This is a genomic window from Acinetobacter qingfengensis (assembly GCF_008693185.1).
Classification (GTDB): Bacteria; Pseudomonadota; Gammaproteobacteria; order Pseudomonadales; family Moraxellaceae; genus Acinetobacter; species Acinetobacter qingfengensis.
In genome coordinates, this window is record NZ_VXKN01000005.1 from 173015 (window position 1) to 230685 (window position 57671).

The window sequence follows — 57671 nt, forward strand, 5'->3', positions numbered from 1 at the left end:
GTACAAGCCTTGCAGGCGCAACTATTAATGGCAAAACTTGCTTTTGATAAAAAGGATTATGCAACCGCCAATAAAATTTTATCGGCTGCTCAAAATGTCAAAATCGAAGATGAAGGATTAATTGCAATTGCAAAACTACATTTGGCTTATACACAAATTGCCCAGAATCAATTGGATACAGCATTAAAAACTCTAGATGGTATTAAAGTGGATGCCTTTACCCCTTCTGTATCTGAAGCCAAAGGCGATATTTATGCTGCACAAAATAAAACAGAAGATGCCAAAAAAGCATATCAACAAGCATGGGATGTGCTTGTCAAGCGTCAGCAACCTCGTGAATTATTACAAATTAAACTGGCAAACCTAGGGGTTTTAGTAGAAGATCCTAAAATTGAAACTCCGGTATTGACACCAACTCAACAAATGCCAGCAAGCAGTCCAAGTGAGTCATAATAGATGAAAAAAGTTTTTAAAGTTCCGTTTGTTTTAACTGTACTATCAGTTGCATTACTCGGTTGTGCGAGTAAAGGTAAGAAGGCTGAAGAAATTAAGCCAAACCCTTTACCAAAAATTCAGGCAACACAATCTATTGCTCAGGTGTTTTCAACCAGTGGTAAGGATAGTCCTAAATTTGATCCATTACGTTTCCAACTGGAACAAGCCAATGGTACCTATTATAGCGCAGATGTTGAAGGTACTGTTCAGGCGATTAAAGATGGTAAAACGCTCTGGAAAAAACGCCCTGTTAAACAATTAAGTGCTGGCACTAGCTTTGGACAAGGTGCAGTAGTGATTGGTTCACCGAAAGGGGATTTAATCGCACTGGATGCAGATACAGGTGAAACCCTTTGGCAGCAACAGTTACCCGGCTCTATTTTAAGCCCGTCATTGATTGTTAATAATCGTGTCATTACCATCAGTAATGATGGTACGGTTTATGCCAACGACATTCAAACTGGTCAACAATTGTGGACATTTAATCTACCTGAAACTGCTTTAAGTATGCGTGGTTATGCTGCACCAGTCATGCTGGATGCCCGTACGGTTGGTATTGCAACAGCAGATGCGTATGTCTATGCGGTTGACAGCATTACTGGCGTACCTGTTTGGCAGCGCCGAGTTGCAGTGAGTGAAGGTCGGGGGGATATTCAGCGCTTAGTGGATATTGACAGCCAGCCTCAAGTTGTGGGTTCTAATCTTGTTACTGTAAGCTTTCAGGGGCAGGTTACAGTGACCGATCTCACATCACAACGTGTAGTTTGGTCAGAAAATGCCAGCAGTTTGAACAGTCCTGCAGTAGATCAACAGGCTGTTTATGTTGCAACAACTGATGGACACTTAGTTGCCTATAATTTACAAACCGGCCAGAAACTCTGGGATAATGATCAATTACTTAACCGTAAGCTGAGTAATCCAGTTATTTTAGGCAATGTTCTGGTTGTTGGTGATTATGATGGTATATTGCATCTGATTGATCCGGCAAATGGACAAATTACAGGTCGTGCGCAAACACGTGGAGATATTCGTACTCTGCGTGTAGAAGACAACCTACTTTATGTATCAACAACTAAAGGCAACTTTAGTGTGTGGCAGAATCGCTAATTTATGAAACCTGTTATTGCTTTAATCGGGCGTCCTAACGTCGGAAAATCTACACTTTTCAATCAGATCACCAAAAGTCGTGATGCACTGGTCGCAGATTTTGCGGGTTTAACCCGTGACCGTAAATATGGTGATGCGGTCTATCAGAATAAATCCTTTATCGTTGTCGATACGGGCGGTATTGGCGAAAGTGAGCAAGGTATTGATGCCTATATGGCAGAACAATCCAAAACCGCCATTCAGGAAGCAGATATCATTTTATTTGTGGTTGATGCCCGTGCAGGATTATTGGCATCAGATGAACAAATTTCGCGTGAATTACGTACTTTAGGCAAAAAAGTTTACTTAGTTGCCAACAAAGTTGATGGTATTCACGCCGAAGCAGCAGTAACAGAGTTTTTTAAACTGGGTTTTGGTGAGCCGATTCATGTTGCTGCCAGTCACGGACGTGGCGTGGCACAAATGCTGGAAGAAGTATTGGAAGATATTCCAGAAGATGAAAATCCAGAAGAGCATGATAAAAACACAGGCTTGCGTCTGGCCATGATTGGTCGTCCAAATGTCGGAAAATCTACATTGGTTAACCGATTATTGGGTGAAGATCGTGTTGTGGTATTTGACATGCCGGGAACCACACGCGATTCGATCTACATTCCTTTTGAGCGCAATGAGCGTAAATATACGCTCATTGATACCGCCGGAGTTCGTCGTAAAGGTAAGGTTGATGAAAGTGTTGAAAAATTTTCTATTGTTAAAACCTTGCAAGCCATTAAAGATGCACATGTTGTAGTCGTAGTGATTGATGCTCGTGAAGGTATTGTAGAGCAGGATTTACACCTGATAGGCTATGCGCTGGAAGCCGGACGAGCCATGGTGATTGCCATTAATAAATGGGATGGCATGAGTGAATATGACCGCAATCAAGTGAAAATGACCATTGAGCGCCGTTTTGACTTCATTCCGTGGGCTAAAATTCATTTAATTTCTGCTTTGCATGGTACAGGTGTCGGCGAATTATACCCATCTATTCACCGTGCATACGAGTCGGCAAATTTAAAAGTTTCTCCAGCAAAATTAACCCAGATCCTAAATGATGCGACAGAACAGCACCAACCACCTCAAATACAGGGTCGTCGTATTAAAATGCGCTATGCACACATGGGGGGACAAAATCCTCCAACAATTGTGATTCATGGTAATAAGGTAGACAAAACCCCCGCGGATTATCGCCGTTATCTGGAAAATGTTTTCCGTCGCGTCTATAAACTTGAAGGTACACCCGTACGTATTGATTTTAAAACTTCAGAAAATCCATTTGAAGGGCGTAAATCTCAGGTTGATGAACGCACTGCTGCACGTCGCCGTCGTTACGTACAAAAATTCAAAAAAGCTGAGAAAAAATTTAGACGTTAAGGCTTAAGCGATGTTGAGATACACTTAATTTTCAACATACGTGAACTCTATTTGAATCTTTTGTAGCAAAAGCCTTATCTCTGAATAAGGCTTTTATGTTTAAAATATTTTAGAACTTGATGCACATAGACAGGAATTGCATACACTTATGTTAACGCAAGATTTAATTGAATTATTAGCTCTGGAAAAACTCGAAGAAGGATTATATCGTGGCCAAAGTCAAAATCTTGTGGGTAAACGAGTTTTTGGTGGGCAGGTATTGGGACAGGCTTTACGAGCAGCATCTTACACTGTTGACCGTCCGGCACATTCTTTACATGCTTATTTTTTATTTGGAGGTGATGTCAATGCACCGATTGTTTATCAAGTAGAAAAACTGCGTGATGGTAAAAGTTTTTTAAGTCGTAATGTCAAAGCATTACAGCATGGTCGCGTGATTTTTCAGGCCATGATTTCTTTTGCAGCTCCTGAAGATGGGCTGGAATATCAGATCAATCCACCTGACTATCTAGCACCAGAAGCCTTAAAAAATGAAGAAGAACTCAAGCAATCCATGCTCAAATTTGTTCCTGAAAATTTGCGTAACGTCTTTATGCGTCGGCGTGTTATGGAAATTACACCAGTAAATCCGGGTAATCCATTTGATCCACAGCCTGATCAACCAGTCAATGCGCATTATATGCGGACATGGGATCGGATTCCGACAGAACATGATGAAATTGCATTACATCAAGCGATTGTCGCATTTAGTTCGGATTTTACTTTAATGACCACAAGCCTGAAACCACATGGATTATCTTGGTTATCTCCCAGTATTCAATGTGCCAGCCTGGATCATACGATTTATTTTCACCGACCTATACGAGCAGATCAATGGTATTTACATGATATGCATGCAACTGAAACAGCCGCATCACGTGGTTTGAATTTTGGTCGTATCTGGCAAAATGGACAACTGGTTGCCAGCACTGTACAAGAAGGTTTAATTCGTTTACGAGAAGTAGATTTAAGTAAAAGCTAAGCAATTTTTATTGAATAGTCTTTTTTATGGTTCGTGTTATATTGCCTGTTAATTGAAAACATGAACAATAATGCAGATGTTGAAATCACTAAACAGTCAAATTCTTATTGGTGCCATTCTGGGTATCTTATTTGGATGGTGGATTAGCCAAATTTCTGATTCGGGATTTGCTCAGACCAGTTTGTACATTTTAAATTTAATGAGCAGCTTATTTATTGGTTTGCTCAAAATGTTATTAATTCCACTCATTTTTAGTTCTATTGTCGTGGGTGTTGCAAATTTACAGGCGATTGGTTCCTTTGGTCGAGCCTGTAAAATTACAATTTTGTGTTTTTTTACCACTACAAGTATTGCATTGGCATTGGGATTATTGTGTGCTCATATTTTCCAGCCAGGTGTAGGACTGGACATTGCTTTGTTTAAAGATGCTATGGCCAGCCATCAAACACCGGATACACTGACACCAGACGCATTCTTTACCAACTTCTTGCAAAACACATTGATTAATCCAGTGAAAGCAATGACTGAAGGCAATGTTTTGTCGGTCGTGATTTTTGCGCTCATGTTAGGTGCAGTCATTGTGGCAGGGCGTGGACGTTTTAAAACCGTTGAAAGTTTTTTTCAGCAATTTTTTGAAATGATGATGACATTGGTACATGGCATTATGTATCTGGCACCTATTGGTATTTTTGCATTATTGGCAAAATTACTGGCAACCGAAGATTTTGCCATTTTAGGTAGTTTGGCTAAATTCGCAGCTGTGGTTACTGGAACTACCATTTTTCATGGTGTGGTGATTTTGCCATTATTGCTGTGGATATTTGGCAAGATATCCCCAATTCGTTTTTTTAAAACAGCACGTCCAGCATTAATTACTGCTTTTGCAACCAGTTCGAGTTCTGCAACTATGCCTTTATCCATGCAATGTGCGCAGAATATGGGGGTTCGTCCTCAAATTGTGGGCTTTGTTGTGCCTTTAGGCGCACAATTGAATATGGATGGTACCGCTTTATATGAAGCTGCGGCAGCTCTATTTATTGCTAATCTCATGGGATTAGATTTAACGTTGAGTCAGCAATTTATAGTCTGCTTAACGGCCATGCTGGCTTCATTGGGCGCACCAGGTATCCCAAGTGCAGGTATGGTGACCATGATTATGGTGCTCCAATCTGTTGGTTTACCTGCGGAAGCGATTGCAATTTTATTACCAATAGATCGGTTGCTGGATACTGTACGTACAGTGGTTAATGTTCAGGGAGATATGATGATTAGTGCAGTGGTTGAAAATTATACCAAAGAAGAAAAATCTGTTGAGCAAGTTTCATCCTGATATTATTTTAAGGGAGAAAAGATTACATTTTCTCCTCTAAAAATACATGGTTATGGGAAATAATATTCAAATTAAATTGTTATGTTTCAGAGGAGTAATCACATGAAAAAAATGATGACTTATGTTGTGGGTTTAACTTTTGCCGCATTAAGTGCAACTGCAATGGCGTGTCCTAAAGGGACAACGTTACAAGGTGGGACAGGCCCAAACCATAAAGGCGGTAAATGTGTTGCAGTGACTGCAAAAAAGGTGCAGGCTAAAAAAACAGAAGTGAAAAGCACTGAAGCAAAGAAAGTAGAGGCGAAAAAAACTCAGGCAACCAAACAGGCTGAGCAAAAAACTGAAGCGGTAGTTAAAAAAGTAAGTTAATCAGACTCTTGATTTGACGAAGTAAAAGAAAAGCGGCTATTTCAGATGATTATCTTTTTAGTTAATAAGGAGAAATTTTGAAACAGCCGCTTTTTCTATTCTGAAGAAGAAATATCCGTATTGACTGGTAAATTGCTATCATTAACATCAATAGTAAATCCCAGACGACTGGCCATGACACTTGCCAATTCAGATAAACCCTGTTTATCTAGGGATGAAAATAATTGAATAGAAAAATTCAGTTTCATGTCCTGTAATTGTTTTTTTACTTCAAGTAAGGTTTTATTGGCTGGCCCACGATTCAATTTATCTGCTTTGGTTAATAAGATATGCACAAATAGATGGCGGGAGTAGGCCCATTCCAGCATCATGCGGTCAAAATGCTGGAGTGGATGACGAATATCCATTAATAACACCAGCCCTTGTAAACTTTGACGATGAATAAGGTAATTTTCTAGTTCTTTTTGCCATACTTTTTTCATATCTTCGGGTACAGCCGCATAACCATATCCCGGTAAATCCACCAGACGTTGCTCAGGATTACCCAGACTAAAAAAGTTAATCATTTGGGTACGCCCAGGGCGTTTGGATGCACGAGCCAGTTGTTTTTGATTGGTTAAGGTATTAATGGCACTGGATTTTCCGGCATTAGATCGACCAGCAAATGCCACTTCATAACCTGTATCTTCTACACAGAGGGAAAGTTTTGGCGCACTCATCAAAAACTCTGCCTGACGTAGCCAGTTGATCGCTTGTTCACTGTAGGTATCCAATGCAGGATCAGTTTTTTTGCTATAACTAATTTTTTGCTTGGGGGCTAGTTTGGCCTTGGTATCTTTGGACTTTTGATATTTGTGCATAATCAATGGGTAATATGAAAAAAAGCTTGCCTATTATAAGTGAAGATCAGGCATGTGGCGAATCTATTGCAACATTATGATTAGCTGATTTGTACAATATCAATTGCTGAGGTATTTTGATCTTTGGTTAGGCTGTAAATCACTGGATGATGTAGGGCATCACGTAACTGATACTGATTTAAATAGCGATAAAATTGTTCGAGTGCTTGGTCCAATACAGATTTTAAGCCACAACTGAAACGTAGTACACATGCAGGTTCCAGACAATTAATGGCTTTTTGATCATGCTCCAGTGTGCGTACTATTTCACCAATAGGTAAATCCAGTGCCTTTGGAGCAAGCCGAATTCCACCACCTTTACCCCGAGTACTGATGAGCCAACCTTGCTTCGCCATAAAATGCGTGACTTTTACTAAATGGTTTTCTGAAATTTTAAGCGCGCGAGCTGCCTCAGCGATGGTGACAAGCTCATCACTGGGTTGTAAAAGATACATTAATAGGCGCAAGCCGTAATCAGTAAATTTATTTAATTGCATACCTTACAGTATAGGCTATTTCAAGAAAAAAGAGCGCAATAATACACTCGAAATGAAAATATCATCTAATATTGAGCTTAACAATATGTCGATTTGAACCAGTGATCGAAATAATATGGATCTTTTCATGATTAAAAGATTTATTTATGTGAAGACATCATAATTTATCAGTTGGCTTGGTTATTCTTAATTCGATATCGTCTAAATGAACAATGTGATTTTTATCATCAACAATTTTTAATGTGAGCAATGTATTTTGGGATTGATGAAAAATTTGTACAGCCGGTTGATTTTCTAACAAAAAATTTGCACCTGATTCCAGCATTGCAAGTAGTACAATATTCAAGCTTTTACCTTTTGCTGTTAGTAAATATTCATACCGCTCTCTGGTACCGTGTTCTTTGTAGATGGATAACTGAAAAATATTGGATTGAACCAGATGTTTTAAACGATTTGATAAAATTTGCTTAGATATACCGGTGTGTTTAATAAAATCATTAAATTTTGTGGTTCCATAAAAAGCTTCTCTTAACAATAAAATTGTCCATTTGTCATTGAGAATTTCGGCAATTTTGACTATTCCGCATACTTCAGGTGGAAATTGATCAGAGAGAGTAACTTTATTTGACATATAAATAAACTCCAATTAACATGAGTCTGTATTTAATACCTAGGGTTGGTTGAGGTAGTTATTATGCCATTTATTCATATTCAAACGATAGAAGGCTTATTGAGCAAAGAAAATAAGGCTGAACTTTTTGAACGATTAACGGATTTATTTGTAGAAATAGAAGGAAGAGGACAAGCTTCTTTTAGAAATCATGTCTGGATACGCATTGATGAATATGCACCTGAACAATGGCAATTAGGTCAGCTAAGACCAACAAAAGAGATGATTCAGTTGATGTCTACATTAAATATCAATGAATAGATATAAACTGAATCTTTTTTATCGATGAAAATTGATTTTCAATACGAACGTATAATTTAAAATAAAACACCAGTTACCTCAGTAACTGATGTTTCAAACTTAAAAATAGGAAATGATTTTAAATAATTTATTCTTCTCGGACTCTGGCAAATTCTTCTTCTGGTGTACCACTTACCAGTTGATGACGGCTGTAGACCAGATAGTAAACAATAAATGCTAAATAAATACCTGCTGACATAAACCAAACTTTTGGATCAACCATTAATCCTGCCACTACGGCAATGGCAGCAAGAACTAAGGCAATAGAAGAGGTTACAATTCCTCCAGGAGTTTTATATGGACGAACCATATTTGGACGAGAAAGACGAAGTTTGATATGTGCCAGCATCATTAACACATAAGAAATAGTTGCACCAAAAACTGCCATCAGAATCAGTAAATCACCTTCACCTGTCAGTGAAAGTAAAAAACCAATAATGCCGGGAATGATAATGGCAAGATATGGGGCTTTATTACGATTGGTAAGCGACAGTTTTTTGGGTAAATAGCCTGCACGAGATAAGGCAAAGATTTGACGGGAATACGCATAAATAATCGAAAAGAAACTGGCGATTAAGCCTGCCAAACCTACAAAATTGACAAAAGTTGCCAGCCATGTATTTTGTCCATAAACGGCAATGAGTGCATCAACCAGTGGCGCACCGGATTGTTTAAGCTGTTCTGATCCTGCTGCTCCAGCACTTAAAAATAAAATCAGCATCGCAAATGCTGCTAGAATCAGCATCGAACCAATTAAGCCACGCGGCAAAGAGTGTGCGGGATCTTTGGCTTCTTCCGCAGCCAGCGGTACACCTTCTACCGCAAGAAAAAACCAGATGGCATACGGTACTGCTGCCCAGATTCCAATATAACCTAAAGGCAAAAAGCTACTGGCTCCTGCATTTTGTGTTACAGCAATATTGAATAGATTATTACTATTGAAATGTGGGAACATTGCAACAATAAAAACCAATAATGCCACACAGGCAATAGACGTAATCACAAACATGATTTTTAGGGCTTCTCCAGCACCTTTAAGATGTAAACCCATAAATGCCAGATAACAGAGTAAATAAACAACCCAACCGCCAATACCAAATAATGACTCACAGTATGCGCCAATAAATACGGCAATTGCCGCAGGTGCAATGGCATATTCAATCAGGATCGCCGTACCGGTAAGATAACCTCCAAAGGGGCCAAATGCGACACGGGCAAAGCTATAACCACCGCCTGCAGTGGGGAGCATTGTTGACATTTCTGACATGGCAAAACTCATGCATAAATACATCAGGGCAACAACTACGGTGGAAATAAATAATCCACCCCATCCGCCTTGTGCCAGACCAAAATTCCATCCGGCAAAATCGCCAGAAATAACATAAGATACGCCAAGACCAACCAATAACAACCAGCCAACTGCACCTTTTTTCAATTGTCGTTTGGCAAAATATTCGTCATTGGTTTCGATATGATTTGCATGAATATCCGTTGTTTTCATGTTTTTTACTCACCTTTTATCCACCGATGTCATCAATCTTGCTTGAATTTGCCTTTTACAAACTTGACCATAAATGTCGATTGCCATGTTTTAAAGTCAAGTTATCCAGATTTTTCTTTTATAAGATCGGTTCAGGTTAAAAATTTGAAACATCAATTTAGGAAGATCGGGAGTAAATTTATGGCGATTGTAGAACAAAATGAAAACCTGAGTCGTGCCGAATTGCTTTGTCTGGCCGAGCAAGCCATGCGCTTATATCCTGCAAAATATCAGGGACAAGTACAGTTATTATGTCAGTCAGAAAATGCAACTTTTTTGATTACTACAGCAACAGAGCGCTATGCTCTACGGATTCATCGTCCGAATTATCATCAAAAACATGAAATTGAAAGTGAATTAAAATGGTTGGATGCCCTGAATGATTATGGTGTTGCCGTACCGCAGGCGATCTTATCTGAACAAGGCGAACGCGTACAAACCATTTCACTGTCAAATGATGTGATTCGTTATGCGGTATTGTTTGAATGGATTGAAGGAGAAATGCCAACAACAGAGGTTGATCCACAGGCATTTAGACAATTAGGGCAAATTAATGCCAAATTACATAATCATAGTAAGGCATGGCAGTATCCAGATAATTTTCAGCGCATTATCTGGAATCATGAAACTATGGTCAGTCCGCAAGGTCACTGGGGTGACTGGCGTCATGCAACACATTTGAATCGCAATGATCATATTGTCATTGAAGAAACCATTCAACGTATTGATCATGAATTAAAAGATTTTGGCAAAAGTTCAGATCGTTATGGTTTGATTCATGCAGATCTACGCTTGACCAACCTTTTGTTGCAAAATGATCGTATTGGCGTGATTGATTTTGATGATTGCGGTATGAGTTGGTATATGCACGATTTGGCTGCGGCAATTAGTTTTAATGAACATTATGCGGCTGCACCAGAATGGATAGAAAACTGGATAGAAGGTTATGAACGTGAGGCGCACATCAGCAATGAAGAATATGCGCTGATTCCTACATTTGTGATGCAGCGCCGCATTCAAATGCTGGCATGGATCGGTTCACATGCACAAACAGAAATGGCACTCAGTCTGGGAAATGACTGGGCCAATCAAACGGTTCGTCTTTGCAAAAAATATCTCAATACACAACAAATTCCTGTTGGTCTGATTTGATTTTCAGTTCAGACTAAACACAATGATCAAAATATGGGTGACACGGATAAGTCACCTTTTTATTGCAAAAAAACGATCATGATGCTTAATCACAATGTACTGGTACGTATTTTGCTTTATTGAATATGTGATTCATGGAGAGTTCGTATGATTCAATTATCCACTTCCGCATTATTCGCATCTGGTATGTGTAATCAGGGGGTACTTTCGGCTGCTGCAACCGGATTAAGTGATTTTATTACTGCAAAAGGTGCAGATGTTGATCGTGTTTTTGGAATGTCTCATATTGACTCTGAACTTTTATTGAGTCCAACACTCAGTTTACCTCTGACAAAATATTGTAAAGTTCTTGAAAATGCTGCTGAAATTTCTGGAATTGATAATTTTGGTTTGCATTATGGACAGCAATTTTTACCTAAATCATTAGGTTTGATTGGTTATATTGGCTTATGTTCTGACACGTTGCATAGTGCGTTAAAGAATATGGCTAATTATTTTTATTTACATCAAAAGGATACACTCACTCGATTGGTCGAACAGCAAGATAGTTGGCGACTGGATTATCAGGTACAACATGGTGCAATTTTAACTCGACGTCAGGATGCTGAGTTAACCCTTGGGATGTTTATGAATGTGATTCGCTGCGTATTGGGGACGCATTATTCACCAAGGGAAATTCACTTTGAACATTCCCGTCCTGAATTCTGGCAAGAACATAGTAAATTATTTAATGCGCCTGTGTATTTTGATCAACCCTTTAATTCAATCATTATTGCCAAAAAAGATACCTTGGTACGAATGCCAACGGCTGATCCAATTCTACTGATGATGATGCAGGACACTTTAAAATTACTCAATGTTGCAGCCAATGTTCAAGGTTTATCTGATCAGGTCCGTTCAGCAATTCAGATTGCCTTAAATTTGGGCGAACCCAATATGGAAAAAATTGCAGAAGAAATGGGGATGACCAGTTGTATTCTAACCAGACGCTTAAAAGCAGAAGGCATCACGTTTAGCAGTTTGGTTGATGGTGTTCGCAAAGAGTTGGCAGAATATTATATGGCACAAAAACATATTCCAATTTCTGAAATGGCTTTTTTATTAGGTTATTCAGAAGCCAGTGCTTTTTCTCGTGCATTTAAACGCTGGTTTGGTATCAATCCCCGCCAGTTTCGGCATTAATCTTGGGCCATTCGTCAGGATAAAAATGATTTTTGATCCATTGAATAAACACTTGTGATGTTGCTGACATATAATGTTTATTAGAATAATACAAATAAAAATAACTTTTAGGATACTGATAAGCATCCAATAGTGGAATGAGTATCTGTTGCTCAAGCTCTTGTCGAATTAAATCTTCATAAACATAAGCAATGCCCAAGTGATTTAGTGCGGCTTTGATAATCATACGATCACTGTTCAGCGTTAATTTTCCACTAACTTTTTTATTGATTTTTTGTTGTTGTTGCATAAATTCCCATGCATATTTTAGTCCACTTGGAAACTGTCGATTGATACAGTCAAAATTGTCTAGATCATCAATATGTTGCGGTAAGCCATGTTGTTGTAAAAATTCTGGTGAAGCCACTGCAATTAAGCGCGTAGCATTGCCAAAAGGAATCGCAATCATATCTTGTGGAATTTGTTCATTATAACGTATACCAAAATCAAAACCCTCTTCAATAATATTGACCAAAGCATCTGAGGCATTAAGCTCTAGTTCAATATTAGGGTGGGCGTGTTGGAACGGCACAAAAATTTTTTCAAAAAATAATTCTTGAGCAACTAAAGGCAAGCTAATTTTAATTCTACCTTGGGGATGTTGCTGTTGAAAATTAAGTTGATCAAGTGCCTGAAAATAATCATCGTAAATAGGTGCCATTGCGGCAAATAGAATATGGCCTTCCTGCGTAAGCGCAACACTTCTGGTGGAACGATTAAATAATCGGGTACTTAAATTATTTTCCAGAGTATTGATGGTATTGGTGATGGACGAAGCAGAAAGATTGAGAAGTTTTGCTGTTTGAATAAAGCTTTTATATTTTGCAACATGAATAAATACTTGGATATGCTGCATGTCAGGAAGTTTCTTCATTGTTTATCTTTTTGCAATTCAATATTTAGTTTATATCAATTGTAGCATGCGCTTGGAACCAATACATTAGCTTCATCAAACAGTGGAGTGAAATCATGAAAACACGTATTCTGGGACAAAATCTTGAGGTTTCAGCAATGGGTTTTGGTTGTATGGGGATGAGTTTTGCTTATGGTGGGCTTGATCAACAACATGCCATACGTATTATTCATCAAGCACTGGATCATGGCATTAATTTTTTTGACAGTGCCGAGGTATATGGCCCTTTTGAAAATGAAAAATTAATTGCCCGAGCCATTCAGGGACGTAATGAAAATATCCGTATCGCCACTAAATTTGGTTTCAAGATTGATCAAACGAAACAGGGTGTCGAACAAATTTGTGGTGTGGATAGTCGTCCGACACATATTCGTGAAGTTGTTGAGGCGTCATTACGGCGTTTGGGTGTGGAAAAAATTGATTTACTGTACCAGCATCGTGTAGATCCAAATGTACCAATCGAAGACGTTGTGGGGACAATGGCAGATTTGATCAAGGAAGGAAAAGTATTGCATTTGGGTTTGTGTGAAATTTCTGCACAGACTTTGCGTAAAGCACATGCAATTCATCCGATTACTGCTGTACAGAGTGAATATTCATTATGGACACGTCAGCCAGAACAACAGATTTTACCAGTGTGTAAGGAATTAAACATTGGTTTCGTTCCTTATAGCCCACTTGGACGTGGTTTTTTGACAGGGCATCTGGATACCACACAATTATCTGATACAGATTTTCGTACATCTTTACCACGATTCCAGCAGCAGGCAGTACAACATAACCAGCAATTATTAGCACAATGTCAGGACATTGCTGCCAATAATCAATGTTCATTGGCGCAACTGGCTTTAGCATGGATGTTGAATAAGCATTCACATTTGGTGCCAATTCCGGGAATCCGTAAAGCCGAACATTTGATGGATAATATTGCTGCGGTTGATGTTAGTCTATCGACAACAGATATTGCTCAACTGGATGAGATTTTTCAGGAAAAGCATGTGTATGGGCAACGCTATAATCAGCAAGATTTAGATTTAATCGATGCCTAAACATTAAAAAATCTGGCAATCAGTATGCTGGTTGCCAGAAATCTTATATTAAATTATTAAGCTTTGAGTTTGTTTAAGGCTTGATCCAGCGCACCAACTAGCCAGTCGATGTCCTGTTCCTGAAATGCCAGTGGTGGACGAAGCTTCAAGACATTACCATAAGGCCCTGCAACAGAAGTCAGTACCCGATGGTTATTGCGTAACTCTTCAATTAAATCCAGAGCCAGTTGTTTATTAGGCGCCTTACTGTCACGGTCTGTGACCAGTTCAAAACCAATAAACAAACCAGCACCACGCACATCACCGACAGATTCATGTTTATCCATTAATTTGCGAAGTTCATTAAGTAATAAACCACCCACCCGTTGACTATGTGCCTGTAACTCTTCCTCTTTAATGACATTTAATACAGCTTGTGCCGCCGCCATGGAAACTGGATTACCGCCAAAAGTATTAAAATAAGGAATTTTATCGCTAAACGCGGAAAGTACTTCACCACGAGCCAACAATCCGGATACCGGAATACCATTACCCATAGGTTTACCCGTGGTGATCATATCTGGAACAATACCATGACGAGCAAAACCCCAGAATGCATCGCCGGTACGGGCAAAACCGGGTTGTACTTCATCAGCAATAAATACACCGCCATTGGCATGCACCACATCAACAGCTTTTTTCAGAAAACCAACGGGATTCGGCATAACACCATCAGATGAAAAAATGGAATCGGCCAGAAAACCTGCGAATTTGATGCCATGAGCTTGCATATCATCAATTTGTTTTTGAATTTCGTTAGCAAACCAATCCCCTAGATCTGGCGTATCAATACGATAAGCATCAGGAGCAGGAACTAAACGGGTTGTTGCAGCAAGTGGCTGTTCAGAACCCAGAGCAGGCGAGCAGCCAGAAGTTAAATCACTGGTACCATGATAGGATTCCTGCGATACGATAATGCCTGTACCACCTGTGTATTCCCGTGCGACACGAATGGCTAAATCATTCGCTTCAGAACCAGTACACATATACATGGCACGATTCACTTCATTGGGTACGGTTTTTAATAGTTGTTCTGTGTAATCCAGAATATTTTCATGCAAATAACGGGTATGGGTATTGAGTAATTGCATTTGTTGATTGACAGCTTCAATCACTGCTGGATGACAATGCCCGATACTGGCCACATTATTATAAACATCCAGATATTTGTGACCTGTAGCATCCCATAAGTATTGTCCTTGACCTTTTACTAAATGCACCGGATTACGATAAAAAAGACGATATGACTCGCCCAGAATTTTGCTGCGTTTGTCGGTAAGCTTACGTGTTTCAGCATCCAGTGCATCAGCATGTTCAGCACGGAAACTATTGGTATCCATAATGGTTGAGCGTGTTGCCATGTTGCACTCCTCGATTTTTTCGTTTTTTAGATCAGGATATTTGTTGATTTCTAAAATATAGCCTTGTTTTTTTGAAAAAGCAATAAAATACACAAATACATTTTTATACACATTTTAATTCCTTTTTATGTCAACACTAAGTATGATGTTTTTTTATTTTTTGAGTGTGGACATGCTACAACAAGAACGTTTACATCGAATTCAGGCACTATTAAAAAAACTTCAACGGTTGAGTACTGATCGGATTATCAATGAATTGAATATTTCCCGTGAAACAGCTCGTCGAGATATTATCGAGTTGGAAGCCTTGGGTGTAGCAAAACGTGTACATGGCGGAATTGTTGCGGTTGATAGTGTGGCGGTTGAAGCGCCTTTGCATATCCGTAATACTTATATGGCAAAAGAGAAACGCCAAATTGCCCGTGCAGCCATTCAATATTTAAATGCAGGACAAACCATATTTCTGGATGCAGGAAGTACTACCTCAATTTTGGCAGAAGAATTACGAACGCTTTCAGGATTAACCATTCTGACCAATAGTTTACAAGCCGTCTTAAATCTCACCACAGCACTTGAGCGTGAACACTCACAACATGAAATTATTCTATTAGGTGGACAAGTCTTGCAGCGTCCACAAACGCAGGGAGAATTATTGTTAAGGGAGATTTCTCGATATCGGGCAGATGTGGCTTTACTCTCTCCCGTTGGATTAGATGTAAATTATGGAGCAAGTAGCTTTTATCTCGAAGAAGCTAACATTGCAGCCGCAATGGCACAGCAATCTGATCAAGTGATGATTCTGGCAGACTATAGTAAAATTGGCGTTTGCAGCCGCAGACAATATGCCACGACCGCAGATATTAATAGGGTGATTACTAATCAGGATGTCGAAAATATTGTGGATTTAACAGCGTATCAACAAGCATTTTCAGCATTTCAACTGGTTTAAGACCAAAGAAATTTTTTATTTCGGGTATTTGATTAAATCAGTGATTGCAAATAATGTACTGCATAATGCCAGTATCGCACCAACAATACAGGTTAATATCCAGCCACCATTGTTCCATGCAACAATTCCCAAGGCAGACCCGGATGCAGCGCCAATAAAATAAATCGTCATATAAATGGAATTAATACGGGAGCGAGCATCTTGACGCAGTTGATAAATAATATTCATGTTGGTGATATGCAGCGTACATACTCCTAAGTTGATTAACGCATAACCAATAAGTAGCGCAAGTAACGACCATTGTGCAGTATAAATTGCAATCCAGCTGATCACTAAACAAATAAAACCGGAAATTGTTAACCATTTTCCTAAACCACGATCAGCCAGCTTACCGGCATATTGAGAAAATAATGCGCCAATTACACCCATCAAACCAACCATGCCAATATATATTTCTGAAAGTGCATGAGGTGGACCCGATAAAAATAATGCCATAGTGGAAAATAATACACTCATTGAGCCAAATGCACAGGCACCCACACCAGCCCGCAACATTAAACGTTTTTCAGTTCGAATTAATTCCGCCATAGATTGAAATAACATTAAATAATGAATTTGTGAATTCGATGTGATTGGTAAACGTGATTTTAATAAAAAAGTAATGATCAATAAAACAATAGCACTAACGATATAAACCGTATTCCATGCAAAAAAATGTGATAAAAAACCGGCCAAAGTTGTGGATAATAAAATACCTAAAAATAATCCCATCATTAGAAAGCCAATCACAGATCCAATCTTTTTGGGCTCAACCAATAATGTAGAAAGAGGTACCAAAACCTGCGCTGCAATAGTCGACAATCCCGTAATGGCGGTGCCAAGCCAAAGCATGTAAATATTTGGTGCAAAACCACAAATGAGTAAACCAATGGCAGCAAAAATCATCAATGCCGGAATGAATTGATGTTTTTTGAGCAAATCGCCTAAAGGAACCAATAACAATAATCCTAATGCATAGGAAACCTGAGCAAAAGTTACAGTAAGTTGTGCCTGTGCTGCACTAACAGAAAAATGTTGTTGAAAAGCATGCAGTAATGGCTGATTAAAATAATTTGCACCGGCACACAAACCACAAGCGATCGCCATTAACCATAATGTTGATGACTTTAAGCCTGTTTGTGATTGTTCTGATGGTTTCATCTATTATTTTTCCCTAATGATGATGTTTTAAAACGATATACCGCATAAATTTAATCATCTGCTTGTGCTTATGTCGATTATGTTCAACGACCAGAATAACCATGGTTGCGATATCTACCCAATCGATTTGCATCGCATTGAGTATGGTTTGAATATTTTGAAAAACAAGATGACATTGGGTATCAGAATCTGCCGGCATCATACCAGAACAATATTCACCACCTTGCCCTACAATGTGAATGATATTCTTCAACATCTTGTAGCGAAATATGTGTGATATGCGAATTGGCATATTGTACTGGATTGTACAGTTTTTCGGAATTATAGGTCATTAAAGGACATTCCTGTAAATTCGGCATAAACATGGCATGTTTTGAAATTTATTGCGAGTATTAAAACTCAAGCTAACTTGAGGTCAAGATTTTTTTGAAGAAAACAGCACAGGATTTATTAAGTATTGGTGCAATTACCAAACGTAGTGGTTTGAGTATTCCAACGATTCAATTTTATGAAGAAAAAGGCTTGATCTATAGTATTCGTACGAATGGTAAGCAAAGACGTTATGTTCGGCACATGTTAAAACGACTCGCTTTAATTAAGGTTGCACAAAAAGTTGGTTTGTCCTTACAGGAAATTCAACAGGCGTTGGCCATCTTGCCAGAAGGCAAGGTACCTACTCGCACAGACTGGCAAAAATTATCTCGTGCATAGCAGCGACAATTACAAGAAAAAAGGCAGTTATTTCAATGTATGCAGTAACAACTTGATTGGTGTATTGGTTGTGGATGTTTATCTTTGGAAGATTGTCGATTATGCAATCCGAATAATATTTTTGCAAAAGATTTATAATGTTAAGTTTTTTAGGAAATTAACTTGCTGCTCATATCACTGAAATTGGTGCAAAATTCCATAAATATTTAATGAATAAAGAAACACATCACAGATTTATTTTGCTAAAATATAAGGAAGTAAAATAAACAATCTTGGGGTGAGGTGGAATTATTTTATAATTAAGTATAGTGTAAATATTTTTTAAAAAACAAGAAAATATTTGAACATGTGGGGATGGACTATATTTAATTCTGATTATTCTACTAAAAAATAGGTAACGATATGAGAAGAAATGGTTTTACTCTAATTGAATTAATGATTGCGATCGTCATTATCGCGATTTTGGCAGCGATTGCCGTGCCTTCCTATAATAACTATGTGAAAAAAGCCCATATTAAAGCTGCACAGTCGGATTTGGTGGCATTAAGTTTGGTCTATGAGAATTATTATCAACGTAATTTATCTTATCCGACCAGTGCGTATACAAGTACATCTGCGTTGATAACAGCTTTTAATCAATGGCACCCGAGCGAAAATATTTTTGAATTCTCAAGTAGTAATGCCAATGCCACAACCTACACGTTAACCGCAACAGGTAGCGGTAATCTTTCAGGTTGTAATTTAACGCTGAATCAGGCAAATAGTCGAACAGCGACAACTTCTTGCAATATAGGTACGACATGGTAAGGTCGATGTATCAGCAACGGGGTTTTAGCCTGATTGAACTGATGATTACCATTGCGATAATGGGAATACTTGTTGTGGCTGGAATCGCTTTAACTGCGCAATGGGCGAAACAGGCAGAACTGGATAAAGCAATCTGGTCTTTACAGAGTGCGATTAGTTCGGCAAGAGCTGTTGCTTTGCGTAATGAGTTTGCAAAGGATGGTGGAATTGTGACAAGTCAACTTTGTTTTGACAGTACAAATCATCGAATAACAATACATGAAGCAAGTACCGGCACTGCTGCAAATTGTAGTAATACAGCGAATTATAGCTATCCATTAGCAGATAGTGTGGATATAAAACAATCAGATGGTGAAACAGCATTTTCATGTTTTGCTTTTGATAATCGGGCGCAATTAATTGTAGGAACAGCAAGTTGTTCAACAAGTCTTCATCTAACTGTTATAAATGGTGGGTTAAATGAAAATAAAACATTTGACTAATCAATACCAACAGGGTGTAGGTTTGCTTGAAGCAATGATTGCAGTTTTATTGTCTAGTATTCTGATTTTAGGAATTTCCTATGGTATGGGGCGGATATTGACGAATCAGAAACAATCTAATTTACAATATATCGTTGTTAACCAGTTACGTGCAAAATTGCAAACAGCCACACCTGCACAAAAGACGAAATGGTGTGCTGGTACGGAACAGCCAACAATTACATTACCAGATCAAACTACGGTTTTGACGATTACCGTCACTTGTCCTTCTGTGAGTGTTACGGTAACAAGCCCTACCAACAATAATGCCAATGCAACAATCTCAATTCAGCAACCAATAAAATTTTCTGTGCAAAGCGATCTATTAGGTGGAGAGCTGGTAGTAGGGGAAACACTATAAATGAATAAACAAAAAGGTGTGACGCTAACCAGTTTATTAATTGGCTTGTTGATAGCAATGTTATGTATTTTGGCGGTTTTATCTTTATATCGTACAGTTGTGCATACGGGTGTAGATTCTCGCAAAGCTGCAACACATGATACCCAGCTACAAAGTGCATTAACCACTGTACAAATGTTGCTACAAAATGCCGGATTTGGGCTGGATCCATCAGGATCTCATGTAAATATTGGTACAATTTCTTTCAAAAATTCCAGTAATGTTGATGTCTCAACAACGGCATTAGTTTGGAAAAATGCAGGATCTAGTGATGGTACTTCGATTACCTGTCATGGTATTGCTGACATTGCAGGATCGGGAGAAAGACAATTAGTGTTATTGAGTGGCAGTAACTGTACGTCAACCAGTAATTTATCAGCAGCATCCTGGACACAGGAAAGCATCTTGGCGACATTAAGCGATTTTTCTTCTGATTCTACTAATCCCGTACAAGTTACATTTGCAAAAAGTAATGCTTCCTGTACGCCTTATGGAGCTGGTAGCGTGGACACTTCTGTTTTGCATCCTAATGTTACTATTTCTGCAACAACTAGTACCAAACAAACAGTAAATATTAGTGTATGTCTGTTAAATATCGTGGCATCGTCTTAGGAGAGTAAAAATGATTCATTCAAATACAAAAAATCTCCACGGACAACAGGGTTTTGCGACGATACTGGTTGTATTATTGGTTGGTTTGGCACTTGCAGCATCGATGTTAGGTACAGCATATTATGTGCGTAGTTCACAAAATAGCCTTGTTGCTGATCATGCATTAACCAATGTGCAGTCTGGTGCTTGGACAGGTATAGAGGCTACTCGACAATATCTGGAAACACTGGATAAAGATAAGTTAACATCATTAGCAACAAAAACATTGACCTTGACCATACCCAATGCAACAACAGGTTCTTTATCCACATCTGGGGAAATATCTGCTTATATTGATGCTGTTACAGCTCCAACCGGGACAGAGACTGCTTATCAAGTGACCGCAACATTAACCAATAAAAGTAATGCGTCTAAAGCTGCATCTAAAGTACAGGTTATTTATTTAGTAACTTTTGGGAGTAGTTCTTCTGGAACAGATACCACAGATAATGGAACCAATAGTGGAACAAGTGTTGCAAATATTTATTCAGATTTTGATGCTAGTGGTGGAATTACCATTACACAAAATGGTGCAAGTACCGCTGTGATCAATGTGGATGGAAATTTTACGACTGGAGGAGTTAGCTTAACGGGAATTAAGACTTTAAATGTAACAGGTAATGTAACATTGACTAGTGCAACACAAATTCCTTATGTCTATACCAATGGATATATATTATTGCAAGGTGGTGCTGCAATTACAGAGGTTGGATCAGCTAAAAAATATATTACTGATACAAGTGGAGGGACTAATGGTAGTCTTTATGCTGATGGTATTATCACATTATCTAATGGAAAAACATCTAGTGCAGATACATTAAGTAATATTATTATATCGAGTTGGCCAACCCTTACTACTGGAATTGCTAAGGGTACAATCACATGCCCATCACAATGGTGGACAAACTATACATCATTGAAAGCAACAGGATTTAGTAGTTGTCCATCTGCTTTAACGGCCAGTAGTAGTGTATCAGCTACAGGTGCATTGGTTACCGTAAGTATAAGTAGTAAACCTATTGTAAATGCTCTTACTTATGAAGATTCTGCTAACTATATATTTAGTGTTGATAGCAGTAATAATATTAAAGTAACTGTACAAAATGTAAGTGGTATTACTAAAGGCACATACTATTTGGCAACCAATTCGTCAGATAGTTACAACGGTAGTTCAAAAGTTTATTTATGTGCTAGTGGTACTAGCTGTAGTAATCCCGTGGGACGAGTTGCTAGCCCATATTGGAGTTATAATCCAATTACGTATAGTTCGGGTACATGGTCATTGAGTGATACGCAATACGCCAATCCTGCTATTGCACCAGGAGTTATTTTATTTAAAGGCAATGTTTCAATGACATTGGGTACGCATTATGTGAATACAATATTAGCTACAGGTAATATTACTTATGGTGGAAGCATTGTTATTTATGCTCCAAATTATGCTGGTGCAACAGCAGTTTGTAATACGAGTTACGGTATGCCTACCAATTTGTGTAGTTCAAAAACAGCTCTTATTCCTGCGAGTATCGGAAATATTGCACTATTAGCAGGTTCTTGTGCAGATTCAACTTCAGTTGATACATGTTCCGCTAATTATATTGGAGGTAATATTACTTTAGGTGCCTCTGCCAAAGTTTACGGTAATATCATTGCAGGTAATTTATTTAATACAAGTGGAAGTACCACCATTGTTGGAGGAATTGCAGCTGTAGCCTTGGGAAATAGTTCTGGAGGATCAAAAGTGGGAGGATCAACCAATATTGATTTAACGTCAGTAAGTGATCACACCGATTTTACACCAGGCACTCCGGATTCAGGTGAATCGGAAAATACATCAGATAATACAGCGTCTACAACAGCCACCATCAAATGGGCACGTTATTTATAATGACGACTAAAATGTTTTAATCATATTTAGATTGATTTAAGAGTTGCAAACATCCATGTTGCAACTCTTTTCTTTGGAGATTTGTTGGACCTATTTGCTCTTTGAGCAACAGCAAAACTCATCTTTGTTAAACAATTGTATATTTAAATTGCAGCGCTATATCTTTTTTAAAATTATGCTGCTATAATTGCGCCACGCACGAATTTTCCGTTCTTTACCTGAACATTCCTTTTATTATACTACTTTCCGTAGTCTGCGCGTTTTTGTCCACTGAGAGGACGTTCCCTTCGCGCCGAATCGCTTAAGAGCGATTTTCAGGTTGCAGCCGTAATCATGTGTGCGTTTATAGACCACATCGTCTCAAAATCGGTGCCGTTTTTTTATCGACAAAAACGGACATAGCCTTTTGCTTGCCGCTTCATGCCGATGTATTGAATTTAGCTTTTATATAATGGAGCACCTTTTTAGGTGAAACTCTCTATGAGCAAGACTTTTGCTGATTTTTCCCTAGCGGAACCACTACAACTAGCACTGAATGATTTAGGCTTTACCGCTCCTACACCAGTACAAGAACAATCAATTCCTGCCGCTATGGAAGGGAAGGATTTATTAGTATCGAGCCAGACTGGTTCAGGTAAAACAGTTGCATTCCTTTTGCCAACATTAAATGCTTTGGCTGAACAAAATGTATTTGTTCCATTTAAAGAACGTATGCGTGCAGTGCCTACGCCTTCTATTTTAGTTCTTTGCCCAACACGTGAATTGGCGCAACAAGTTAGCCATGACGCGATTGATCTGGTTCGTCACATGAAAGGTGTGCGTATTGCTGCTGTCATGGGCGGTATGCCTTTTGGTAAACAGATTCAGCAGTTAAAAGGTGCGCAAGTACTTGTTGCAACACCGGGTCGTCTATTGGATTTGGTTAATCGTCGTCAATTAAAATTAGATAAAGTCCATGCTTTAATCGTTGATGAAGCGGACCGTATGCTTGATCTTGGCTTTGCTGAAGATTTGGCTGCAATCAGTGATTTGGCTGGTGAACGCGAACAAACATTAATGTTTTCTGCGACTTTTGCCGATCGTATCATTTCATTAGCAGAACGCATGATGAATAGTCCGGAACGTATCGCCATTGAAACAGGCCATACAACCAATACAGATGTGACCCAAACATTACACTGGACAGATGGTTTTGAACACAAGAAAAAATTACTAAGCCATTGGTTAAGTGATGAGAAACTTGATCAGGCAGTAGTATTTGCTTCTACACAAGAAGATACAGATATGCTGGCTGAAGAATTAGCAGAAGCAGGTCATTCTGTAGTTGCCTTGCATGGTGCAATGCCACAATCTGTACGTAACCGCCGTTTACGCAGTATTCGTGAAGGTAAAGCTCGTATTTTGGTTGCAACTGATGTTGCTGCACGTGGTTTGGATGTTCCAACAATTTCTCACGTGATCAACTTTGGTTTACCGATGAAACATGAGGATTATGTACACCGTGTTGGTCGTACAGGTCGTGCAGGTCGTTCAGGTCAGGCTGTAACTTTGGCAACATATCGTGAGCGCGGCAAAATTCGTGCGCTGGAAGATTATTTGGAAACTCGTTTAAACGTTTCTGAAATCGAAGGTTTAGAGCCATCTCCACCACCAGAACGCCCTCGTCGTAACGGTAATGGTAATGGCAAAGGTCGTGGCGGTGAGCGTCGTGGCGGTGGACGTGGTTTTGATCGTTCAGATCGCGGTGAACGCCGTAGCTTTGGTGATGATAAACGTGGTTTTGGTGGTCGTCGCCGTCTGGAAGGTGAAGGTCATTTCAAGAATGAAGATCGTCAGCCACGCCGTGATCGCAATGATTTTTCTGCAAATACTGCGGGTGATGCGGGTAGTCGTTTCGGTGCTAAAAGTTTTGATAAGCCACGTGGCGAACGTCAGGATCGTCCACGTTTTGAAGATGACAACCGTGGTAATCGTGTAGATTATAAGCCACGTGAAGAACGTAAATCTTACGGTGATCGTGGCGAACGTCGTAGCTTTGGTGATAAACCACGTGGTTTTGGTGGTGGAGAACGTTCTGAATTCTCACGTCCAAAACGTCAGTTTAATGATGATAAACCACGTAGTTTCCGTGATCGTGATGGTAGTGATCGCCCGGCACGTCGTGAATTTGACGGTGAACAACGTCCACGTCGTCAGGATGGTGGCGAACAATTTGGCGAACGCCGTTTTGGCCGTCATGACAATACTGAACGCCGTTTTTCTCAAGGTGATCGTGGTGAGCGCCGTTATAACCGTGAAGGTGGTGAACGTCAGCCACGTGAAGGTGGTGAACGCCGCCGTAAATGGTCAAATGATGCCTAAATTACTGATTTAAAATGAACACGTCTACGGACGTGTTTTTTTATGGATGTTAAAAATATTTGAACAAGATATAATATATTTGTTTTCAATATTTATATCCTGTCTTGCGTTTTCTCAATAAAATGAATTGTGTGGATAAAATTAGCAAATCTATAACGTTATTCTGATGATTTATTTGTAAAATATGCTTTTTCCGGAAGGGATAAAAAGATGAGTCAATCTTCACAAACGACTTTACCTGCGTTGATTGAAGTAAAAAATTTAAGTTTCAAACGTGGTGAGCGTGTAATCTACGATGGAATAGATGTCACCATTCGTCGTGGTCAAATTACGGCATTTATGGGACCTTCAGGAACAGGCAAAACCACATTGTTGCGTTTGATTGGTGGGCAGCTTAAACCTGATCATGGGGAAGTACTGATTGAAGGTAAGAATATTGCTGATATGTCACGTAAAGCCTTGTTTGAGGTGCGATCCAGAATTGGTATGTTATTTCAGAGTGGGGCATTATTTACTGACATGAGTGTATTTGAAAATGTTGCATTTCCTATTCGGGCACATACCAAGCTCTCAGAAAACTTAATCAGGGAAGTTGTTGGCTTAAAACTTGAGGCAGTTGGACTACGTGGTGCAGAAAGCATGATGCCTTCTGAGCTTTCGGGTGGGATGAATCGCCGTGTTGCATTGGCTCGCGCAATTGCACTTGATCCTGAGCTGATTATGTATGACGAGCCTTTTGCTGGTCAGGATCCGATTGTCATGGGTGTATTGTCCAGGTTGATTCGTTCTTTACGTGAAGCATTGGATTTAACCACGATTATCGTATCGCATGATGTAGAAGAAACTTTATCGATTGCCGATTATATTTATGTTGTTGCGGAAGGCAAAGTTCAGGGTGAAGGAACACCGGATGAGTTGCGTCAGCACCCATCTGCATTTGTGCAGCAGTTTTTAACAGGTTCGATAGATGGGCCTGTGGATTATCAATTTAGTCATGTTCCTTATTTGTCGCAGCAAGAGGTAGCACAATGAATGCAATCGCCTTGCTTGGACGGCGTTTGATTGAACGCGTTCAAGGCATTGGAAATGCGGCAATCATGCTGCTACAGGTTTTATGTTCTGTGCCAACATGGCAGGGTGTAAAATTATTTATTTATCAGATGTATCGTGTCGGAGTATTGTCACTGTTAATCATCAGTGTGTCTGGATTGTTTATCGGTGCCGTGCTTGGATTGCAGATGTACAGCATATTGGTGAGTTTTGGTAGTGAAGCCATGCTCGGTACAGCAGTTGCTCTGACATTGCTGCGTGAATTGGCGGCAGTTGTTGCTGCATTATTATTTGCCGGACGTGCAGGCTCTGCCTTAACAGCAGAAATTGGCTCCATGAAACAGACTGAACAATTGGCCAGCATGGAAATGATTGGTGTTGATCCACTAAAACAAGTAGTTTCTCCAAGATTATGGGCTGGGATTGTAAGTTTGCCCATGTTAACGGTAATTTTTGCTGCGGTTGGAATTATTGGTGGCAAGCTGGTTGGTGTAGATTTTTTAGGAGCAGATGACGGTTCTTTCTGGAATGGAATGCAGGCTTCTGTACAATTTGGTAAAGATATTTTAAACGGTACAATTATCAAAAGTCTGGTCTTTGCTTTTATTTGTACTTGGATCGCTGTGTATCAAGGTTATGCCTGTATTCCGACACCAGAAGGAATCGCCACAGCAATGACACGTACAGTTGTATATTCTTCTTTGTGTGTTCTGGGTTTTGATTTTGTGTTGACTGCGGTCATGTTCGGAGGCTTTTAATGAAATCACGTACAGTTGAGCTGGCCGTTGGGATCTTTGTTGTTTTATTTGTGCTGGCACTGTTTTTATTGGCGATGCGAGTGAGTGGTCTAGCCGGTATAAACCTAGGTGAAACATATACCTTAACTGCCAAATTCGATAATATTAGTGGATTAAAAGAACGTGCCAAAGTCACTATTAGTGGTGTAAAAGTCGGTCAGGTGACCAAAATCGATTTTGATCCGGTAGCAGATAAAGCTGTAGTAACTATGATCATGGACAAAAAATTAACAACATTTACACCTGAGCAAATGAAACAAGTGCAAAAAAATGCCTTGGAAGATTTGCAGTATAGTTACGATTATGAGCAGGCCACACCGCAGCAACAAAAAGCTATGCAAAGCAAACTGATCAACAACATGAAAAACATCACAACAATCGACCAGGATGCTTATATTAAAGTAGCGACTAACGGTATCATTGGTGAAAAATATCTGAAAGTTGAACCAGGTGGTTCATTTAACTATATTCCGGTTGGTGGTAGTTTTCCTGATACGCAAACACAGGGAACCATCGAAATAGAAGATTTGGTAAACAAATTTATTACCGGTAGTTCTGGTCAAAGTGAGAGCACAACAAGCGATCAAAAAGCACCAGTATCCACAGATAAAAACACACAAACTCAGCCGGCTTCTGCACAGACAACCGCTGATCAACCAGCATTCATTGAATAATCTTAAGGAGAAAACTCATGGCAGTAAGTAACAAAGTGTTATTGGCAACCTCTGTAGCCAGTCTATTGGCAAGTTCTTTAACTTTTGCTGCGCCAAGTGAAACACCGCCTGCCTTTGTAAAGCGTATTTCTGATCAATTAATTACCCAGTTAAAACAGAATAAGGCACAACTGAACAATGCAGCAGTGATTAATCGAATTGTGGCACAAAATATTGAACCGCATGTGGATGTACAGAGTTTCACCCGATTGGTAATGGGACAATATTATTCGAATCAATACACTACACCTGCACAGCGTGGTCAATTTACCCAAAATTTCCGTGACAGTATTATTCGTACCTATGCCAAAGGCCTAGGAAAATATAGCAATGAAGGTTACACCTTACGTCCTTACAAAAACACTAACTCGGCTACACCAGTGGTGATGATTGACTTTAAATCTGCAAACGGCAGTAAAATTCCAGTGGCATTTCAATTGAATGCTGTGAATGATCAATGGAAAATTCGCAATATTAATGTCAGTGGTATCGATTTGGCAGCAACTTTCCGTGATCAATTTAAAGCAACTGTGCAGCAGAATGGTGGAAACGTCAATAAAGCAATTGCCAGTTTTAAACCAAACGCAGATGCTGTAGAAAAGAAAATTAATTAATATAGGTGTAAATGTGGCGAAGCTTCAGCAGCTAGAAAATCAAATTGCAGTAATTGGTCAAATTGATTTTGAAAATGCAGATGATGTCTACCGACAAGGTTTGCAAATAATCAAAAACAATCAACATTGGCCAATGTTGATTGATTTGCAGCAATTAACTCATGGAAATACACTGGCATTGGCAGTGTTTATTCAGTGGCTGAGGGCTTGTCCGGGTCAGCATCAACTTAAACTTCTTCATGTTCCTGCAAAAATGCAGGGTATTTTACGTGCCAGTCATCTGGAGCAAATTGCAATTTAATTTAGATTTTTTATTCAAATTGAAATAACGATTTGAATTGAGAGCGAAGACGTCATTGTTTTGAAATGTGTTGTTGATCCTGTGGTTTAAATATAAAAAGCGGCAATTGTTAGCAATAGCCGCTTTTTTAATTCTAATTTTTAGAATATATGATCAGGTTGAAACATTAGCCTGGGATAGCAATCTTTTCTCATTTTAGATGAATAAAAGTGAATTGGACAAAAGCTTATCGAGATTCAATAAGCTTTTGTCCAAGTAAAGTCCTTGACTAAGATCGTGCTATTCGTCAAGGACTTTTTTGATCTAAACCAAACTTTATAGTAAGGATTAAATTTTAATAAGTCTTAAAAAATACTATCAGGATGAACCTGTTCAGAATGATTCTGACTAGGTGTTTTTAATTTCGGTGGTTGAGAATTATTGGGTAACAATATTTCTTCACCAGGTAAGTCCTCAAAATCTCGATCACGGGAAGGTGCTGTAACTGATGGTAACGGTGCTGGTTTGTATATTGGCCGAGCAACAGGTGGAACACCTTGCTGTTGGCGTTTTAACTCAGCAACATCAGATGAATTATTTTGAATATTCTGCTGAAGATTATTCGCATTTTCATCAAGTTTGACCCATGCGTATGGCTGGTTTTTTAAAGCTCCCGCCATAAAATTCACCCAGATTGGCAATGCAGCTACACCACCGTATTCACGCCGTCCCAGTGTGCTTGGAGAATCGAAACCAACCCATGCAATTGCAACTAAATTGCCATTAAATCCGGCAAACCATGCATCTTTGGCATCATTGGTTGTTCCTGTTTTTCCACCCAAATCACTGCGTCCCAAACGTAAGGCAGCACGTCCTGTACCATGTTGAATAACATCACGTAAAATATTTGCCATATCAAATGCTGAACTGGATTTCAGAATTTGTTGTGCTTTGCGATATTGTCCGGAAATTTCTGCAGCGTTGTCTTGTTGGACATTATTTGCTGCCTGATCACTAGACGTTGCCTGTTCTACAGATGCGGCAGCCATATCAGTAGAAGCCGCTTGAGGATTATTTTCATCCTGAATCGTAGCTTGTGCATTAGTTTGATTGATACAGCGAATACAGGCATAAGCAGGATTAGCTTTGAAAATTTCTTTACCAGTTGTATCAGTAATATGGTCGATCACATAAGGTTGTATACGATAACCACCATTAGCAAATGCTGCATAACCTGTTGCCATTTGAATCGGTAGAACCTGAGGTGTACCCAAGGCAATGGTGTAGTTACTAGGAATTTGTTTGTCGTGTAAGCCGATATCCATCAAAAATTGCCGTGTTCTTTCAATCCCTACACTTTGCAGCATACGTACAGAAACTGTATTTCGAGATAAATATAAAGCACGGCGTAAAGGAATCATCCCTAAATAACGCCCGTCTGAATTGCGTGGCGACCATCGTCCAATAGTAATTGGAGCATCATCAACCATAGTATAGGGTGTCATGCCTTGTTCAAGTGCAAGCGCATAAACAAAAGGTTTAATGGTCGAACCCGGTTGTCGCCAGCCTTGTACTGCGCGGTTAAATTTAGATTGATAAAAGTTAAAACCACCAACAATAGCTTCAATTGCACCATTGTTGGGATTAAGTGCAATCAGCTGCCCTTGTACTTTAGGTACCTGAACCAGACTCCAGACGGTTTTGTTATCATTTGGGCGTAATCGTACAATATCATTTACTTTTACAATTTGTGATGCTCTTGAGGCAGATGGTCCAGGATTATCTGCGCTTCTGTACAGTGTCGCCCAGCTCATACCTGACCATGGCACAGTAACTTTAGTTCCATCTTTAAGTTCCGCTTCAAAGCTATTGGCGTTGACTTTAGTCACTTTTGCAGGCCACATGTTGGCAAAAGTAATAAAATTTTTTAATGGTTTATCATGTGCTTCTGCACCACGCCAGCCATGACGGCGGTCATAATTTTCCAGACCCTCTTGAACAGCTTGTTCAGCCAGTTCCTGCCGATGACTGTCTACGGTAGTATAAACTTTAAAGCCTGAGTTAATGATTTGTTCACCGAAGTTATCTACAAGTTCCTTGCGCACAAGTTCGGCTAAATACGGGTATTTTTCTTCTACACGATGATTATAAAGTTTAAGTTGAATTGGTTCTGCAATGGCAGTTTCATACTGTGCTTGATTAATGTAGCCGAGTTGTAGCATACGACCCAAAATCCAGTTGCGCCGCTCAAGTGCTCGTTCCGGATTGGCGACAGGATTATATTTAGATGGGGCTTTAGGTAACCCTGCAATCATGGCTTTTTCTGCCAGAGTCAACTGGCTTAAAGTTTTTCCATAATAAATTTTGGATGCTGCCTGAATACCATAGGCATTTTTACCTAGAAAAATTTTATTGACATACAGTGTCAGAATATCTTCTTTGGATAAGCTTTGTTCAATTTTTCGTGCCAGAAAAATTTCGGTAAGTTTGCGGCGTAAAGTACGTTCAGGAGTTAAATAATAATTTTTTGCGACCTGCATGGTAATGGTTGAGCCACCAGTTTGAGCTGAACCACTGATGGACTCGGTTACCGCACGGCCAAGTCCTTTGAAGCTGACACCGCTATGTTCGAAAAAAGCAGAATCTTCTGCGGCCAGAAAAGCATGAATCATATCTTGAGGAATATCTTTATATTGGACAGGCAAAGACAGTCGGTCACCAAACTCACCAATGAGAATATTATCCTTGGTGTAGATTTGTAGTGGTTGCTCAAGAGGTGCTTTTTGTAAGCTACTCATATCTGGCAAAGATGGCGCAATATAGAGGTACATTCCATAAAATGCCATGGGAACAGAAAGCAATCCTAAAATTAAAACTGAAAAAATTGGATGAATCTGTCCTTTAGAAGATAGCTTTTTCATAATAACTAGGTTTTAATAAGCACTTATTGAGAGCGATTGTGAATAAGTATAGCGATAAGCGTAACAGATTGTTAGCAATAAAATGTTGCTAAGTTGAAATCGTACTCTATTTCATGATTCGTTAGGGGATAAGAATAGGATAATCAGTAGTGTTTAATTTTAATTCTAAGTCTACTAAAAGTGTTATAGGAGTAGATATTAGTTCTACTTCTGTAAAGTTGATACAGCTTAGTGTAAAAAACAGTAAGTATCAGGTAGAGGCGTATGGGGTACTACCGTTAGCTGAAAATGATGTGGTGGATAAAACTATCATGGATTCAGAACATGTTGCTGAGGTTCTGGAGCGTGTTTACAATTTGGCTAACCCAAATATCAAACAAGTGGCATTGGCTGTACCAGCAGTTGCAGCAATTACCAAAATTATCCAGATGGATGCTGAAATGGGTGATGATGAACGTGAAGTTCAGATTCGACTGGATGCAGAACAATATATTCCTTATCCGCTAGATGAAGTTAGTCTGGATTTTGAAGTATTGTCCTTTAATGAAAAAAATCCTGCGAAAGTAGATGTGTTATTGGTAGCAACACGTACTGAGAATGTAGATAAACGTGTTGAAGTTGCTGAGTTGGCTGGATTAAAAACCCGAGTCATGGATGTTGAATCCTATGCACTTGAGCGATCTTACGCTTTATTAGCCGGTAGCTTGCCAATTGGCGCAAATATTGTTGCAGTACTGGATGTTGGGCATACACAAACAACCTTGATCGTGCTGGATCAGGGGCAGGTCGTCTATAGTCGAGAACAATCCTTTGGTGGAAAGCAACTTACACTTGATGTACAGCAACGTTATGGGCTGTCATTTGCAGAAGCTGGCTTTGCTAAAAAAGAAAGAAATCTTCCGGATGATTTTGAGCCTGAAGTACTCTATCCATTTATGGAAGCAATTGCACAGCAAGCTGCCCGTTCATTACAGTTATTCTTTTCTTCTTCACAATATTCAGAAATTGATCACTTGCTTCTTGCTGGTGGTAGCGCCAACATTACTGGCTTTCCAAAATTATTACAGGAAGCACTCGGTTATCGTGTCACCATTGCCAATCCATTCTTACGTATGAGTTATGCACCTCAGGTTGATGTTCGTAAACTTGAAAATGATGCACCTTCTTTGCTGGTTGCAAGTGGTTTGGCATTAAGGAGTTTTGACTGATGGCTAAAATTAACTTATTGCCTTGGCGTGAGGAGTTACGGGAACGCCGTAAGAAAGAATTTTTCACTACCAGCATCTTGATTGCCATTTTGGGCGTTGCTGCTACCTTTATGGTGTATATGTATTATTCACATTTGCTGGATAATCAAAATCAAGCCAATCAACAAATTGTTACAGCTAATCAACAACTAGATCAAAAACTAAAAAGTCTGGATGGCCTACAAACACGCCGTGATGAAATTATTCAGCGTATGAAGCTGATTCAGGATTTGCAGGCTGTACGACCAGTGGCTGTTCATATTTTTGATGAAATGACAAAATTAACACCAAATAATATGTATTTAACCAGTTTTTCCCGTACTGGTGATAAATTTACTCTCGAAGGTCGGGCACAAGATCCCAATATCGTTTCTGAATTTTTGCGTAATCTCGGATCATCTCCTTGGTTTAGAAATGCATTTATGAATTCATTTGTTGCAGCAGAAGCAAAAGCACAACAACAAGGTGCTGTAACACCGCGTCCAGAAGACAGTTATGGTAATTTTGTGGTGACTGTTGATTTGGGGGATACAGTTAGTGCCGTGAATGCTGCACAGCCTGAAGCAAAAGCAGGGGTAACACCATGAATTTAGATGAAATGGATGTAACTGAAGAAAAATCCAAGAAAAAGTCTTTTTCTTTTGAAAAATACATGCAGCAATTGCAGCAAGTTGACATGAACAATATTGGTGCATGGCCTCTGGCAGTCAAGTTGACCATGTATTTGTTAATTCTTATATTTATTGGCTTTCTGGCTTATTTTCTTATTATTCAAGGCATTCGGGAAGATATTGCCAGTGCTGAAGCACAACAGGAAAATTTGTTAAACGAATTTAAACAAAAAGATTCCAAATTGCGCAATTTGCAAAGCTATAACGCACAATTGCAACTGATGGAAGCTCAGTTTAATCAACAACTCCAGCAATTACCCAAAGAAACTGAAATTCCTGGGTTGGTTGAAGATATTAATACTGCCGGGGTTGAATCCGGGCTGGAGTTTAAAAATATTCAACTGCAACCTGAAGTTAAACAGGAAGTATTTATTGAGCAGCCGATCGATATTACAGTAAGCGGTAATTACCATAGTATGGGTGGTTTTGTTAGCGCAATTGCTGCTTTACCGCGTATTGTTACCCTGCATGACTTTAGTATCAAGGCTGATCAGGTTAAAGGCAGTGAAGTACCAAAACTTGCAATGAATATCAAAGCCAAAACTTATCGCTACATGAATGAAAGTGAGAAAAAAGCGGCAGATGCGGAGACTAAAAAAAATGAGAAAAAATAGTCAAGGCGCAATATGCCTACTGACATTGTTGACGATCGCATTGGTTGGATGTAAATCCAAGGTTGATGATGTGCAGGCAAAAATGCAGGAAATTCGTGATAAACCACCTTTGGCAGTTACACCCCCACCGGCATTTAATCCTATTCCCAATTACACTTATGATGCCTATCAGTTAAAAAGTCCATTTGTACCAACCAGTATTGCCAATGAATTAAAAGTCATGGCAGGCAAACGGGTTTATCCTAATCTGGCACGACCTTCTCAACCATTGGAAAATTATGCGCTTGAAGAGTTGCTCATGAAAGGCACAATGCGTAATAGTGCAGGAAAAACCATTGCATTGGTACGTACACCAGATGGTCAGATTGAGCAGGTACAGGCCGGAAACTACATGGGCAAAAATTATGGACGAGTCATCCGTATCAGTCCAAATCAAATAGATCTACTCGAGGTCGTTCCTGATGGTCAGGATGGCTATATTGAACGGCCGCGTACGTTATTGTTACGTACGGATATTCAATAAGGGTAGGGAATTTAAAATGAAAAATATCAAAGTTTTAAATAAAATGGGGTTAATCATGACGATGGGATTATCCATGAAAAGATTTGCAATGACAGCGGTAGCCTGTGGGGTAATGCAAGTAGTAAGTGCTCAGGTTGCGATTACACAAGTGATACCGATGCAAAATGCAGAAGGTACTGAATTACGTGTGTTATTTAATGGTTTACCTGCGCAGCCTAAAGCTTATCAATTAGAAAATCCATCACGTTTGGTTCTGGATTTTGATGGTGTGAAAAATAATGCACCCGCATCTGCTGTTGCAGTCAATACCTCAGAAGCTTCCAGTGTTGATATTCAGGCTGATGATGCCCGTGCCAGACTGGTGGTTAATTTAAAAGATTATGGAACATTCACTACTCGTTCTGAAGGCAATACACTGGTTTTAAAAATTAATTCACAAAAAGCCAATGCAATTAGCCTTCCAGGTAATGTTGTCAATACAGCATCAAATCAGACCGGATTGTCAGATATCGGTTTTGCACGTGGTGCGCAAGGCGAAGGGCTGGTCAATATTAGCTTGTTAAGTGCGCATACACCTGTAGATGTACAACAACAAGGCAGTAAAATCATTGTACGTTTTTTGGGATCAAAAATTCCAACTCATTTGGCTCGGCGTTTAAATGTTAATGATTTTTCTACGCCAGTAAATACCATTGATGCCTACAATGAAGGCAGTAATGGTGTGATTGTGATCCAGCCAACGGGCAGTTATGAGTACATGGCTTATCAGTCAGAAGATAAGTTGACTGTAAGTGTGAAACGCCCAGAACAAAAAAATGCTACCAATGGGCGGGCATCACAAAATTATACGGGTAAGAAAATTTCTCTTGATTTCCAGGATATTGAAGTACGCCGAGTTTTACAATTACTGGCAGATTTTACCGATACCAATATTGTTGCGGCTGATTCTGTTCAGGGACAAATTACCATTCGTCTAAAAGATGTGCCTTGGGATCAGGCGTTAGATATTATCCTTAAGACCAAAAATTTGGATAAACGTCGTAATGGTAAAGTCATTTGGGTTGCACCTGTATCAGAATTGATAAAGGCCGAAGAAGATGAAGCTAAAGCGATTGCACAAAGTATTAAATTAGCACCAATTCAGACAGATTATATTCAGTTGAAATATGCCAAAGTTGCAGATATTGAAAAACTGATTACGGAACGTAAAGGCATTTCCAGCAATAACTCTGGTAATGGGTCAAATACGGCAAGTAATGATGAGTTGGCTGGAAACATGTTGAGTCCTCGTGGCTCAGTCGCCAGCGATGTGCGAACCAATACGTTAATTGTGAATGATACTGCAGCTAAAATCGATGAAATCCGTAAAATGATTGATTTAATTGATGTTGCTGTGAAACAGGTGATGGTTGAAGCCCGAGTTGTAAGAGCTTCTGATTCTTTTAGTAAAGATTTGGGGGTGAAATGGGGTATTGCTTCGAAAAGTAATGACTTTTTGATTGCTGGCGATAGAAGCTCTTTAAGTACCTTATCTGATTCTGATACTACACAATATTCTGATTTATCTGACAATGTTAGTGTGGATTTGGGTGTTGAGGATGCGGTTGGACAAATTTCCTTTGGTTTAATCAAGTTTTCTGACTTTATGCTAGATCTTGAACTCTCTGCCTCACAAGCAGAAGGTTTGACAGAAGTTATTTCTACGCCCAAAGTCATGACAGCCGATAAACAAAAAGCATTGATTAAATCGGGTGTACAAATTCCATATCAAAGTACCAGTACCTCAGGCAGTAGTACATCGACTACAACGTCATTTAAAGATGCGGTCTTGTTATTGGAAGTTACGCCAAGCATTACACCAGATGGTAAAGTTGCTATGCAACTTAATATTACTAAAGATGCTTTAGCTGGTTATGCACAAAATGGCGAAGCTTTGATTTCAACCAACCAGATTAATACTAATGTGTTGGTAGGTAGTGGTGAAACAGTGGTGTTGGGAGGAGTGTTTGAAGATACCACTGAAAATTCAGTGACAAAAATTCCATTTTTGGGTGACCTGCCGTATATTGGTCGTTTATTTAGAAATACATCCAAAAGTAAACAGAAAGATGAGTTGTTAATTTTTGTGACGCCACGGATTGTCAATGACAATAGCGACACAAATCGTTAATATAGAGGATATATAAAACATAGAGATAGGTGGCGCTTGAATAGCCATAGTAAAACAAAGGGTCTTCCAAATATTTATTTGGTGGGCCCAATGGGTGCAGGGAAAACCACAGTAGGCCGCTATCTGGCAGAACTACTGGGACGTAATTTTATTGATAGTGATCATGAAATTGAAGCCCGGACAGGGGCAAATATTCCCTGGATTTTTGAAAAAGAAGGTGAGTTGGGTTTTCGTGCCCGAGAAAAAGCTGTTATTTCAGACCTCACCACACAAAAGAATATTGTTTTGGCCACAGGGGGCGGTGCTGTAACACAACGTGAAAACCGTCAGGTATTACAGCAGCGCGGTGTCGTCATTTATCTGTATACACCAGTAGAAATTCAGTTGGCCAGAACTTATCGCGATCGCAATCGCCCATTGCTACAAGTGGATAATCCGGAAAAAAAGCTTACAGAATTATTACAAAGCCGTGACCCACTTTATCGTGAAGTTGCGCATTTTGTGATAGAAACACATCAGGGTTCTGCACGTGATCTGGCTTTGAAAATTTTAAAGCTGATCGAAGAACAGTCAATTTTATAACTTTATCTATTTGAATATGACGACTATGCAAACACTTTTTGTTGAATTGGGTGAGCGGCGCTACCCGATTTTTATTGGGCATACTCTGGACGCATCGAGTTTGCTGGCACCTTATATTAAAGCAAAACAAGTCATGATTGTAACCAATACGACAGTCGCAGCCTTATATCTGGAAAAATATACTTTACAATTTGAACAATTAGGTAAAAGTGTTGCGACCTGTATTTTACCAGATGGCGAAAAATATAAAGATTTTGGGCATTTACATTTAATCTTTGATGCACTGTTACAAGCTGGATTTAACCGAGATTGTACTATCGTGGCCTTAGGCGGTGGTGTAATTGGTGATATGGCTGGTTATGCGGCTGCATCTTTTCAAAGAGGTGTGAACTTTATTCAAATCCCTACGACTTTGTTGTCACAAGTAGACTCAAGTGTTGGGGGGAAAACTGGTATTAATCACCCATTGGGTAAAAATATGATTGGTGCGTTTAAACAACCTGAAGCTGTTATTGCTGACATGGCTGTTTTAGACACATTACCACCTCGCGAGCTATCAGCAGGAATGGCCGAAGTCATTAAATATGCCTTACTTTGTGATGCCGAATTTTTATTATGGCTTGAACAAAATATGTCTAAATTAATGGCTGGTGATGCTGATTTACTGGCTCAGGCTGTTTATCGATGCTGTGCGCATAAAGCACGAATTGTTGCCAATGATGAAACAGAAAAAGGTGAACGTGCATTACTTAATCTTGGACATACATTTGGCCATGCGATTGAGTCTTATCTAGGGTATGGAACATGGCTGCACGGTGAAGCTGTTGCAACAGGAATGGTGATGGCTGCTGAGCTTTCAGCCCGCCAAGGCTGGATTGATACTGTGGATGTACAACGTATTCAACAGATTATTCTTGCGGCAAACTTACCTATTGTGAGTCCGGCAATTCCGTTAGAGCAGTTTCTCAATTACATGTCACATGATAAAAAAGTGCTGGATGGTCAGTTACGATTGATTCTTCTCAAACAACTGGGAAAAGCAGTGATCACCAATGAGTTTGATCAGAATGCATTAATTGCAGCCATTCAGGCACATCAGCAAGCCGCGTAATAAATAAGAGGTTATTATGGCAACATTATCAAGACACTGGCAAACAGTGAAAAATATTATCTGGCTTGCTCTGGGTGTAGGATGTTTGTTGCTGACTTTTATTTTTTGGATCGTACAAAACAAGCCAAAAACCGTAGAAATTGCACAACAACAAAAACAACAGCAAGATGTTGATCGGCCTGTACAAATTGAAAAAGTGGCAGTGAATCAGAATTTGGGAACATTTACTGATGAAGTGCCACCTTTTAATTTGACTCAGCGTAGTGTTGAAGTCAGTAGCCATGAGGCTGAATTTCGTGGTGCAAAATTTGTTGCAGATTATCATAAAAAATGGACACTGCAATTAATGAAGGTTTCTGAAGAAGATATTATTCGAGCTTATTTGGCCAAGCGTGAAGATCGTAAAAAATTTAATTATTTACGTTTGCAAGATGGTAAAAATCCAGAGCAATATGTGTTGATTTATGGTCAGTATGATTCTGCACAACAAGCAGTAGAACAATCACAAAAAGTTAATTTTGAATTGCCGGAATCTGTAAAAGTGTTACCTGAAAGTTTATCTACTTATTCTGCATTGGTACGGGATTTAGGCAGTGAAGAAGTTTTATCAGGAACCAAATTACGTAATATTGTTTTAACTAAAACCGTTATACCACGCATTGTTGCTCCCGAACCGACAGTAACACCATCATCATTGGCTGGTTCTGCTGATCAATCAGCCACAAAGACTGAACAAATGGTGAAGACCCAAAATGCAGCAACTTCACCCGTTAAAACTGGTCAGATTGAACAAAAAATAACAGAACCAGTAAAACCACATACCAATGAAGAGCAAATTATCGATCCATTCTAAATTTTTGCACTATATTGGTTCATAATGTTTGGGTTGGTAGATTTTGCGTTTAAATAGTGCAAAGTGGTAGGCAGAATTTGGTGCAATAATAAAATTTACATATAAAATAATCATACATTTCATGAACTTAAAAATATATAAAAGTGGCATATTTTTTGCTTATAAAAATAGGCTCAGCAGACTGTGGTACAAAAAGATAGTTATATTTATCCTGTCTTATGTACTGAAAGAATGTAATTTGTACAAAAAAGTGCAAATTATGCTTTTTGGATATTGCTTTCCTGTATTGCTTATATGAAGTTTGTGCATGGTAAGGCAGTCTTAAACATCTAAGAGGTTCTGCTTTAACTGTTTTTGACCTGTATTTGGTCACCGTAGAATAGAAGGGTACGCTATGCACATGCCATCGCTCAATAATGTAGCTCCCACTGAACAACCGGATCAAGGTTTGTATCAGCCGCATGAATTTAAAGACAACTGTGGTTTTGGTTTAATTGCTCATATGCAAGGAGAGCAAAGTCATCATTTGGTCAAAACAGCCATTCATAGTTTGGCATGTATGACCCATCGTGGTGGTATTGCGGCAGATGGTAAAACAGGTGACGGTTGTGGTTTATTACTGGCGATGCCAAAGCAACTTTTTCGTGATGAAGCGAAAAAGATTAGCGATATTACGCTAAGCGAAGTATTTGCTGCAGGAACAATTTTTTTAAATACTGATCCGGCTTTGGCGCAAAACGCCCGTAATATTCTAAGCAGTGAACTCGATGCGGAAGGATTACGTACAATTGGCTGGCGTGAAGTCCCAACAAATAATGATGTACTGGGTGAAATTGCTTTACGTTCCTTGCCAAAATTTGAGCAAATATTGGTCAATTGCCCAATGGGTGTGACAGAGGTTGAATTTAACCGTAAATTATTTTTAGCTCGTCGCCGTGCAGAACAAAAACTACAAAACGATCCACTATTCTATGTAACTACATTGTCTTCTAAAGTCATTAGCTATAAAGGCTTGATGATGCCTGCTGCGATTGCAGATTTTTATACTGATTTGGCGGATGAGCGTTTGGCTTCACATATTTGTGTATTCCATCAACGGTTTTCTACTAATACATTGCCACGCTGGCCTTTGGCACAACCATTCCGTTATTTGGCACATAACGGAGAAATTAACACGATTACTGCAAATCGTAACTGGTCGGTTGCACGTACGCCAAAGTTTGAAAATCCGTTATTACCGGGATTATTGGATCTAAAACCATTGGTTAACCGTACCGGTTCGGATTCATCAAGTCTGGACAATATGCTTGAGATTCTGATCGGTGGCGGTATGGATTTGTTCCGTGCCTTACGTATGTTGGTTCCACCAGCATGGCAAAACGTTGAAACACTAGATGCTGATTTACGTGCTTTCTATGAATTTAACTCCAAACACATGGAAGCATGGGATGGTCCGGCAGGTCTGGTGATTCAGGATGGTCGTCATGCCATCTGTATGCTGGATCGTAATGGTTTACGCCCTGCGCGTTGGGTGATCACCAAAAATGGCTATATCACTTTAGCGTCTGAGATCGGTGTTTGGGATTATGAACCTGAAGATGTGATTTCCAAAGGGCGTGTCGGCCCAGGACAAATTTTGGTAATTGATACTGCAACGGGTAAATTATTAGATACCAAAGACGTGAGTAATCATTTGAAAAAAATGCGTCCATATCGTGAATGGTTACGTGAACGCTCTTTAAAATTACAAGGTACCCAACAACTTGAAGAAGAGTTGGTGGATCAGGGGCTAACTGCTGATGCGTTAAAAGCAGCGCAAAAAATGTTTATGGTCACATTTGAAGAACGTGACCAAATGCTACGTCCAATTGCAGAAAGTGGTCAGGAAGCTGTTGGTTCAATGGGTGATGATACGCCAATGGCAGTTTTATCCCGTCAGGTTCGTCATGTTTCGGATTTCTTCCGTCAGCAATTTGCACAGGTCACTAACCCACCAATTGACCCTTTACGTGAATCCATTGTTATGTCACTGGAAACTTGTCTGGGACGTGAACAAAATGTATTTGAACAAAGTCCTGAACATGCAGATCGAGTGATTTTCTCTAGCCCAGTTTTGTCGAATGCCAAAATGCATTTGATTCGCGAGCTGGATCGTCCTGGCTATGAACGGGCAGAAATTGATCTTAATTATCCTGTGGAAGAAGGTTTGTCGGCTGCAATTCAACGTATTTGTGAAGAATCGGCACAGGCGATTCGTGATGGCAAAACTTTATTGATTTTGTCTGATAAAAATATCCGTGAAGGTTATTTACCAGCCAATTCAGTGATGATTACTGGTGCAGTACACCATCATTTGATTGAAAAAGGTTTGCGTTCCGATGCCAATTTGATTATTGAAACTGGTTTCGCACGTGATGCACATCAATTTGCGGTATTCCTTGGTTTTGGTGCAACAGCCGTGTATCCATATCTTGCCTATGATGTGATTAATGATCTGATCGCCAAAGGTGAATTACTGGGCGATCCTATTCATGCACAGGCCAATTTCCGTAAGGGGATTGATAAAGGCTTACTTAAAGTCTTGTCTAAAATGGGAATTTCTACTGTTGCTTCTTATCGTGGCGGCCAATTATTTGAAGCTGTCGGACTCTCCAGAGAAGTGGTGGATACCTGCTTTATTGGTGTACCAAGCCGTATTCAGGGTGCAACATTTATTGACCTTGAAAATGATCAGAAAAAACTGGCTGATCTGGCATGGAAAGCTCGTAAGCCGATTGATCAAGGTGGTATGCTGAAATTTGTATTTGGCAAGGAATATCATGCCTTTAATCCGGATGTAATTAATGCACTACATAAAGCGGTGCGCTCCGGTAAATATGAGCATTTTAAAGAATATGCTGAGTTGGTTAATCATCGTCCAGTTGCCACGATTCGTGACTTATTCAAGTTAAAAACGGATCATTCAATCTCTGTGGAACAAGTCGAATCGGTAGAGGATATTCTCCCTCGTTTTGACTCTGCGGGAATGTCGTTAGGTGCATTATCGCCAGAAGCCCATGAAGCAATTGCGATCGCCATGAATACCATTGGTGGTCGTTCTAACTCGGGTGAGGGTGGGGAAGATCCTGCACGTTATGGCACCATTCGTAATTCAAAAATCAAACAGATTGCTTCTGGTCGTTTTGGTGTAACACCTGCGTATCTCACTTCTGCCGAAGTATTACAGATTAAAGTTGCGCAAGGTGCAAAACCGGGTGAAGGTGGTCAGTTACCGGGTGGTAAAGTTAACAGCCTGATCGCACGTCTGCGCTACTCTGTACCGGGTGTGACTTTAATTTCACCACCACCACATCATGATATTTATTCAATTGAAGATTTATCACAATTGATTTTTGACTTAAAACAAGTCAATCCTCAAGCGATGGTATCGGTAAAACTGGTATCTGAACCGGGTGTGGGGACGATTGCTGCGGGTGTTGCCAAAGCTTATGCCGATTTTATTACCATTTCTGGTTACGATGGCGGTACAGCAGCATCACCATTGTCTTCTATCCACCATGCCGGTTCGCCATGGGAATTGGGCTTGAGTGAAGCGCATCAGGCATTACGTGTTAACGATTTGCGTGGCAAGGTACGTGTCCAAACTGACGGTGGCTTAAAAACCGGTCTGGATGTTGTAAAAGCAGCTATTCTTGGCGCAGAAAGCTTTGGTTTTGGTTCTACACCAATGATTGCTTTGGGCTGTAAATACTTGCGTATTTGTCATCTGAATAACTGCGCAACTGGTGTAGCGACACAACAAGATAAATTGCGTCAGGATCACTATATTGGTGAACCTGAAATGCTGATCAATTTCTTCCGCTTTATTGCCGAAGAAACACGTGAATGGTTGGCTGCATTAGGTGTATCTTCGCTAAAAGACTTGATTGGTCGCGTAGATTTACTGGAAATTTTACCGGGTGAAACTGATAAACATGCCCATCTGGATTTAACACCATTGTTGCAATCACATCCATCTGCTGAAGGTAAAGCACAATATTGTCAGGTACAAGGCAACCACCCATTTGATAAAGGCCTGTTGGCGGAACAAATGGTGACAGATATGCTACCTGCTATTGAAAGCGGAGAAGGTGGCGAGTTCTCTTATAACATTGGTAACTGTGACCGTTCGATTGGCGCAAGATTATCTGGTGAAATTGCCCGCCGTCATGGCAATCTGGGGATGGAAATTGCCCCAGTTGTATTGAAGTTACAAGGTACGGCAGGTCAGTCTTTAGGTGTCTGGAATGCCGGTGGTTTGCATATCAAATTAGAAGGTGATGCGAACGACTATGTCGGTAAAGGTATGGCGGGTGGTCGTATTTCGATCTTTCCACCACAAGGCTCACCTTTCCGTAGTCAGGAAACAGCAATTATTGGAAATACCTGTATGTATGGTGCAACAGGCGGTAAACTGTTTGCAGCAGGTACAGCAGGGGAACGTTTTGCCGTGCGTAACTCAGGTGCATTCGCAGTGATCGAAGGTGCAGGAGATCACTGCTGTGAATACATGACAGGTGGTATTGTGACTGTATTGGGTAAAGTCGGTCATAACTTCGGTGCAGGGATGACAGGCGGTTTTGCCTACGTGCTGGATTTGGACAATGATTTTGTGGATTACTATAACCATGAATTGATTGACCTGACCCGTATTTCAACTGAATCAATGGAAGAGCATCAGCAATTCCTGATGAAGATTCTGGATGAACACATTGAGGAAACAGGTAGTGCCTGGGCGTATAAAATTCGCCATGAGTTTGATTACTACAGCCGTAAATTCTGGCTCGTCAAACCCAAAGCAGCCAATTTGTTGACCTTGCTTAAAGCAACTCAAGCCGACCCACAATAACATACTGCATTTAATAGGCAGGTACGCATTGGAACATGATTGAAAATGCGTACTTACCCACGGAGAGAATTATGGCACAGCGCCTAAATAATGACTTTCAGTTTCTGGATGTTGCCCGTCAGGATCCAGAGAAAAAAGATATTACTGTCCGCAAAGCAGAATTTGTGGAAATTTATAAACCATTTACTGCTGATATTGCTGCAAATCAGACACACCGTTGTCTAGCTTGTGGTAACCCTTATTGTGAGTGGAAGTGCCCTGTACATAACTACATTCCAAACTGGTTAAAACTGATTGCAGAAGGTCAGATTTTTCGTGCAGCAGAACTTTGCCATCAAACCAATACCTTACCTGAAGTTTGTGGTCGGGTATGCCCGCAAGACCGTTTATGTGAAGGTGCTTGTACCTTGAATGATGGTTTTGGTGCAGTAACGATTGGTAATGCAGAAAAATATATTAACGATACAGCGTTTGCCTTGGGCTGGCGTCCGGATATGTCTTCGGTTAAATGGACCGATAAAAAAGTTGCCATCATTGGCGCAGGTCCTGCCGGTTTGGGCTGTGCCGATATTTTGGTGCGTAATGGGGTAAAACCTGTGGTATATGACAAACGCCCTGAAATTGGTGGACTACTCACTTTTGGTATTCCTGAATTTAAAATGGAAAAAGACGTGATGAAACGCCGCCGTGAAATTTTCACTGGCATGGGCATCGAGTTTCGTTTAAATACCGAAATTGGTACAGATGTGACCATTGAACAATTATTGGCCGAATATGATGCCGTATTTATGGGTATGGGAACATATACCTACATGAAAGGCGGTTTTCTTGGTGAAGAATTAGACGGTGTTTATGATGCGCTGGATTTTCTGATTGCCAATGTCAACCGTTGCCAGAATTGGGAAAAAAATCCTGAAGAATACATCAGTATGGAAGCTAAGAAAGTCATCGTGCTAGGTGGTGGTGATACAGCTATGGACTGTAACCGTACATCCATTCGCCAAAATGCAGCCAGTGTTACTTGTGCTTATCGCCGTGACGAAGCCAACATGCCAGGTTCTCGCCGTGAAGTCCGTAATGCTCGTGAAGAAGGTGTAGAATTCCTGTTTAATCGTCAACCGATTGAAGTGGTTGGTGAAAATGGCAAAGTCACAGGTGTAAAAGTCGTCACAACGCAATTGGGTGAACCAGATAGCCGTGGTCGCCGTAGTCCTGAGCCTGTACCGGGTTCAGAAGAAATTCTACCTGCTGATGCTGTATTGTTGGCCTTTGGTTTCCGCCCAAGTCCAGCAGACTGGTTTACGACACAAAATATTAGTTTAGATGGTGCTGGTCGAGTGGTTGCTCCGGAAGAACAGGAATTTATGTTCCAGACCTCTAATCCAAAAATCTTTGCGGGTGGGGATATGGTACGTGGTTCTGATCTGGTTGTAACAGCAATCTGGGAAGGACGCAAAGCCGCAGAAGGTATACTGGATTATCTGGATGTTTAAATCACAAAAGATTTAGAGCATTAAATAACCCGCAAACTGAATTGCGGGTTATTTTTTATTCCCATTGCATTTCTTGCATATTGACTTTGGCACTGAGGATCAGTGCGTCTTTTTCTGATAATAATGAATATTTACTTTGCATATTTTCAATGACTTGTTGTGCATTATTCGATTGTTTCAACGCATGTTCAAAGTCATTTAAATAGTTTGAGGTAAAATGAATAGCTTGTGTCGCTGTAGGGATATCACCAATATAATGTCCCGGAATCACGACTTTAGGCTTTAAATTTATCATTTCTTTGAGGGTATTTTGCCACTGCTGACGAGCAGCAAATGATTGCGTATCTGCTGTCCAGACATGAATTCCTGAAGATATTCCCACACCACCAACAATGACTTTACTGCTAGGTACCCATAAATAAGCTGCGTAACGATTGTTTGCCTTAAACTCAATACGTTGACCATCCAAAGTAAGGGATGATGTTTTATAAACAGTTGGTACATAAATTTTTGATGGGGCGCCATCTTTTAACTGAGGAAACCAATATGCCTGTTTGGCATCTTTAGTCGCTTGAATATGCTCTACAACTTTCGGCGTTGCGATTACTTTTGCATTGGGAAAAGCAGATATGATCGGCTCTAAACCAAAATAAAAATCAGGATCACCCGCAGTAATAATGATGTACTGTAGGTTTTTACCACTGTCTTTGATGATTTGAACCAGCTTATTTGCATCTTTGGTATTAAACTGGGCATCTACAAGAACAGCATTTCGATCTCCCATGATCAACGTCGATGATACCGGAAAAATTGCATTTTCCTGTGGATTATAAATTTTATAACTTAACGGAGCGGCATCTGCCACACTGATCATTGCGGCCATAAGACCGATAATACCTAAAATTCTTTTCATAAGTTGCTCATAAAATCTGATCGTGTATATGTTTTCACTATGATCTTTAGCATAAGAGCAAAAATATAGAAATGTAAGTACTTACCTTTTGGTAAGTTTGCAATTATTTTTTGAAATATCTTGCTAAGCGCTACTCAACTTATCATAAAGAGAAAAAGTTTTTTTGTGTAAAGCATCACAAAATTTTCTTATATTTAGCAATTATAAGTATTTTACTATACAAAATGAAAAACAAGCATTACTTTAATCGTATTACAATGCATGCTATAGCATAAAAGATAATCAAAATTAGGTAGAGCGTATATGAATGTATTCAATAAAACTTTAGTGGCGGCAACAGTGGTCGTGACCTTAAACCTTACCGGTTGTGGCTATAATACCATGCAAGTTAAGGATGAAGCCGTTGACGGGGCATGGTCAGAAGTACAGAACCAATATCAGCGTCGGGCCGATTTAGTCCCTAATCTGGTCAACGTGGTCAAAGGCTATGCCAAACATGAAGAACAGGTACTGACTGAAGTCACTCAGGCGCGTTCTAATGTTGCTGGATTGAAAGTTGATCAACAAGTTCTGGAAGATCCAGCATTATTTGAAAAATATCAACAAGCACAAAGTCAATTGACAGGCGCCTTATCCCGATTGATTGCAGTATCCGAAAACTATCCTGATTTGAAAGCCAATCAACAATTTCAGGCCTTACAGGTACAGCTTGAAGGTACAGAAAATCGTATCGCTGTAGCACGTAACCGTTATATCCAGACAGTGCAGGATTACAATAGCTATGTACGTCAATTCCCACAAGTAATGACCGCCAAAGTGATCGGTATGAAACCAAAACCAAACTTTAGTGCCGAAACTGGTGCAGAAAAAGCCCCAACAGTAAATTTCTAAGGTTTCACTGTTGAGGAGAGGATGGATGCGGCATTATCTACAAGATTTAAAACCATATTTGAAACAAATACTGAGATCAGTATTTTTGTTTCCAATAGTATTTCTGTCCATCCTGTGTACATTTTCTTATGCGGAAACAGCATCTGCACAAGGCGATCAGTCGGATGATGTCGTGATTGCCCGACAAATTCTAAAACAGCAGCAACAAAATAACCCATCCACGGTGGCAAAAGAACAGACCAATGTCTCTGCTTCCGTTGATACGCAAAGTACTGCATCGGTCACTGCTGCCAGCAGTGATCAATCTGCTGTCGTGCAATTGCCGGCACTCAATGCTCCCATAATTGATCCAACACATGTTTTAAGTACAGAACAGAACCAACAGCTTAGCCAGCAAATTAAAACCATTTATGATGCTGGTAAAGCCCAAATCGGCATAGTGATTGTACCGACCACTGGACAGCAGGATATTTTTGATTATGCCATGCACATTGCAGATCAATGGAAACTGGGTACTGCCAAGCATGACAATGGGTTATTAATCGTGGTTGCCGTGAATGACCGTAGAATACAGATTCTCACTGGTTATGGTCTGGAAGGCGTACTTCCGGATATTGTGAATTATCAAATTATTCAAAATCAAATTACACCATATTTTAAACAAAATCAGTATGCACAGGGCTTGCAAACAGGGCTAAAAGAAATAGATCGAATACTGAGTCTTGATCCGGAAATTGCCAAACAACAGGCAGATGTTTTAAAAGAACGACAAAATCAGGCACATGCCCATCAGCAAGCAGTGTCGAATATGATGAAATATTCGATTGCCATTCTCATCATTGCTGTGATTGCTTCACTCTTTGTTGGTCGAAAAATTGCGTCAATTGGTGCGGGTGCTGCCGGTATTGCCGCAGGCGTGATCAGTGGTGTGGGATTGGGAATGAGCTTGCTCATTGGTGGCGGATTATTTTTGTTAATTATTAGCTCTATTGCACAACTAATTCTACAAGCAATTGCCAGTGGCGGTGGTGGTCGAGGTGGCTCCGGTGGCGGCTTTGGTGGGGGTGGTGGATACAGTGGCGGCGGTGGTGGCTTTGGTGGGGGAGGAGCTTCAGGATCATGGTAAATCAGACAGACTCGCAAACTGTATTTGCAAGCAAAAATACAATAGATACACATCAGCTTAGTTTGACTCGCTGGCTTAAACATGTATTTTGTTTTAAATCCTCTAAACGCTTACTCAATGCAGCGCAATGTCAGCAAATTGCAACAGCCATTGCTGCGGCAGAGAATGGTCATCGTGGGGAAATTCAGATCATTATTGAAGGTAGCTTACCAAGCTTGATTGCACTGGATACCAACGTGCGACAACGGGCAGAACAATTATTTGCCGAATATCGGGTTTGGGATACCGAATTTAACAGTGGAATTTTGATTTATATCAATTTGTGTGAGAAAAAATTAGAACTGGTTGCTGACCGAGGAATTCATCAGGCTGTTCATGCCACTTGCTGGGATGAAATTTGTCAGAAGATGCTGCCGTACTTTAAACAGCAGCAATATGTAGACGGCTTGTGCTTTGGAATTGAACAAATCGGTGAAAAATTGGCAACTTTTTACGCTGATAATCAAGCAGATCCTAAAGGTAATGAATTGTCTGATTTGCCGAAGTTATTGTAGTTTAAAACGGATGTTACTACAAAACTAATTCTTCTAGTATATATAATATTTTATTGTAATTATTAAGATATTTAAGCTATTGTCTTAAATTCGATGATTTTTTTATTAAAATGATGTACCTTTTACATTAAGATAACTAAGTTTTTGTTTATTCTACTTGAGAATAATTACATTGTTTATTTTTGGAATATGGAAAGATATAAGATTGTATGAAGAATAATAAATCAATATTAATTATTACTCGAAATCTTCCCCCCTTAGTCGGAGGTATGGAGCGATTAAACTGGCATATTGCAGATGAACTTTCAAAAATACATCAAGTAAGTATTGTTAGTCATAAAGAAGCAAGAAAACAAGCACCTAAAGATGCGAAATTTTATATTGCTCCCTTATCACCATTGCCATTGTTTTTAATTGTATCGTTTTTAAAGGCATTCTGGATATGCTTAATAAAACGGCCTAATATCCTCTTTGCAGGAAGTGGTTTGACAGCTCCGATTGCCGTCATTCTTGCCAAAATTTTTAGAATAAAAAGTATTGTATATATTCACGGATTAGATATTGCAACTGATAATAAACTTTACAATTTATTCTGGATTCCATGTATTCGCTCTGCAAACCAGATTATCGCTAATAGCATACCTACTTACCAAATTTGTATAAATAAAAAAGTTGATAAAAATAAGTTAAGTATTGTTCATCCCGGTGTAAGTTATCCAGCAAAACCACAAGATATTGAACTTATCGAAGAATTAAAAAATAAATATCAGTTACATGATAAGAAAATTCTTATTTCTGTTGGACGTTTAACAGAACGTAAGGGTTTAAATGAATTTATTGATTTAAGCTTTTCTAAGATTGTAAAAGCAATACCTAATACAATTTTAGTGATTATTGGCGATACTCCAAGCCAATCTTTAAACAAAAATCTACAATCAAAAGAGTTAATTTTATCTACCGCAAAATTTCATCAAGTTGAGCATAATATAATTTTTATTGGCAATATTAATGACGATAATATTTTATCAAGTTTTTATTATTTAGCTGATATACATGTATTTCCTGTAAAACATATTCCAAAAGATCCAGAAGGTTTTGGGATGGTGGCAATTGAAGCGGCTGCACATAGTACACCTACTATTGCATTTGCTACAGGAGGAATTATAGATGCTGTTAAATCGGATGTATCAGGTTATCTAGTCGAATTAGATAATTATGAGCAATTAACAGCACAAATTATTGAATTACTTGAAAATCCAGAACAGATTAAACCAGAAAAATGTAAGGCTTTTGCAGAAGGTTTTGCGTGGTATAATTTAGCTAATAAATTAAAAAATATCATAAATTAGATTGTAAAGGAGTATTCGTGACTAAGCCAGCAATATGGTTTCCCACTATTCGTACAGGAAGTGGTTCGGATGTATTTACTGAACAGCTAGTTAATGGATTAAATAAACAGGGTGTGCTTGCTGAAATTAGTTGGTTACCACATCATGCTGAATATTTACCTTGGCTAGTACATAAACCTCAAAAACCAGACTGGGCTAATATTGTACATATTAATTCTTGGTTACATCCAAAATTTTTACCTGATAATATTCCTATTATTACTAATGTCCATCTTTGTGTACAAGATAAAGCTTTGCTACCTTACAAATCTATGGCACAAAAAATTTATCATCAATTATGGATTACACCAATTGAACGCCACAATATCAAGCAGGCAAATAAAGTGATTGCTGTTAGCCATTATACTGCCAAGCAAGTAATTTCTTTTTTTAATATTAATAATGTAGGTGTTATTTATAATGGTATAGATACAGAAATTTTTACACCCTCTCAAATACCAAAGGCTAAAAGGCCTTTTCGTATTTTATTTGCAGGAAACCATTCTAAACGGAAAGGCTTTGATTTACTTCCTGAGATTATGCAACAGCTTGGCGCAGATTTTGAGCTATATTATACTGGTAATCGTGAAGATGCCTCCTATAATCTACCTAAAAATATGTATGCTTTGCCACGTTTAAATTATCCTTTAGAAATGGCTAAAGCTTATCAAGATGCTGATGCTTTATTATTTCCCACTCGATTAGAAGGTTTTGGATTAGTTGTTGCTGAAGCGATGGCTTGTGGGTTACCAGTAGTTGTTGCTAACAGTTCTGCATTACCAGAATTAGTTGAACATAATCTGTCGGGTCTACTCTGTAAAAAAGATGATGTGCATAGCTTTGTTGTAAACATTAAAAAATTACAGTCAGATAAACAACTACAATTGACCCTCTCAAGAAATTCTAGTGCCCGAATCCAAACACAATTCAATATGAATAATATGATTGAAAACTATATTAAAATTTATAAATTGCTACTTAATGAAAAACATTGAGAAGTGTTAATATTAAAAATTTTTTAAATTATGTATTAATGCAGTGAGTTCTTCTTTAGGAGTTAGCTTATTAGTAGGATTTTTGAAAAAAATTTTATATATAAAATAATAAAAAAATAAAAAACAGAATCTAAATATAATGAAAGTTTTATATGAAAATATTTCATAATTTGTTCTTGGTAGGATAATGGGCTCTGAAATTAGGCTGTAGTGATTTCTCATAATTTTTATATGATCTGAATTATTCTTTAATAGTGTATATTCTAATGAAAAAATCTGATGTGACCGAGCGTATCGGTGTGAAAAATTAGGTCTTAACGGATGAATTGCTAATGTGTATACGATTGGACCAGTGAGTTTGAGGACCCCACGTTTTGCAACACTATGTTTCCATGGGTTATAGTGTTTTATATTGTATATTACATGATCTATAACAGCTTTTAAAAAAGGGGAATTTGGTTTTGTAATAATATACCATTGTTGATATTCCCCATAGGGGATATGCCGTAATTCAATTTTTAACCCCGCTCTTTTAAATTCTCCATTTTCATTTGGCCAATTTGAAATAAAAAATTCATCTTCGGGTTTAATTAGTTCAGACAGAGGAATTTCACAAGAGCTTTTTATATCAAGATAAATTCCTCCTTCTTTATATAATAGTAAGTAACGAAAGAAATCTGCTTTAGCAGCACCATAAGATGGATTAATCAAATTATATAAATTAAGCATTTCTTTACCATAATTTTTTAGAATATAAAGTGAGCATTGATTGTCATCATAAAATTTATATTCCCAGTCAGGGTTTTTTAATTTTAACCTTTCTACTATACGTTTAATTTCAACAGGCAATACAGTTGAGTGATAAGTTTGATGAATAGTTTTTGGAATATGATCTATAGAGATATTTTTCATATTACTTTCTCAAAAGAGCTCATTGATGGAAACTTTTCTAGAAAAGCTGTAGTTAACCTCATTTTTAAGATAATAAAATTCTCTAAATTTTCATGATCATTAATACATATCTCATTCACATCTTCATTTAAAAGGACTTTGGCTATTTGATCAATATTATTTAAGTCAATATTATAAAAATATCCACGATGATGTTTGTTGACTGGATAAAATCTTCCCTCAGCTAAACTCCAATAACGAAATAAATATGTATTGACTTCACCTTCACCTCTAAATTTATGTGCAGACATACTTGTTAAAAATTCATTTTCTTTTTCCCACACATTATTAAAAATATTCTTTAACATTGGTGCAGATAAGTGATAATCATGAAATGCAGAAAAATTTTCATATGGAAGTTGAAGCATGTTTTTAAAATTATCAATTAGTCTATAATTTATATTAAATATTTTTGAAATATTCTTATACATTATTTCTTTTTTATTAAAATGGTTGTTTATAATACTCGCACAAGTGTGCCTTACTATAGACCATGGATTTTTATTACCTACAGAATATAATGGTTCCATCAATAATTGATCACAGGGTAAGCCATTTTTAAAAAAATAATCAGGAGAAATATCTTTATTAATAAATACATCATCATTAAAATAAACAAATTTTTCAGCAAGATCATTTATATTGTGTAAATGAATCCCAATAACTTGAGAGTTAAAAGTTGGCAAAAAATCTCTTGGGATAATATCCACATGCTTTACTAAGCTTAATTTTTTGTGGTTAATATTTAACCATTTTGGGTAGTGACCAGAAGTGACCAGATGGATTTTACGTACCCATGGGCAATATTTTTCAACTGCCCTAAACCAAAAGTGAAAATTATCCCAATCTCTGAATCTAGCATCATTCACAGCGTGAGAACTTATATTTTTATCTTTGTTTTTATTAAGATAGTATTGCTCTTGCCACTCTGGATCATTGCTATCTAACCAAGTCACAACAAAATCTATGTCAGACATTTAATAATTATCCTCAATTAATTAAGATAAAATCTGTAATCCGATTATGCCCCAACGCATATTATTTTTTAACACAATTTTACTCTCCCAGCTTTAATATTCGATCACACTTTGCCACAGCACTTTCCCGATGCGCAATAATGACCATAGTCTTTTGCCCACTTAAAGCCTGTATTGCTTCATTTACCGCTTGTTCTGTTTCTACATCCAATGCACTGGTTGCCTCATCCATAAATAATATCTGTGGATTTTTATATAAAGCTCTAGCGATCCCGATTCGTTGTCGTTGTCCACCAGAAAGCATGACACCACGTTCCCCAACGATTGTATCATAGCCTTGAGGGAGTTGTTGCGTCACAAACTCATGAATTTGTGCGTGTTTTGCCACAAACGCCACCTGTTTGAAATCTATCTGATCTTTAGGTATTCCAAAAGCAATATTTTCAGAAATACTTTTATCTGCAAGGTAAATACTTTGTGGCACATAACCAACCAAATGTTGCCAAGATGCAATGTTTTCTTTATTCAGTGTAATATTGTCGATTAGTATTTCGCCTGTCTGAGGTGTTAATAGACCCAGCATAATATCCATCAAGGTACTTTTGCCACTGCCACTTTTACCAATAATGCCGATACTACTATTCTTTGCAATTTCAAAATTCAAATGACTAAGTACGGCTTTATCTGCTCGGTTTGGATAGCTAAAACATAGATTTTTAATCACAATCTTATTTTTAAAGTTTAAAGCAGTTTTTGTTGGACTATCATCTAAATCATCCGACCTAGACTCTAATGCAAATTCAGGCGTAAGTAGTGATAAAACTTTATTTGAAAACTTTATTTGTGTAATCGCTCGATACATATTTTGTGCAGCAGGTAGCATTCTATATGCTGCAAAACCATATAAGCCCAAAATAGGTAAAATATGCGAAACATCTTTACCCGACATAACTAATACTATCGCCAAAATGATCAGGCATCCATAGCCCACAGTTTCAATGATATATAAAGGAATTTGTCCTAGCGTATCTCGTGTTGCAATATGATTGGCAAAAATACGGGAATAATATTCAAAATTATCAATATATCCTTGTGTGGCATCATTGATAATTACATCTTTAATTCCACCTAAAGCTTCCTGACAAGATTGATAGCGTTCGGTATTTGCTTCGGTAAAACTTGCTCCAATCTGATCCAGTTTTTTTCGTACAATCCAGTAAATAATAAAATAGAATCCACCAAGTATACATGCCGTAGAAATTGCCATAATAGGATCATAGATGAGCAATATTGCAATCATGGCAATTAATACTACACCATAAGACATTAGGTTTAGAGCAGGTAAAATCATTGTCCAGATCAATTGATCCACTTCTGATAAAATATTTTTTATAAGTACAGAGCTATTACGTTGAATAAAAAACTCGTAATTTTGATTTAAATAAATTTTAAGAAGACGTGTAGAAAAATAATGGCGTTGTAAACTGGCAAATCGGTTTAAAGTGTATTGTGTTAAAATTTTAAATGCTGTAGAGATTACAACTATAAGTAAGGATAAACTACCAAGATATAAAATAAATTGTTGGGTATTTTTAACAGAAAAAAATTGATACAGTTGATATAAAATTGTATTGCTTTCAATAATTTTTGGGTTAGATAAAACAGCCAAAAAAGGCATAATGGAAACAACACCTGCCGCTTCAATCAGTGCCATTATCATAACTAGAACAAGCGTTAATAATAACTTGCGTTTGTCCAGTGGCGTAAGGATGTGCCAAAGCTGTTTTACTGTTGTCAACATACCTAATCTCTATTTATTATCCTTATACATCAACGCCGTAACTTGTTCTGAAATCAAGCCCATTAAAAAAATCATAATACTACCTGTATAGAGTAATGCACTCATATTGGTAAAACGATTATAGCTGTACAATGTATAACCATACCAGCCAGTTGCTATTAAAAATAATAAAACAGCAATAGGTAAAAACATTTTGAGAGGAGAGAACAGGGTTGCAATCTTAAAAATAATTAGAAAGAAGCGGATTCCATCTTTAAGTGGTTTAATGTGGCTTTTACCAATACGCTTAGCTGCATGAATAGGTACATAAGTAACTGAGTAACCCGCTCGAAAGAATGCCATCGTACTCGTTGTCGGGTAAGAAAAACCATTTGGCAGTAAATATAAAAATTCCCGAAATTTATCAGCCTGTACGGCACGAAAACCCGAAGTTAGGTCTTCTACTTTTTGTTCAGTCATATAGGTTGCCAAACCATTATATAATCCATTAGCTACACCACGTCCAAGGCTGGCCTGAGATCCTCTTTGTCTTGCACCAACAACCAGATCATAACCTTGTTCTATTTTTTCTAATAAACGAGGAATGTCATTTGGATCATGTTGTCCATCTGCATCCATAAAAATAATAATATTACCTGTTGCAGTTCTGGCGCCTGTTTTGATGGCTGCACCATTACCTTTAGAGTAGGGATGCGTGACCACAATTGCACCAGCATGTTCTGCAACTTCTTTGGTGGAATCAGTCGAACCATCATTAACAACAATAATTTCATCTATAAGCTGTAAAGCCTGAATTTGAGCAATGGTTTGACCAATTGCGGCTGACTCATTTTTGGCAGGAAGAACGACACTGATTTTCATTATGTACCTTTTTGTGTTGATTCTGCATTACGAATATTACGTTGTTCAATCAAAATTTCTTGATGCCAGATGCCTTTTGTATCAGACTTTATTGCTAGGTTTAGTTGTTGCTGTGCTTCAGTAAATTTATGCTGAAGACGATAGATTTGAGCAAATATTAAATAACCATTGGTATCCTGTTTTAATTTTATAGCATCTTGCATGAATTCTTCACCTTTTTGGAAATCATGAGCAACAGATACAAAATATTGAGCCAGTAATTTATAAAGTTCAGCTTGAATATCAGGGCTTGTTTTGGAATTTTCCAGACTTGCTGAAATTATACGAACAGCTTGATTGTGTTCAACATGACAATCACCTTCAATTTGACAATTTGCAAAAGCGCTTAAAAAACTAAGATTACTATTATAAAATGGATGATGTTGTAAATTATAGACAAGCTCATCTACAACTCGATTAGATATAGGTTGATTGAGATAAGATGCTAAGTGTAACTCTGCAAACCATGCTCCATTGCCAGGTTTATAACTTCTTTTTGCTAGTTCTAGGTATTTCCATGCTTGTTCTGCATAGTAAGTTTTTTTATCAGGTTCATTTTGCATCAGTTGCATAAATACCCTCGCCATCTGATAATTTGCCCGATCAGATTGTGGATGCATGGTTGCTTCATATAAGCCTTGATCAACCAGATTTGACCATAAATTAGCACGTTGCCAAGTTGTAAATGAAAGATTACAAAAATAAACTAATCCAAAAAAGTATATGGTCAATTTGATTTTTTGGGATGAAATTTGTGTAGTATAGAATACAGCCGCAAGAATAAAACCAATGGTACCAAAATAATTACGATGTTCATGGACTAATTCTAAGCTAATAAAAGTTGATTCCATCAGTTGACTAATAACATACCAACCCCATGCGAACAAAATTAAAGGAAATCTTTTTGCTATGATTAGACTAATTAAGCTAATAATGATTAAGCCAAGAATAGACCATAATGTTGTAATTGGATGTGTAAATGATGATGAAATAATAAAATCATCATGGTATAAACTTAAATCTGATAGTAATGGAAAAAAGATAAGCTTTAAATAATAAAAAATAACCCTGGATTCGGTTAGTAATCGCTCAATGGTATTAAAGTCACGGTTACCTGAGATTGATGTTGAAATATAGGGTACAGCAATATAGATGAGGAGAATAAATCCAAGAATAACACCCACCCATAAATACTGAATTAATTTGAATTTACCTAATTTGATATCCTGTTGCTGTAAGTTTTTACCTTGGAAAATCAGTAGTTCTATCCAATAAATTAAGCCAATAAAGAGTAGACCAGATTCTTTACTAAATATTGAAGCAGTTAAAGATAAAACAATTCCTAACCATGAAATTACACTAAAAGAAATGGTTGAATTTTTTATACGCCACGAACAATAAAAAACAATCGCTAAAAAACCAAATAATGTGGATAAGCTAGTCATTCTCTGTACAACATATAGGATGCTGGTGAGATTAATAGGGTGTACTAACCAGATACTTGCTATAGCAAGTGCCATCAATGTTGTATTTTTTTTGATATTTGTTCTGCTAATTGCTAACCAATTAAATATCTGTAAACTAAATATATAAATTAAAATACCATTAATTAAATGAATAACTAAATTTGTAATTTTAAAATAAAATGGGTCAAAGCCTGTAAAATAATGGTTTAGTGCAAAAGAAAGCATACTGATTGGGCGACCGAGTGGGCCAGCATCACCAGAGTAAAATGCAGCTCTAAGATTTTCAAAATTTAAAGTATTTATTGCAAGTGCTTTATT

The 57671-nt window shown here is 38.5% G+C and carries 52 protein-coding genes and 1 pseudogene (2 of these 53 running past the window's edge); 38 read left to right on the forward strand and 15 right to left on the reverse strand.

Annotated features, from left to right (window positions below; genetic code table 11):
* The 6 genes from F4V57_RS08525 to F4V57_RS08550 all read left to right on the forward strand — a co-directional run.
* Nucleotides 1-453 carry the 3' portion of a YfgM family protein gene (locus F4V57_RS08525; protein ID WP_070070676.1) on the forward strand. The gene continues 270 nt to the left of window position 1, outside the view, so only the last 453 of its 723 coding nucleotides appear in the window; its start codon lies off the left edge, out of view; the stop codon is at nucleotides 451-453.
* Nucleotides 454-456: 3 nt separating this feature from the next.
* Nucleotides 457-1602 carry an outer membrane protein assembly factor BamB gene (gene bamB, locus F4V57_RS08530; RefSeq protein ID WP_070070675.1) on the forward strand — a complete coding sequence of 382 codons (1146 nt, stop codon included), beginning with the start codon at nucleotides 457-459 and terminating at the stop codon, nucleotides 1600-1602.
* A 3-nt stretch (nucleotides 1603-1605) separates the two neighbouring features.
* On the forward strand, nucleotides 1606-3015 hold the full coding sequence (gene der / locus F4V57_RS08535; RefSeq protein ID WP_070070674.1) for a ribosome biogenesis GTPase Der: 1410 nt from the start codon (nucleotides 1606-1608) through the stop codon (nucleotides 3013-3015).
* 148 nt (nucleotides 3016-3163) lie between these two features.
* On the forward strand, nucleotides 3164-4036 hold the full coding sequence (locus F4V57_RS08540; protein WP_070070673.1) for an acyl-CoA thioesterase: 873 nt from the start codon (nucleotides 3164-3166) through the stop codon (nucleotides 4034-4036).
* A gap of 70 nt (nucleotides 4037-4106) precedes the next feature.
* Nucleotides 4107-5366, forward strand: coding sequence for a dicarboxylate/amino acid:cation symporter (locus tag F4V57_RS08545; protein WP_081409265.1), 1260 nt, complete (start codon nucleotides 4107-4109; stop codon nucleotides 5364-5366).
* 102 nt (nucleotides 5367-5468) lie between these two features.
* Nucleotides 5469-5735 carry a hypothetical protein gene (locus tag F4V57_RS08550; RefSeq protein ID WP_081409264.1) on the forward strand — a complete coding sequence of 89 codons (267 nt, stop codon included), beginning with the start codon at nucleotides 5469-5471 and terminating at the stop codon, nucleotides 5733-5735.
* Nucleotides 5736-5830: 95 nt separating this feature from the next.
* On the opposite strand, the gene yihA is transcribed toward F4V57_RS08550, so the two are convergent.
* From yihA to F4V57_RS08565, 3 genes are all read right to left on the reverse strand, one after another.
* Nucleotides 5831-6595, reverse strand: coding sequence for a ribosome biogenesis GTP-binding protein YihA/YsxC (gene yihA, locus F4V57_RS08555; RefSeq protein ID WP_070070671.1), 765 nt, complete (start codon nucleotides 6593-6595; stop codon nucleotides 5831-5833).
* Between the two features lie 80 nt (nucleotides 6596-6675).
* A complete protein-coding gene (locus F4V57_RS08560; protein ID WP_070070670.1) occupies nucleotides 6676-7131 on the reverse strand; it encodes an RrF2 family transcriptional regulator in 456 nt (151 codons plus the stop codon).
* A 157-nt stretch (nucleotides 7132-7288) separates the two neighbouring features.
* Nucleotides 7289-7762: a winged helix-turn-helix transcriptional regulator gene (locus F4V57_RS08565; protein ID WP_070070669.1), complete on the reverse strand. Its 474-nt coding sequence runs from the start codon at nucleotides 7760-7762 to the stop codon at nucleotides 7289-7291.
* A 63-nt stretch (nucleotides 7763-7825) separates the two neighbouring features.
* Between F4V57_RS08565 and F4V57_RS08570 the strand changes: the two genes are divergently transcribed.
* Nucleotides 7826-8062, forward strand: a complete 237-nt coding sequence (locus F4V57_RS08570; RefSeq protein WP_070070668.1) for a tautomerase family protein — start codon at nucleotides 7826-7828, stop codon at nucleotides 8060-8062.
* Nucleotides 8063-8189: 127 nt separating this feature from the next.
* Here the strand turns inward: F4V57_RS08570 and eat are convergent, their stop codons facing one another.
* On the reverse strand, nucleotides 8190-9602 hold the full coding sequence (eat, locus tag F4V57_RS08575) for an ethanolamine permease (protein ID WP_070070667.1): 1413 nt from the start codon (nucleotides 9600-9602) through the stop codon (nucleotides 8190-8192).
* Between the two features lie 180 nt (nucleotides 9603-9782).
* On the opposite strand from eat, the gene F4V57_RS08580 reads away from it, so the two are divergent.
* Nucleotides 9783-10793 carry a phosphotransferase enzyme family protein gene (locus F4V57_RS08580; protein WP_070070666.1) on the forward strand — a complete coding sequence of 337 codons (1011 nt, stop codon included), beginning with the start codon at nucleotides 9783-9785 and terminating at the stop codon, nucleotides 10791-10793.
* 147 nt (nucleotides 10794-10940) lie between these two features.
* Nucleotides 10941-11975: an AraC-like transcriptional regulator QhpR gene (gene qhpR, locus F4V57_RS08585; RefSeq protein WP_070070665.1), complete on the forward strand. Its 1035-nt coding sequence runs from the start codon at nucleotides 10941-10943 to the stop codon at nucleotides 11973-11975.
* Here the strand turns inward: qhpR and F4V57_RS08590 are convergent.
* The gene (locus F4V57_RS08590; protein WP_070070664.1) at nucleotides 11950-12888 is read right to left on the reverse strand and encodes a LysR family transcriptional regulator; all 939 of its coding nucleotides are present in this window, start codon (nucleotides 12886-12888) and stop codon (nucleotides 11950-11952) included. The two genes, qhpR and F4V57_RS08590, sit on opposite strands and share 26 nt — an antisense overlap.
* Before the next feature lie 95 nt (nucleotides 12889-12983).
* On the opposite strand from F4V57_RS08590, the gene F4V57_RS08595 reads away from it, so the two are divergent.
* Nucleotides 12984-13976: an aldo/keto reductase gene (locus tag F4V57_RS08595; RefSeq protein WP_070070663.1), complete on the forward strand. Its 993-nt coding sequence runs from the start codon at nucleotides 12984-12986 to the stop codon at nucleotides 13974-13976.
* A gap of 56 nt (nucleotides 13977-14032) precedes the next feature.
* Here the strand turns inward: F4V57_RS08595 and F4V57_RS08600 are convergent, their stop codons facing one another.
* On the reverse strand, nucleotides 14033-15376 hold the full coding sequence (locus F4V57_RS08600) for an aspartate aminotransferase family protein (protein WP_070070738.1): 1344 nt from the start codon (nucleotides 15374-15376) through the stop codon (nucleotides 14033-14035).
* A gap of 172 nt (nucleotides 15377-15548) precedes the next feature.
* Here F4V57_RS08600 and F4V57_RS08605 point away from each other — a divergent pair, with 172 nt between their 5' ends.
* Entirely contained in the window at nucleotides 15549-16325 is a 777-nt protein-coding gene (locus F4V57_RS08605; RefSeq protein WP_070070662.1) for a DeoR/GlpR family DNA-binding transcription regulator, read from the forward strand.
* Nucleotides 16326-16340: 15 nt separating this feature from the next.
* On the opposite strand, the gene F4V57_RS08610 is transcribed toward F4V57_RS08605, so the two are convergent.
* Together F4V57_RS08610 and F4V57_RS08615 are read right to left on the reverse strand one after the other, a co-directional pair.
* A complete protein-coding gene (locus tag F4V57_RS08610) occupies nucleotides 16341-17525 on the reverse strand; it encodes an MFS transporter (RefSeq protein WP_070070661.1) in 1185 nt (394 codons plus the stop codon).
* Between the two features lie 13 nt (nucleotides 17526-17538).
* Complete coding sequence (locus F4V57_RS08615) at nucleotides 17539-17781, reverse strand: Rid family hydrolase (protein ID WP_070070660.1); 243 nt, start codon at nucleotides 17779-17781, stop codon at nucleotides 17539-17541.
* 170 nt (nucleotides 17782-17951) lie between these two features.
* Between F4V57_RS08615 and F4V57_RS08620 the strand changes: the two genes are divergently transcribed.
* The 12 genes from F4V57_RS08620 to F4V57_RS08675 all read left to right on the forward strand — a co-directional run bounded on the left by F4V57_RS08620 (nucleotide 17952) and on the right by F4V57_RS08675 (nucleotide 28339).
* Nucleotides 17952-18236, forward strand: coding sequence for a MerR family transcriptional regulator (locus tag F4V57_RS08620; RefSeq protein ID WP_227515712.1), 285 nt, complete (start codon nucleotides 17952-17954; stop codon nucleotides 18234-18236).
* A 402-nt stretch (nucleotides 18237-18638) separates the two neighbouring features.
* Entirely contained in the window at nucleotides 18639-19043 is a 405-nt protein-coding gene (locus tag F4V57_RS08625) for a type IV pilin protein (protein WP_081409263.1), read from the forward strand.
* Nucleotides 19044-19048: 5 nt separating this feature from the next.
* The gene (locus F4V57_RS08630) at nucleotides 19049-19525 is read left to right on the forward strand and encodes a pilus assembly FimT family protein (RefSeq protein ID WP_070070658.1); all 477 of its coding nucleotides are present in this window, start codon (nucleotides 19049-19051) and stop codon (nucleotides 19523-19525) included.
* Nucleotides 19503-19925: a type IV pilus modification PilV family protein gene (locus F4V57_RS08635; protein WP_070070657.1), complete on the forward strand. Its 423-nt coding sequence runs from the start codon at nucleotides 19503-19505 to the stop codon at nucleotides 19923-19925. Before F4V57_RS08630 ends, F4V57_RS08635 begins: the two co-directional genes overlap by 23 nt.
* On the forward strand, nucleotides 19926-20576 hold the full coding sequence (locus F4V57_RS08640) for a PilW family protein (RefSeq protein WP_070070656.1): 651 nt from the start codon (nucleotides 19926-19928) through the stop codon (nucleotides 20574-20576). It begins immediately after the preceding gene.
* Nucleotides 20577-20586: 10 nt separating this feature from the next.
* Nucleotides 20587-22503 carry a hypothetical protein gene (locus tag F4V57_RS08645; RefSeq protein ID WP_070070655.1) on the forward strand — a complete coding sequence of 639 codons (1917 nt, stop codon included), beginning with the start codon at nucleotides 20587-20589 and terminating at the stop codon, nucleotides 22501-22503.
* Nucleotides 22504-22983: 480 nt separating this feature from the next.
* Entirely contained in the window at nucleotides 22984-24864 is a 1881-nt protein-coding gene (locus tag F4V57_RS08650; protein WP_070070654.1) for a DEAD/DEAH box helicase, read from the forward strand.
* 210 nt (nucleotides 24865-25074) lie between these two features.
* Entirely contained in the window at nucleotides 25075-25896 is an 822-nt protein-coding gene (locus F4V57_RS08655) for an ABC transporter ATP-binding protein (RefSeq protein ID WP_070070653.1), read from the forward strand.
* Complete coding sequence (mlaE, locus tag F4V57_RS08660) at nucleotides 25893-26672, forward strand: lipid asymmetry maintenance ABC transporter permease subunit MlaE (protein WP_070070652.1); 780 nt, start codon at nucleotides 25893-25895, stop codon at nucleotides 26670-26672. The genes F4V57_RS08655 and mlaE overlap by 4 nt, the downstream gene beginning before the upstream one ends.
* Nucleotides 26672-27385: an MlaD family protein gene (locus tag F4V57_RS08665; RefSeq protein ID WP_070070651.1), complete on the forward strand. Its 714-nt coding sequence runs from the start codon at nucleotides 26672-26674 to the stop codon at nucleotides 27383-27385. The genes mlaE and F4V57_RS08665 overlap by 1 nt, the downstream gene beginning before the upstream one ends.
* Nucleotides 27386-27402: 17 nt before the next feature.
* On the forward strand, nucleotides 27403-28038 hold the full coding sequence (locus F4V57_RS08670; RefSeq protein ID WP_070070650.1) for an MlaC/ttg2D family ABC transporter substrate-binding protein: 636 nt from the start codon (nucleotides 27403-27405) through the stop codon (nucleotides 28036-28038).
* A 13-nt stretch (nucleotides 28039-28051) separates the two neighbouring features.
* The gene (locus F4V57_RS08675; protein ID WP_070070649.1) at nucleotides 28052-28339 is read left to right on the forward strand and encodes an STAS domain-containing protein; all 288 of its coding nucleotides are present in this window, start codon (nucleotides 28052-28054) and stop codon (nucleotides 28337-28339) included.
* Between the two features lie 601 nt (nucleotides 28340-28940).
* Here the strand turns inward: F4V57_RS08675 and F4V57_RS08680 are convergent.
* Nucleotides 28941-31239 (reverse strand): annotated as a pseudogene (locus F4V57_RS08680) (penicillin-binding protein 1A); the annotation flags it as partial.
* 149 nt (nucleotides 31240-31388) lie between these two features.
* On the opposite strand from F4V57_RS08680, the gene F4V57_RS08685 reads away from it, so the two are divergent.
* From F4V57_RS08685 to F4V57_RS08730, 10 genes are all read left to right on the forward strand, one after another.
* The gene (locus tag F4V57_RS08685) at nucleotides 31389-32447 is read left to right on the forward strand and encodes a pilus assembly protein PilM (protein ID WP_070070647.1); all 1059 of its coding nucleotides are present in this window, start codon (nucleotides 31389-31391) and stop codon (nucleotides 32445-32447) included.
* The gene (locus F4V57_RS08690) at nucleotides 32447-33073 is read left to right on the forward strand and encodes a PilN domain-containing protein (RefSeq protein ID WP_070070646.1); all 627 of its coding nucleotides are present in this window, start codon (nucleotides 32447-32449) and stop codon (nucleotides 33071-33073) included. Before F4V57_RS08685 ends, F4V57_RS08690 begins: the two co-directional genes overlap by 1 nt.
* Nucleotides 33070-33771: a type IV pilus inner membrane component PilO gene (locus tag F4V57_RS08695; RefSeq protein WP_070070645.1), complete on the forward strand. Its 702-nt coding sequence runs from the start codon at nucleotides 33070-33072 to the stop codon at nucleotides 33769-33771. The genes F4V57_RS08690 and F4V57_RS08695 overlap by 4 nt, the downstream gene beginning before the upstream one ends.
* Nucleotides 33758-34294, forward strand: coding sequence for a pilus assembly protein PilP (locus F4V57_RS08700; protein ID WP_070070644.1), 537 nt, complete (start codon nucleotides 33758-33760; stop codon nucleotides 34292-34294). The genes F4V57_RS08695 and F4V57_RS08700 overlap by 14 nt, the downstream gene beginning before the upstream one ends.
* A 61-nt stretch (nucleotides 34295-34355) precedes the next feature.
* Nucleotides 34356-36464: a type IV pilus secretin PilQ gene (gene pilQ / locus F4V57_RS08705; protein WP_070070737.1), complete on the forward strand. Its 2109-nt coding sequence runs from the start codon at nucleotides 34356-34358 to the stop codon at nucleotides 36462-36464.
* A gap of 36 nt (nucleotides 36465-36500) precedes the next feature.
* On the forward strand, nucleotides 36501-37046 hold the full coding sequence (aroK, locus tag F4V57_RS08710) for a shikimate kinase AroK (protein WP_227515711.1): 546 nt from the start codon (nucleotides 36501-36503) through the stop codon (nucleotides 37044-37046).
* A 25-nt stretch (nucleotides 37047-37071) separates the two neighbouring features.
* Nucleotides 37072-38157 (forward strand): 3-dehydroquinate synthase, encoded by a 1086-nt coding sequence (gene aroB / locus F4V57_RS08715; RefSeq protein WP_070070642.1) that lies wholly within the window; start codon nucleotides 37072-37074, stop codon nucleotides 38155-38157.
* Nucleotides 38158-38173: 16 nt separating this feature from the next.
* A complete protein-coding gene (locus tag F4V57_RS08720; protein WP_070070641.1) occupies nucleotides 38174-39010 on the forward strand; it encodes a hypothetical protein in 837 nt (278 codons plus the stop codon).
* A 400-nt stretch (nucleotides 39011-39410) separates the two neighbouring features.
* On the forward strand, nucleotides 39411-43898 hold the full coding sequence (gene gltB / locus F4V57_RS08725; protein ID WP_171257565.1) for a glutamate synthase large subunit: 4488 nt from the start codon (nucleotides 39411-39413) through the stop codon (nucleotides 43896-43898).
* 71 nt (nucleotides 43899-43969) lie between these two features.
* Nucleotides 43970-45391 carry an FAD-dependent oxidoreductase gene (locus F4V57_RS08730; protein WP_070070639.1) on the forward strand — a complete coding sequence of 474 codons (1422 nt, stop codon included), beginning with the start codon at nucleotides 43970-43972 and terminating at the stop codon, nucleotides 45389-45391.
* Nucleotides 45392-45446: 55 nt separating this feature from the next.
* Here F4V57_RS08730 and F4V57_RS08735 read toward each other — a convergent pair whose 3' ends face one another.
* Nucleotides 45447-46304 carry an MBL fold metallo-hydrolase gene (locus tag F4V57_RS08735; protein WP_070070638.1) on the reverse strand — a complete coding sequence of 286 codons (858 nt, stop codon included), beginning with the start codon at nucleotides 46302-46304 and terminating at the stop codon, nucleotides 45447-45449.
* 303 nt (nucleotides 46305-46607) lie between these two features.
* Here F4V57_RS08735 and F4V57_RS08740 point away from each other — a divergent pair, with 303 nt between their 5' ends.
* From F4V57_RS08740 to F4V57_RS08760, 5 genes are all read left to right on the forward strand, one after another.
* Nucleotides 46608-47195, forward strand: coding sequence for a LemA family protein (locus F4V57_RS08740; RefSeq protein ID WP_070070637.1), 588 nt, complete (start codon nucleotides 46608-46610; stop codon nucleotides 47193-47195).
* Nucleotides 47196-47220: 25 nt separating this feature from the next.
* Entirely contained in the window at nucleotides 47221-48321 is a 1101-nt protein-coding gene (locus tag F4V57_RS08745; RefSeq protein WP_070070636.1) for a TPM domain-containing protein, read from the forward strand.
* Nucleotides 48315-48875, forward strand: coding sequence for a TPM domain-containing protein (locus tag F4V57_RS08750; RefSeq protein ID WP_070070635.1), 561 nt, complete (start codon nucleotides 48315-48317; stop codon nucleotides 48873-48875). The genes F4V57_RS08745 and F4V57_RS08750 overlap by 7 nt, the downstream gene beginning before the upstream one ends.
* A 209-nt stretch (nucleotides 48876-49084) precedes the next feature.
* Entirely contained in the window at nucleotides 49085-50224 is a 1140-nt protein-coding gene (locus F4V57_RS08755; RefSeq protein ID WP_070070634.1) for a glycosyltransferase family 4 protein, read from the forward strand.
* A gap of 17 nt (nucleotides 50225-50241) precedes the next feature.
* Nucleotides 50242-51258: a glycosyltransferase family 4 protein gene (locus tag F4V57_RS08760; protein WP_081409260.1), complete on the forward strand. Its 1017-nt coding sequence runs from the start codon at nucleotides 50242-50244 to the stop codon at nucleotides 51256-51258.
* A gap of 12 nt (nucleotides 51259-51270) precedes the next feature.
* On the opposite strand, the gene F4V57_RS08765 is transcribed toward F4V57_RS08760, so the two are convergent.
* The 5 genes from F4V57_RS08765 to F4V57_RS08785 all read right to left on the reverse strand — a co-directional run.
* Nucleotides 51271-52170: a glycosyltransferase family 32 protein gene (locus F4V57_RS08765; RefSeq protein WP_150330550.1), complete on the reverse strand. Its 900-nt coding sequence runs from the start codon at nucleotides 52168-52170 to the stop codon at nucleotides 51271-51273.
* Entirely contained in the window at nucleotides 52167-53186 is a 1020-nt protein-coding gene (locus tag F4V57_RS08770; RefSeq protein WP_070070632.1) for a hypothetical protein, read from the reverse strand. Before F4V57_RS08770 ends, F4V57_RS08765 begins: the two co-directional genes overlap by 4 nt.
* Nucleotides 53187-53265: 79 nt before the next feature.
* Nucleotides 53266-54987, reverse strand: coding sequence for an ABC transporter ATP-binding protein (locus F4V57_RS08775; RefSeq protein ID WP_070070631.1), 1722 nt, complete (start codon nucleotides 54985-54987; stop codon nucleotides 53266-53268).
* 9 nt (nucleotides 54988-54996) lie between these two features.
* Complete coding sequence (locus F4V57_RS08780; protein ID WP_070070630.1) at nucleotides 54997-55848, reverse strand: glycosyltransferase family 2 protein; 852 nt, start codon at nucleotides 55846-55848, stop codon at nucleotides 54997-54999.
* Nucleotides 55848-57671 carry the 3' portion of a hypothetical protein gene (locus F4V57_RS08785; protein ID WP_070070629.1) on the reverse strand. Its footprint extends 72 nt past the window's final position, so only the last 1824 of its 1896 coding nucleotides appear in the window; its start codon lies beyond the right edge, outside the window; the stop codon is at nucleotides 55848-55850. The genes F4V57_RS08780 and F4V57_RS08785 overlap by 1 nt, the downstream gene beginning before the upstream one ends.

Excerpts from the sequence above, each read along its gene's own strand:
- F4V57_RS08690 (WP_070070646.1), top strand. The coding sequence starts at position 32,447 with ATGGCTAAAATTAACTTATTGCCTTGGCGTGAGGAGTTACGGGAACGC.
- F4V57_RS08730 (WP_070070639.1), top strand. The coding sequence starts at position 43,970 with ATGGCACAGCGCCTAAATAATGACTTTCAGTTTCTGGATGTTGCCCGT.
- F4V57_RS08640 (WP_070070656.1), top strand. The coding sequence starts at position 19,926 with ATGAATAAACAAAAAGGTGTGACGCTAACCAGTTTATTAATTGGCTTG.
- F4V57_RS08630 (WP_070070658.1), top strand. The coding sequence starts at position 19,049 with ATGTATCAGCAACGGGGTTTTAGCCTGATTGAACTGATGATTACCATT.
- F4V57_RS08540 (WP_070070673.1), top strand. The coding sequence starts at position 3,164 with ATGTTAACGCAAGATTTAATTGAATTATTAGCTCTGGAAAAACTCGAA.
- F4V57_RS08565 (WP_070070669.1), bottom strand. The coding sequence starts at position 7,762 with ATGTCAAATAAAGTTACTCTCTCTGATCAATTTCCACCTGAAGTATGC.
- mlaE (WP_070070652.1), top strand. The coding sequence starts at position 25,893 with ATGAATGCAATCGCCTTGCTTGGACGGCGTTTGATTGAACGCGTTCAA.
- F4V57_RS08650 (WP_070070654.1), top strand. The coding sequence starts at position 22,984 with ATGAGCAAGACTTTTGCTGATTTTTCCCTAGCGGAACCACTACAACTA.
- F4V57_RS08610 (WP_070070661.1), bottom strand. The coding sequence starts at position 17,525 with ATGAAACCATCAGAACAATCACAAACAGGCTTAAAGTCATCAACATTA.
- F4V57_RS08570 (WP_070070668.1), top strand. The coding sequence starts at position 7,826 with ATGCCATTTATTCATATTCAAACGATAGAAGGCTTATTGAGCAAAGAA.
- aroB (WP_070070642.1), top strand. The coding sequence starts at position 37,072 with ATGCAAACACTTTTTGTTGAATTGGGTGAGCGGCGCTACCCGATTTTT.
- F4V57_RS08605 (WP_070070662.1), top strand. The coding sequence starts at position 15,549 with ATGCTACAACAAGAACGTTTACATCGAATTCAGGCACTATTAAAAAAA.
- F4V57_RS08645 (WP_070070655.1), top strand. The coding sequence starts at position 20,587 with ATGATTCATTCAAATACAAAAAATCTCCACGGACAACAGGGTTTTGCG.
- pilQ (WP_070070737.1), top strand. The coding sequence starts at position 34,356 with ATGGGATTATCCATGAAAAGATTTGCAATGACAGCGGTAGCCTGTGGG.
- bamB (WP_070070675.1), top strand. The coding sequence starts at position 457 with ATGAAAAAAGTTTTTAAAGTTCCGTTTGTTTTAACTGTACTATCAGTT.
- F4V57_RS08625 (WP_081409263.1), top strand. The coding sequence starts at position 18,639 with ATGAGAAGAAATGGTTTTACTCTAATTGAATTAATGATTGCGATCGTC.
- der (WP_070070674.1), top strand. The coding sequence starts at position 1,606 with ATGAAACCTGTTATTGCTTTAATCGGGCGTCCTAACGTCGGAAAATCT.
- F4V57_RS08600 (WP_070070738.1), bottom strand. The coding sequence starts at position 15,376 with ATGGCAACACGCTCAACCATTATGGATACCAATAGTTTCCGTGCTGAA.
- F4V57_RS08780 (WP_070070630.1), bottom strand. The coding sequence starts at position 55,848 with ATGAAAATCAGTGTCGTTCTTCCTGCCAAAAATGAGTCAGCCGCAATT.
- F4V57_RS08765 (WP_150330550.1), bottom strand. The coding sequence starts at position 52,170 with ATGAAAAATATCTCTATAGATCATATTCCAAAAACTATTCATCAAACT.
- F4V57_RS08545 (WP_081409265.1), top strand. The coding sequence starts at position 4,107 with ATGCAGATGTTGAAATCACTAAACAGTCAAATTCTTATTGGTGCCATT.
- F4V57_RS08560 (WP_070070670.1), bottom strand. The coding sequence starts at position 7,131 with ATGCAATTAAATAAATTTACTGATTACGGCTTGCGCCTATTAATGTAT.
- F4V57_RS08755 (WP_070070634.1), top strand. The coding sequence starts at position 49,085 with ATGAAGAATAATAAATCAATATTAATTATTACTCGAAATCTTCCCCCC.
- F4V57_RS08595 (WP_070070663.1), top strand. The coding sequence starts at position 12,984 with ATGAAAACACGTATTCTGGGACAAAATCTTGAGGTTTCAGCAATGGGT.
- F4V57_RS08655 (WP_070070653.1), top strand. The coding sequence starts at position 25,075 with ATGAGTCAATCTTCACAAACGACTTTACCTGCGTTGATTGAAGTAAAA.
- F4V57_RS08665 (WP_070070651.1), top strand. The coding sequence starts at position 26,672 with ATGAAATCACGTACAGTTGAGCTGGCCGTTGGGATCTTTGTTGTTTTA.
- qhpR (WP_070070665.1), top strand. The coding sequence starts at position 10,941 with ATGATTCAATTATCCACTTCCGCATTATTCGCATCTGGTATGTGTAAT.
- F4V57_RS08670 (WP_070070650.1), top strand. The coding sequence starts at position 27,403 with ATGGCAGTAAGTAACAAAGTGTTATTGGCAACCTCTGTAGCCAGTCTA.
- F4V57_RS08700 (WP_070070644.1), top strand. The coding sequence starts at position 33,758 with ATGAGAAAAAATAGTCAAGGCGCAATATGCCTACTGACATTGTTGACG.
- F4V57_RS08745 (WP_070070636.1), top strand. The coding sequence starts at position 47,221 with ATGCGGCATTATCTACAAGATTTAAAACCATATTTGAAACAAATACTG.
- F4V57_RS08750 (WP_070070635.1), top strand. The coding sequence starts at position 48,315 with ATGGTAAATCAGACAGACTCGCAAACTGTATTTGCAAGCAAAAATACA.
- F4V57_RS08615 (WP_070070660.1), bottom strand. The coding sequence starts at position 17,781 with ATGTTGAAGAATATCATTCACATTGTAGGGCAAGGTGGTGAATATTGT.
- gltB (WP_171257565.1), top strand. The coding sequence starts at position 39,411 with ATGCCATCGCTCAATAATGTAGCTCCCACTGAACAACCGGATCAAGGT.
- eat (WP_070070667.1), bottom strand. The coding sequence starts at position 9,602 with ATGAAAACAACGGATATTCATGCAAATCATATCGAAACCAATGACGAA.
- F4V57_RS08550 (WP_081409264.1), top strand. The coding sequence starts at position 5,469 with ATGAAAAAAATGATGACTTATGTTGTGGGTTTAACTTTTGCCGCATTA.
- F4V57_RS08720 (WP_070070641.1), top strand. The coding sequence starts at position 38,174 with ATGGCAACATTATCAAGACACTGGCAAACAGTGAAAAATATTATCTGG.
- F4V57_RS08590 (WP_070070664.1), bottom strand. The coding sequence starts at position 12,888 with ATGAAGAAACTTCCTGACATGCAGCATATCCAAGTATTTATTCATGTT.
- F4V57_RS08695 (WP_070070645.1), top strand. The coding sequence starts at position 33,070 with ATGAATTTAGATGAAATGGATGTAACTGAAGAAAAATCCAAGAAAAAG.
- F4V57_RS08775 (WP_070070631.1), bottom strand. The coding sequence starts at position 54,987 with ATGTTGACAACAGTAAAACAGCTTTGGCACATCCTTACGCCACTGGAC.
- F4V57_RS08580 (WP_070070666.1), top strand. The coding sequence starts at position 9,783 with ATGGCGATTGTAGAACAAAATGAAAACCTGAGTCGTGCCGAATTGCTT.
- yihA (WP_070070671.1), bottom strand. The coding sequence starts at position 6,595 with ATGCACAAATATCAAAAGTCCAAAGATACCAAGGCCAAACTAGCCCCC.
- F4V57_RS08770 (WP_070070632.1), bottom strand. The coding sequence starts at position 53,186 with ATGTCTGACATAGATTTTGTTGTGACTTGGTTAGATAGCAATGATCCA.
- F4V57_RS08740 (WP_070070637.1), top strand. The coding sequence starts at position 46,608 with ATGAATGTATTCAATAAAACTTTAGTGGCGGCAACAGTGGTCGTGACC.
- F4V57_RS08735 (WP_070070638.1), bottom strand. The coding sequence starts at position 46,304 with ATGAAAAGAATTTTAGGTATTATCGGTCTTATGGCCGCAATGATCAGT.
- F4V57_RS08635 (WP_070070657.1), top strand. The coding sequence starts at position 19,503 with ATGAAAATAAAACATTTGACTAATCAATACCAACAGGGTGTAGGTTTG.